The sequence below is a fragment of the Novosphingobium rhizosphaerae genome, assembly GCF_050920675.1.
In the GTDB taxonomy this organism is placed as follows: Bacteria; Pseudomonadota; Alphaproteobacteria; order Sphingomonadales; family Sphingomonadaceae; genus Novosphingobium; species Novosphingobium rhizosphaerae.
Genome location: NZ_CP137861.1, coordinates 289611 through 343028 on the forward strand (window position 1 = coordinate 289611; position 53418 = coordinate 343028).

The following is a 53418-nucleotide window of genomic DNA, read 5'->3' on the forward strand; positions in this document are numbered from 1 at the left end:
CGTCGCGGGTCTGGCTCACATTGCCCAGCCCACCGGCAGCCTGGGGGATCACGCCAATCAGGATCGGCGGGGTGCGGTGCGCAGCCAGCATGTCGTCGCGGCTGATGTTCTTCACCGCCGAAAATTCGTCTTTCGCGGTCACATCGGCGATCGGCATGATCTGGATGCCATCCTTTTTCCCCTTGGGGATATAGACCAGCATGTTCTTGAAGTTGCCCACGCCCTTGGAACTGCCCAGCTGCTCTTCGATGGCGTCGACGGTGGCCTGGTCGGCAAGCGGCTCGCTCACATAGAACACGAAGCCTGCATGCGCCCCATTGAGGTAATAGCGGCGCCGGAACAGCGTCGCGTTCTCACTCAGCAGCCCGCTTTGCAGCGCCGAAAGCCATTCCGGCAGGCCATAGATTTCCTGCGCCACGTCGGGCTGTTGCAAGTGGAAAATGGTGCCAGGCGCATAGGCATGTTCATCGCCGCGCGCGCAGTTGGTCCACCAAAACACGTTTGGATCGATGCCGGCGCGCGTGTGGATGGCTGGGCTATGCGCGAGGGCGGCGATGCGCCCGCCCAGGTTCGGCACGCTCTCGAGATAGGCATTGCCCATCTGCAGGAAATCCAGCGCCCAGCGCTCGAACACGTCGGCCGCCAACCACCGCGATGGCGTCTGTTGCGCCACCAGCAGATTGACCTTAAGGCCGATCGCGCTGCGGTGATAGGGCGACACGTTGAAGGTCTGCGACAGCCGCGCCATGGGCAGCGGCGGCTCGTACCAGCGGCCGTTGTGCCAAATCTCGAAATACTGGGCCAATTCGCGCCGATCGAGCACGCTTTCCGGCTCGCCGAAGCGGAACACCTTGGCCGGGGCGTGGCTGGCCTGTTCCTCGGGCTGATCGGCCAGGGCCAGGGCGGTCGAGCTGGGTTCGGTCATCATCGGTCCTGTCAGTTGAGGAAGCGCACGCGCCCGGCCGGCGCCTGAATCTCGGCCCCGGCATCAAGCGGTTCGTTGGAAAGGGCATGGAGGATCGCCCAGGCAATATCGGCGTGCCCGATCTCGCCGTTGCGCCGCGCGGTATAGGTTACGCCGCGCTGGCTCCCGGTCAGCGTTGGGCGGATGGCCATGAAGGCCTGCATCACGTCGGTCCAACCGGCATCGAATTCGATACGGCCGGCGCGGAAGACGTTCTGGCCCTTAATCACTAGGGCGGTCTTGGTGGCCACCGAATATTCGATCTTGCGCGCCAGCGGGAACCACTTGCTCACCAGTTCCCACACCGCTTGGCCATGCCCTGTGGTGTCGATCGATATGTCGGTGACGTTGTAACGCTTGCAGACCGCGCGGATAGCGTCGGCCTGGCCCGCGAAGTCCAACCCGTTGAGCCGGATCTTCTCGAGCACCCGAAATTTACCCCCCGGTTTTTCAGGGGGCGCGAGAACGGCTAGCGCGGCATCGTCCCGGCCCTGCTTATTCGGGTCATAGCCCAGCCACACCGGCTTATCGCCAAACGGCCGCCCACCAGGGATCTCGATCAGCGCGGGCGCGAAATCTCGCCACTTGTAGAAGCTGTCGACCCGCGCCGGGGCGAGGCGCACATAGGGGAACGAGCTTTCGGAATCGTCGATGTCCTCGCATTCGAACAGGTTGCGGAACCGCTCGTCCGAATACTCGCGGCGCAGCTCGTCCACGTCGACCAGCTTGCCCAGGCCCTTGGCCACCGCGTCATGGATGGTGACGAGCTGTTGCCAGCTGCCATCGGGCATGATCGCGCCGTTCCGCAGATTGCGATGCGAGATGTCGAACGGCTGTTGCTCGCCTTTCGCGCGCCCGGCATTCCACTCCTCGCCCGACCAGAAGCCATAGGACTGGTGCGTCTTGGTCGAAGGCGTCGAGAAATAGGTCTTTTTGTAGATCTTGTGCGTGGCCATGCCGCTAGCCACGCCGTTCAGCTCGGTGAACCCGTGCACCCACGCGAATTCATCGAAGTAGAAGTCCCCGCTCTCGCCCTGGGCCGTGGCGCTGTTCGTGGACAGCGGATAAAAGCCCACCGCATCCATCGCCGGCAGCGCCTGGGGCTCGCCGTCCTCGTCCGTCTCCGCCGGAAACGACAGGTCGAGCATGATGGGGTTGCCCTTCAGCTCCACCCCGGTCACGCGCCGCACCCATTTCACGATTTCGCGGCGGAACTTGTTGGCCTGGCGCTGGGAAGCCGAAAGGAAGATTTGGTTGCGCGGTGCCGCGTCCATTTCGCCGTCCAGCGTCGCCAGGATGGCTTCGGCCACTTTGGCGACCGATTCCCGGCTGAAATAGACGGTGGCGCCGATCTGGCGGCTCTTGCGGATCTTGCGCACGCGCTGATGGCGCTGCTCCCACCACTCGGCCTGGTAGTCGAAACACCAGTCGTGGAAATCATCCAGCAGCGCCTGCCACTGCTCGCGCGACAGGAAATTCTTGCGCTTGTCCGCGCGCTTGGCCTTCGCCTCCTCGTTGTTGCGCTTCTCGATCTTGGGGTTGAGATCGCCCTCGCGCCCGGTCTTGTCGAATTTGCGGATCCGCGCGGCGCGCTCGAGCTGGCGCATCATGAAGTCGGCACGCTTCATGTCGCCTTCGGTGAAGGGCTCCTTGTCGAGCAGCGTGGCAAGGCGTGCCTCGAGCCGATCCTCGACCACGGCGATCGGCGCGTCGTCGTCCCAGGCATCGCGGCTCTTCCACGCGGCAAGCGTTCCATATTTCACGCCCAGCTCGGCCGCGATCTGCGTCAGCTGCCACCCGCGATGGTAGAGCGAGCGCGCCTGCCGGCGCTGGGCGCGCGCCACCTGCCGGCTGATCGCCGGGGCGTCGTCGTCCGCGTCGGTTGGGGTGATCTGATGCATGGCCAAAGCCATGCACCCCGAAATGGGCCGCCTGTCGCCCTGCTGGCCGGGTAGAGCCCGCCTCTACCGCGCGCCCGCGTTGCCGATGCGGCGCCGGGCTGGCTCAAGGGCAACTGCACACGGGTCGCCGCAGCCGGCCCAGCCAACAGGACCGCCCAGGAGCACCCGATGAAGACCAAGCCCTTCCTGCTCGCCACCGCCGGCTCGACTGTCGATGGCCGCACCATCGATGACGCGATGCTGCAACAGATCGCCTCGAGCTACGACCCCAAGACCTATGGTGCGCGGCTCAACATCGAGCACATTCGCGGCGTCACGGGGGAAAGCCCCTTTCGCGCCTATGGCGACGTGGTGGAGCTGTCGATCGGCAAGACCGACGTCAATTTCAATGGCAAGAAGGAAACGCGCACGGCGCTGTTTGGCGTGTTCGACGTCAACGAGGACGCCAAGAAACTCAACGATGCCGGGCAGAAGGTCTATCCCTCGATCGAGATCGAGCCGAACTTCGCGGGCAAGGGCTTTGCCTACCTCATGGGCTGCGCCCTCACCGACAGCCCCGCCTCGATTGCCACCCAGCGCCTGGAATTCAACCGCTCGCTGCCAGGGGTGCTCACCGTGGCGGGTGAACAGGCAGAAGCGCTGGAGTTTCCCGAAGACGGCGAAGCCACCAGCACCGGCCTGATTGCCGCGTTCACGGCTGCGCTGGATCGCGTCGCGTCCAAGTTTACGCCCGCGCCCAAAACCGACCCTGCGCCTCAAGCCGATCCGGCCCAACCCGCCGCGCTGGACTTTGCCCAGCTTCGCCCGCTGTTCGAAGAAATGGGCACCGGCTTCGCCAAGGCCGTCGCCGATCTGCGCAACGAATTCCGCGCGGATACCGATGCCCTCGCGGTCGAGCTGCAGAAGCTGAAGGCCACCCAGGAAAAGACCCCGGCCCACGACTATCGCGCGCGCACCCGCGCCGATGGCGGCGCCACGAGCTACGCCGACGTCTTCTAAGCCGTCACCCGCCCGCCCCGCACCCCGTCACCACAGGACCTGAAACACATGGGTTATCAACTCTCCGATCGCGGCCGCCGGGCGCTCGACGGTCTCTTCACCGCCATCCAGCAGCGCAACGGCGCCACGCGCGGCGTGGGCAAGCAGTTTTCGCTCGAACCGGCATCCGAGCAGCGGCTCGAGGATCTCCAACGCGAAAACGTCGGCTTTCTGCAGCGCATCAACGTGCCCGGCGTTCGCGATCTCAAGGGCCAGGTCATCGGCCTGGGCACTGCAAACATGGTGGCTTCGCGCCGTTCGCGCCCCAACCTGCCGCGCCAGCCCAAATATGCCGGACAGCTGCAGGATCGGAAGTGGGAGCTGCACAGCACCCTGTTCGACACCTGGCTGCCCTGGGAACTGATCGACAATTGGTCGCGCTTCCCCGATTTCGCCACGCGCTATTCGCGCCAAGTCGCCATCTCGGTCGGGCTTAGCCGCATCATGGTGGGCTGGCACGGCACCACGGCGGCCGACGACACCGATGCCGACGAAAACCCCATGGGCGAAGACGTCAACATCGGTTGGCTGCAGAAGCTGCGCCTGGAACGTCCCGACCATGTCATGGGCCGCAACACGGTCACGGCCGGTGGCGTCACCACCGCGACGGGCACGGCCAAGCCGATCTACATCGGCAAGGACAGCAACACGGCCGATGGCGATTACAAAAACATCGATGCCCTAGCCTATGACCTGATCGCCGGTATGCCGAGTTGGGCGCGAACCTCGACCGATCACGTCGTAATCGTGTCGCAGGATCTGGTCGACGAGAAGTATTTCCCGATGATCAATCGCCCGCTGTCCGACACCATCGACGGCGGCAAGTCCACCAGCGACCAGGTCACCACGGACATCGTCATGTCGGCCAAGCAGATCGGCGGGCGCCCCGCCGTGATCGTCCCGTTCTTCCCCGAAGGCACGATGATGATCACGCCGCTCGGCCAGCCCAGCGTGCCCGACAGCAGCAACCTTTCGCTCTACTACCAAGAAGGCTCGCGCCGCCGCTACATCAAGGACGAGCCGGAAAACATGGCGTCGCTGGTCGACTACAACTCGGTCAACGAAGGCTACGTGATCGAAAGCACCGATCACGCGGTGATGGCCGAGAACATCACCTTCGGCGACCGCCCGTAATACCGAGGGCTGTGATGGGGAACCTGCCATGGCCGGCGGCACCCCGGAGCCAGCGCACCGCAGGGGAGGCCACGCGCCCCTGCGGACCACCCGCAACAGGACCAAGCCCATGAGCAGCCCTTTCCGCCGCCATAAGCAGCGGGTGCAGGCCATCCGCGCCGGCGCCGCCCCGTCCACCCAAAGCACGGCGCCGGCCGAGCCGGACACCAGCACGCCCGAGGGCAAGGAATATGCCGCCCTGCGCGTGCTGCTCCACGACAACCTGCGCGCCCTGAAGGACATCGCCAGCCACGAGGCGCGCATTCCCAAGAAGCGCGAATTCGCTGGCGCTTTCGAAGCCTGGATCAAGGGCGCGCTCGAGGCCGGCGACCAGGGCAAGGCGGCACAGGACGAAATCCTCGTCACCAACATGCTCTGGGCGATCGACTATCGCGATTTCGACTATGCCCTTGCCCTGGCCGAGCATGCGATCCGCTTTCACCTGGTGCTGCCCGGCTTCAACCGCACGATTGCGTGCGTCGTCGCCGAGGAAATCGCCGAGCGAGCCTTGGCCCAAGCCGAGACTGTCCCGCACGAAGCGCTTTTGCGCACGCTCGAACTGGTCCACGGCGCCGACATGCCCGATCCGGCATTGGCCAAGCTCTACAAGGCCCTCGGCCGCAGCTTCGCGCGCAAGGCCGACGATTTCGACCCGGCGGCCGACAATGCCCCTGCCGGCGGCAAGGCCGCCTATATCGAAGCAGCCCTCAACACGCTGTCCCGCGCCCTCGTCCTCGATCGCAACATCGGCGTGAAGAAGGACCTCGAGCGGCTCGCGCGACAGAAGAAAACCCTGGCCGAGCAGGCAGCCACCGCCACCACCTGATCCACGAATCGCCCACGGCGCTGGGGGGCGGATGGCGGGTTGTGCAGCCGCTGTGCGGTGACGCCCAGCCAACCATCCCCACCCCCCAAAACCTCAAGGAAACGTCCCATGTCCACCGGCGTCATAGCCGTCCCCGCCGCCCCTTGGGATCCCGATGACGCGCAGGTTGTGGCCGATGGCTGGTTCCCGGCAGTCAAGTTGGACACCGTGCGCTACTCGGTGCGCCTGGGCAAAGGCACGATCACAACCCAGCGGCTGACCATGGCGATAGAGGGCGGCATGCTGCACGCATTCCGCGAGCTGGCAGACTGGCGCACAGCCAAGGCCGCTGCGGGAATCGCGAAACTCGAAGACGTCACGGCAGACCAGCTGAACGGCGCCAATCTGGCTGTGAAGCTGTGGGAGCGCATAGTGACCAATTTCGCCGCAGCCGATCTCTATGCATCCGATCGCGATGTCAGCGCCACCGATCAGGGCCTTGATCGCGCCGCTGAAAAGGACACAGCCGCCGATGAAGCCCGTCGCATTGCCCTAGGCGCCGTGGCCGATCTGCGTTCCATCGGCGGTTCATCGGTAGGCCGCAATCGCGTGAGGCTCATATGAGAATTGGCGAGGTGACGCCAAACGAACGCGAAGTGATTGACCATCTGGTCAACGCTTGGAATGCCTTCGTCGCGCTGCCTGTGGAGCATCCCGACGATGTATCCGAATTTCGCCGCTCACTGCATCATCTACAAGCGCTGATCCTGATGCGGTCTGGCCGTCGAACTATGAATGATCCGAAGGCATGAGCACGTACCGCACTGCCACCACGCTCCAAGACGAAACCGTAGACGAAGTCTGCTGGCGCGTGCTGGGCTATACCCGCACCGTGGTCGAGCAGGTCCTCGACCTGAACCCCGGCTTGGCCGCGCTTGGCCCACGCCTCCCCACCGGCACCACGATTATCCTGCCAGAGGCCTCGTCCTCGGCCGCCACCCAAACCCTCGAAACTGTGAGCTTGTGGGACTGATGCGCAAGGATGACAGCCTCCGCCAGCTGCTCGCCACGTCGATCGAGGATCTGGCCAACTCCCCCGAGCGCCTGCGCATCTGGGTCGACCGCGGCACCGTGCAATGCCGGCAGACTGCGACGTTTGGCTTCACCATGTCCTACCGCGTCAACGTCCTGCTCATGGATATGACCACTGATATCGCTGCAGTGGTCTACGTGATCTGCGCCTGGCTACGGGTCAACCAGCCCGACCTGCTCGCCCCAGGCAAGGATGCCTTTACGCTGGATCACGATGTCATCGACACCGAAACCTATGATGCGATGATCCAGATCGACCTTACCCAGAACGTCACCTGCGCGCTCAACGCCCAGGGGAAGATGCAGGTAACCTATCTGGCCGAGCCCGATCCTCTCTTTTCCGACGATCGTCCCTTCCCGGGCCTCGATGCTATCCCCGTTCTCAAGGCGGTATCTGTCACCGGCGAGGGCCAGATTGCTCCCTTCGATCCGGCCGCGTGATGGCTGACGAAGATCTCGGCCGGCTCGACGAATGGTTCGGCCGCATCCTGCATGGACTGTCCCCGGCCGAGCGCAAGCGCGCCGCCATGAAGCTGGGCCAGGCCCTACGCCGCGCGAACCTCAAGCGCATCAGCTCCAACACCAACCCGGACGGCACGCCGTTCGAACCGCGCAAGGCCCGCTATGATCGCAAGGGCCGGCTGCGCATGAAGGCCGGCGCCAAGATGTTTCGCGGCTTGCGCATGGCCAAGCAGTGGAAGATCGATGCCGATCAGGATGGCGTGGAAATCGCGCCCGTGTCGCCCGTGGCAGCACGCATGGGCCGGGTCAGCCAGTTCGGCGAGACGATCACTGTGGGCCGCCTGCGCAGCGGCAAGCGCATCCGCGCCCGCTATCCCGAACGCCGCCTGCTCGGTCTTTCCGCCGAAGACGAAGATCTGGCCATGCTGATCGCGGCCGAAATGATCGAGCCGGACTAGGTAGAGCCAGCCTCTACCCGCCCAACGCCTCCCCGCGCGCGCGAAGCGGCGCCATGCCGGGGCAATGGCTGACAGCACCACCGCGATTGACCTTTCCCAGCTCCCCGCCCCCACGGTGGTGGAGCAGCTCTCCTATGAGGACATCCGCGCCCAGGCCGTTGCCAAGATGGTCGAGGATCTGCCGACCTTTGACGCGACGGTGACCAGCGACCCTGCCGTCAAGGTGCTCGAGGTTTACGCCTATCGCGAGCTGTTGCTGCGCCAGCAGTTCAACGAGCGGGCCAAGCAAGTCATGCTGGCCTATGCCACCGGCACCAATCTCGACCAGTTGGGCGCGCTGCTCAACGTCGCGCGCCTGATCGGCGAACTGGACGATGCTTACAAGGCGCGTATCCAGCTGGCACCCGAGGCGTTTAGCGTGGCCGGGCCGGCCAGCGCCTATCGCTACTACGCGCTCTCGGCCGCGAACACGATCGCGGACGCCAGCGTGACCAGCCCCCGGCCCGACGATATCCGCGCGCTGGTGCTGGGCTTGTTGGCCGATCACGGCGCCGACGCTAGCCTGGTCGCGGCGATGACCGCCGCGCTCGATGACGCGACCTGGCCGGGCACCGTGATTGTGGCTCTGCTCTCGGCCCAGGGCGATGGCTCGGCCAGCGATGACGAGATCGAGGCGGTAGAGCTGGCCATTGCCGATGACGAGGACGTGCGCCCGCTGACCGATTGGCCGCAGGTGCGCTCGGCGCAGATCATCGATTACGAGATCGATATCGACCTGGTGCTGTTCAGCGGCCCGGACGAGACGGTGGTGCTCGCCGCCGCGCAGGCCGGGGTGGAAGCCTACAAGGCCGCTTCGCGCAAGATGGGACGCTCGATCACGCGGGCCGGGCTCTATGCCGCCGCCGTTGTGGCAGGCGTGCAGAACGCCGTGGTCAACCTGCCAGCCACCGATGTGACGATCGGCAAGCTGCAATGCGCCAATTGCGTGGGCACCGCGGTGAGGATTGCCGGCCGTGTCGAGTGATAGCCTGCTCCCGCCCAACTCCACGCCGCTCGAGGTAGCCCTCGCGCGCCTGGGCCTGCGCTTCGACGATATCGATCTGCCGATCGAGCAGCTGTGGGACCCGGCCACTTGCCCTATTGCCGTGCTGCCGTGGCTGGCCTGGTCGCTCTCGGTCGACAAGTGGGATGCCGAGTGGAGCGAGGAAGAGAAGCGCGCCGTCACCGCCCGCGCCATCGCCGACCAGCGCCGCAAGGGCAGCGTCACGGCGGTAAAGGCCGCGTTGGCCGAGATCGACAGCCTGTTGACGCTGGTGGAATGGCACCAGGCGTCCCCGCGCGGTGTGCCGCACACCTTTGCCGTGCACCTGCCCGCGATCGGCGCCGATGGCGTGGCCGGCGGCGCGCGCGTCTCGGCCGCCACCACCGCGCAGATCATTGCCGACGTTATGCGAGTGTCACCGGCGCGCAGCCATTTCGACGTCGTGATCGACCTGGCGTTGGCGGGTGCTACCGCCGCCACTGGCGCCGCGCATGCCGCGCTCTATCGCCGCGTTGCCGCTGGGCCTGACACGAGCGGAACCGATTGGGCCGTGCTGATCACCGACGAAATCGGCGAACCGCTGACCGACGACACCGGCCAATTTCTCGATGGGAGTGCCTGATGACCGCGCTTGTCCTGCAAATCACCAACGCGGGCCGCGCGGCCATGGTCGATCCGGTCGGCGGCGGCACGCGCACGGTGCGCATCGCTGCGGCGGGACTGACCCAGGCCGCCTTCGTGGCCGCGCCCACGCTCGAAGCGCTGCCCGGCGAGTTCAAGCGTATCGCCACGGTCTCGGGCCAAGCCGTCGCGCCCGATACCGTGCACCTCACCCTGCGCGACAGCGGCACCGATGCTTATGCGGTGCGCGGCTTCGGGCTCTACCTCGAGGATGGCACGCTGTTCGCGGTCTATGGCCAGGCAGATGCCATCCTCGAGAAAGCGGCGGCAGCGACGTTCTACCTCGCCATCGATTGGACACTCGAGGCCGCAGACGTGGCCGCGATCACGTTCGGCGACACCACGTTCCTCAATCCGCCCGCGACGGAAGAGGTTGCCGGCGTAGCCGCACTCGCGACTGTCGCCGAAGCGCTGGGCGGCCTGGTCGCAAACAAGGTGATCACCCCGGCCACCATGGCGCAAGTGCTGGCCGGCTATGTCAATGCTGCGCAGCTGGGCGCGGCCGGCGGCGTCGCCACGCTCGGCGCCGATGGCAAGCTGGCGGTGGAGCAGCGCCCGGCGATCGACCTGATCGACGTGTGGCCGGTGGCCGATCAGGCCGCGATGCTCGCCAAGGCGGACGCGACGGTGGGCGATTTCGCGGTGCGGGCAGACAATGGCCTGGTCTATGTGCTGCAGGCCCTGCCACCCAGCACGCTGGGCAACTGGCTCGAGATCACCACGCCTTCGCCGGTCGGTTCGGTCAACGGCAAGGTCGGCGCGGTGGTGCTCAATGCCGGCGACGTCGGCGCAGTGCCCACTGGCCGAAAGGTGCAAACCGGCGGTGGCCTGCTGACAGGCGGGGGCACGCTGGCGGGCGATATCACCGTGGCGCTCACAGCCGCCGGCCCCGCCGAGGCAGCGGCCGGCGCGGCGGGGGACAAGGTGCTCACTCCCGCCAGCCTTGCCACGATCCTGGCCACACTGGCCAGCAAAGCCAATGGCGCGGCTACCGTCTCGGCCGGCGGCCTGCTCACCGGCGGCGGCGCGCTGGCGGGCAATCCCACGATCAATCTCGCAGCGGCCAGCGCGGCCGAGATCCTCGCCGGCACCGAAGCGGGCAAGGCGGTGACCCCGGCGGGGTTGGCCGGCCTGCCTAGGAGCCTCACCCCCAACGGCTTCTGGACGCTGCCCGGCGGGCTCAAGCTGATGTGGGTCCAGGTGCGCCAGCTGATCAACACCGAGCGCGTGATCACCGTGGCCTATCCCGACAGCTTTACCACCTTCGTGGCGCCGATTGCCCTGACCGGGTGGAACAGCGTGTTTTCCATCAGCCGCGACCTCTGGCTGCAGTTCGTGGGCGAGCCGGGTCTCTCCAACTGCACGATCCAGACCCAATCCGACGACGGCCAGGACATGCGCCTCGACGGCTTCAACGCCTTTCTGCTGGGGGTGTGACGATGTCCCATATCTACTACAGCGCCGCGCGCGGCGGCTTCTTCCACGCCGCCAACCATGCCACGCTGCCCGACGATGCGGTGCGCATCCCGCGCCTGCGTTACCGGCAGCTGATGGAAGCCCAGGCGCAGGGCCGCCAGATCGTGGCGAACGACCGGGGGCGCCCCGTGCTGGCCGCTATCGTGGCGCCGAGCCTCGAGCAGCTGCGCGCCCAGGCCACCGCCGCCGTCAATCGCGAAGCCGCGCGCCGCATCAAGGCCGTAGCCACGCTCGAGCGCCAGACCAACGACAACGCGCTGATCGCGCAGGCCGCCCTAGCCGCCGCCAATGGCGCATTAACGCCCGCCGCCACCGGCGCGCCTGCACCGGCGGCCCTAGCCGACGCGCTGGCCCGCCGCACCGCGATCGACGCCATCCGCGCCACGTCCAACCGCATTGCTGCCCTGATCGCGCAAATGCCGGCAGCGAACCTCACCGACTTTGACGCCACGGCCGAGCGGCTGTGGGTGGAGGGCTGATTCATGGCCAAGATTTCCGACCTGCCGCTGGTCGAAACGCCCGACGGCAGCGAAACTGCCGTGGTCCTGAAGGATGGGGTGGCCAAACGCGCACCCTTTGAAGCGCTCGTTTCTGCGGCAGCGGCCGAGATCCTCGCAGCCATGCAACTGGCCGGCCAACAAGCGGCAGACAAGGCAATCCTGGCGGGCCACTACGCCAACGACGGAGCTAATGCCGATGTGCCGGGGGGTACGCCGGGCGAACGCGGCGCGAAGTATTGGGCAGGGCAAGCGGCGGCCAGCGCAGCCCTGTCTACCGATGCAGCCAAAGCGGTGCTGGGCTGGCTTGACCCGGTCGAATACGAAGCCTGCGGCCTGGCATGGGCGATCGTCGATGGAGATTTCCGCGTTCTAGCCAGCGCGGCACTTACTGCGCCGCAAGCCTATTTCACGGCCACGGGCCTCTACTGGTCGGGCCAGACGATCGGCGCGCTCGATGCCGTCGAATATGAAGCTTGCGGCTATGCCAACCCGATCGTGGACAGCGATTATCGCTTGCTCTCCGGCACCTCGATCTTTGTACCGACCGCGACCGCCGTGCCCGTCGTCGCCACCGCGCTCACTTGGGGCGGGCAGAGCATCACGGCGCTCGATCCTGACGAGTATGAGGCCTGCGGTTATTTCAACGTGCTGGCCGATGGTGACTTTCGCATCCTAGCCGGAACCTTGCGCAACCCAACGCCGGTTGCCGCGGCTTCGACGGTCAGTGCCGATACGCTTTATGACCTGGCAGAGATCACCGATGGCGCCGGAAAGACCCAGACAGTTTCGATCTCACGCGCCACCGGCATTACCGCCCAGATTTCGCCCGCCGGCTCCAACAACCTGGCGCGCGGCGTGCGCTCCGATGGCTACGCCGTCTACAAGTCCGACCGCGCCAATGCCGCGCCCGGCTCGCTCTACGCGCGGCTGCTGACCGGAACTGCCCTTGGGGCTGAAATCCCGGTCATCCCCTATCGCAAGATCATCGGGATCGGCGACAGCCTTACCTACATGGGCGGCAGCGACGGGACCAATAGCGCCTATTGGCAGTTGACGGCCGCCCTGCTCGGCGCTGGATGGACGAGCCAGGGCTTTGGCATTTCCGGGCAGACGCAAGACCAGATCGCGGCCCGCTGGGGTGTCTTGCCGATCTACGTCACGCTAACCGGGAACACGCTGCCGGCATCCGGCCCGGTGATCGTCACGGCGATCAACCAGAACCCGATCAGCGGCCAGATCCACTATGCGATCCATGGCCGGCTTGGCCCCAACGGCCCTTATGCAAAACTGCAACGCGACGGGGACGAAGGGACCTCTTCGAATTACATCCTAACGCAGGATGCCGGCGGCGGCGCCGTGGCCATTCCGCCCGGCACGCAGTTCATCCCCGATAGTGCGTATTGGGGCTCTTCGACCGCGCTCATCCCTTATCCTTACGATGGCATCTTCGTTGCCTGGATGGGGCGGAACAACCCTGGCAACGCCTTTAGCATCGTCGATCGCGTCCAGCGTGTTCTGGCGACTCAGAAGACGCTTACCAGGCGCTTTATCGTTCCGCTGATCCTCCCCGGCGTGGGTGACGAAACCGGCACCTCCACACGCGCGGTGATCGAGGCGAGCAACGCGGCCATCAAGGCGGCATTTCCCAACAACTGGGTCGATTTTCTGCCCGCGCTTCAAGGCGGCAGCAACGGCTCGGCCCAGGACATCGCCGATGTGGCCAACGGGCTCATACCGTCTTCGCTGCGCCTCAAGGACAGCGATGGCGTCACCATCGACTTCCTGCACCCCAACGCGGCCGGCCGCGCCATCGAAGCCCAGGTGCTTCGTGACTTCATCGTAGCAAAAGGATGGACCCTCTGATGCCTACCCCTTTCTTTGGCCAGCAGATTGCCGGCTCCACCGGCCGCACCGATCTGCCCAAGCTCCGCCGCGACTATCTGATCGACGATGGTTGCAAGGGCCTGTTCGATTTTGGCCGCAAATGGGGCTACGCGGGCCAGGCCAGTCCCGCTGCTGCCGCAGCCCCTATCCGCCCCTATCGCCGCGAAGGCACGCCCACGACCGTGATCGGCACGCCGACCTGGACTGGCGGCATGATGAACCTGCGCGGGGCCGGGCAGAAGATCCTATTGCCGGCCGCCGACTGGCTTATGACGGCAGCGGCAACCAGCTTCTCGATCGGGGGCTTTTTCAAGATCTTCACCTCGGGGTTCACCCCGCTCCCAGGCTCGGGCACCGCCTCGGCCGACGTCTTCGTGGCGTGTCAGGCCAATGGTGCCAATGCGCAATACCGCTTGAACACGCTCTACGACACCAGCGGCAACGTCACCAAGGTCTACCTCGGGTTCAATGGGAGCCTGTTCGACGTGACCAGCGTCACCCCGATGGATAACGCGGTCCACCACTACGCCATATCGTTCCTGCAAGTCTCGCCCACGACCTGGCAGGGCTTCTTCTATGTCGACGGCGTTTTGGTCTACACGACGCCTGCGCAGAATTATTCGGGGGCCCTGGTAGTCCCGACTAGCAACATTGGTCTCGGCGCCGCTTACACCGCATCATGCAACTGTGCTGTTGGGCGCATTTGGCTGTGGGATCATTCCGTAGCCGGAGTGAAGGCCATTGCCGCGTTGCTCGCTGCCGACATTGCCCAGAATGGCGGGCGGTTCAACTAAGCGGTAAGCCCGGCCTCTACCCGCCCACCCGGTCCCCCCGCGCGCGCGATGGCCTTACCACTGGCCATCGCGCGCGTTTGCGCATTCGCCGCCAGGGACCGATCCGTGAACAAATACTTCGATGCTCTGCCCGACGGCGTGAAGCACGCGCTCGATTTCATCTCATTTGCTGCCTTGCTCGGGAGCCTGATCAGCGTGCTGCCTGTCATTGCCTCCGTGCTCACCATCGTCTGGACCGCCATCCGCATCTACGAGACGCCCACGGTCCAAGCCCTGATCCATCGAAAGGAACGGCTGTGAACGCCACCAACACGCCATCGGTCCCGGCCAGATCGGTCTCGTCCGGCGGGGTCAAGAAGGGCGCCCTCGCCAGTGTCGTCGGCCTGGTCACGGCGTCGCTCTTGCTCACCCAGATCCCGAAGGAGGAAAGCGGCCGCACCGTCCAAGTCACCATGGCGCCAGACGGCACAGCCACCCTGCGCCATGTTTCCGGCCGGCAATACCTACAGGCCTATCTTGACATCGTCGGCGTTGCCACGATCTGCGACGGCCTCACCTCGATCGATGGCCGCCGTGTCACCGCAAAGGACAAGCTCACCGAGGACCAGTGCACGGTTCTGCTCGAAAAGGAGCTAGCGACGCACGCCCAGGGCGTGATGCAATGCACGCCCGGCCTCGCTCTCACCGTGCCGCGCCGCGACTATGTGCGCTTTGCTGCCGTGTCGCTGGCGTACAACGTCGGGGTGGCGAACTGGTGCGGGTCCACCGCGCGCCGGCTGATCAATGCCGGCGACGTGCGAGGATCCTGCAACGCCCTGCTCGCGTGGAACAAGGGGCGCGTCGCCGGCAAGCTCGTGGTCATTCCCGGCCTGGCGGCACGGCGCGGACGCGAGCAGGCGCTTTGCCTCAAGGATGCGGCGTGATGAAGCGCCTCCTCGCCGAAATGCGCACGCTGCAGCGCTATTGGAGCGTGCGTCTGTGCGCCATCGTCGCTCTGATCGTCGGATGGATTGTCGATAACCCCTCGGTTGTCCCGCAGATCGTCGACGCCCTACCACAGAACTGGCGCCCGATCGCGTCGATCCTGGCCGGCTTCATCACCTTTGCCTTGCCCGTGTTTCTGCGCTGGCTTCCCCAGCCTGGGCTAGCCACCAACACCACCGATGGAGGCGCCAAATGACTGCCTGGCTTCTCGCCAAGTCCATCGACGCCTGGGCCGCAATTCGCCGTCGACCCGGACTGTCCCTGGCCGCCCTTTCGTTTCTGCTGACGGTCGCGTTGCTAGGCTGGCTCCTGGTCGACCGTGCGAACCTGCGCGCCGATCTCGTCACCGCCCGCGCCGATCTGGCCAAGGTCAAAGCCGCGCAACCCGCCGCGCGCGCTGCCCAAGCCGCCGTCAACCACCAACCCGCCGCCGTCTCGGCCACCATTGCGGAGATTTCCGATGCGCAAGCCTCTGCCTATTACCAGCGCGGCCGTGCTGCTGGCGCTGCCTATGCTGCTGCTCACCGCATGCCAGCATCCTGCGCTGCACGTCAGCCCGGACACGCCGATCTGCCCGGAGCCGATCGTGCTGCCCCGCTCGATGACCGATCCGGTGACCCTGCCGAAATGGTTGCCGTACCCCGAGCCGACTATGACGCGCTCACCGGCTATGGCCTCCGCATCGCCAAAGTGTATCAGGATGCCCACGCCCTGATCGATGCGGGCGCCGCAGTCGCCATGCCGGATGCCCCTGCGCCGTGACCGACGACGAAGACATCCCGGCCGATCCCTCTACCCTGATCCGCCTGGGCACCGTTGCGTCGGTCATGCTTTCCCCGCCGCGTTGCGTCGTCCGCTATGGCGACCCGGACACGGACGAGGATTGTGAAACCCCGCCCATCCGCTGGCTGGCAGGCCGCGCCGGCAAGACGCGCAACTGGTCTCCGCCAAGCGAAGGCGAGGAAGTGGTGCTGCTCTCCCCCGATGGTCAGATCGGCAACGCCGTGGCACTCCTGGGCTTGAACAACGACAATGCCCCACCGCCCGGCAGCACCGTGGCGGAAGTGGTCGAATACGAAGACGGCGCACGCGTCGGCTATGATCCCGCCGCCCATGCCCTCACAGCAATCCTGCCCGCCGGCGCCACTGCCACGATCGAGGCGACCGGCGGCATCACGATTCGCGGCGACGTGACTATTGAAGGCAAGCTCACCGCCAGCGACGATGTTATTGGCGGCGGCAAGAGCCTCAAAGATCATACCCACGGCGGCGTGCAGTCCGGCGCAGCACACACACAAAAGCCGGACTAGCGTGGGTAGGTGCGCATCGCGCCTAATTAAGGCTCCAACCGATACAAGAATTCGCCATTTGTTAAAGCTGATCGCCCACAAATCCCTCAATATATTCAATCATGTCTCGGACATCATCCTTTGTAAATTTTTCAGGATGTCCGTGGGCAGCGTTGTTGCGGATGTCCGCCAATGCTGTGATCCGCTTTTGGACCAGCAAGTTATAATGGCCAGCTTTGGCCAGATCGGCATTCATCTTATCAAGCTTTCCAGTCGCCAGCTCGAGACTGTCGCACAGTTCTCTCAACGTTGTTTCCAAAACAGTGCCCGCGATCACCGCAGCGGCTGTCAGATATCCTGCTTCCATAAGCTCACGTGCTTGATCAAGTTCGCTGCTAAACACCTCAGCTTGAACCAAATTACGAAAGCTATTGCAAAGTCCTGCTTCGTAATCCTCACGCGCCGCCTCAAAAATAGCCTTCAAACGCAACAATATTTCGTAATTAGTCGTATATATAGATTTTTCAGCGTTTTCGAATGCCCTATAGTGCTCGGATTTTTCGCCGCAAGCCAAAGAAATAAGATGTCTGGCTTTCAATTTCCAATTTATATTCATATTATTATCGACATATTCACCGGAAGCAAACTCTCCATCGCGGTAGTGTTTGGTGGCTTCGACTTTTTGGAGCTGACCGACGAGTTCATCGAATCTCAATGTAAGAATTGACGTTTTCATTCGTGAACCTCCTGTGGGCCTTCGGCCTAGTGCGTATGTAAAAAGTACCAAATGCGAAAAATCGCCGGTGCCAAACGCTGACATCATTGCTGAGCAGAAGCTCTCCTTAGTCTGGCGCAGTCTTCTGGTCTAGAAACGGTAAAGCCCACCCTTACCCGCCCCCCGTCTCGCCTGCGCGCGTGGCGGGGGGCATTGCGTGAGGCATGAACGGCATGGACGCCACCACGGGAAAGCCCCTTTCGGGCGTTGCGCACCTGTCGCAGCGCGTCGGGCAAATCCTGTCCACGCCGATCGGCACCCGCCTCATCTACCGCGATTTCGGCTCGCTCTGGCAAGAGCTGATCGACCAGCCCACCAACGCCGCAACCGCGCACTTGCTGCGCGCCGCCACCGCGCTGGCCATCCAGACGTGGGAGACGGAATTGACCGTCACCAAGGTCACGCTGTCCGGCACCCCGGCCGAGGGCAACCTCGCCGCCAACATCACCGGCAAAACCGCCCAGGCCCTCGGCAACAGCCTGGTCACCCTCACCATCCCGCTCCCCGCGCCCACCCGCTGAAGGAATCAGGCCATGGCCCACGGCATCACCCTTATCGAATCCACCACCGGCACCCGCACGATCAGCACGAAGTCGAGCGCCATCATCGGCCTGATCGGCACGTCCACCGCCGTCGCGCCCGAAAGCCAGGCCACGATCGACGCGGCTTTCCCGCTCAATACCCCGGTGCTGTTCACCTCGGCGGCGGCCGCCGCCGGCAAGGCGGGCAGCGCCGGCACGCTCAAGGCCGCGCTCGAAGCGATCGACGATGTGGTTACCCCCACCATCGTGATCGTGCGCGTGGCCGTCGGCGTGGATGAAGAGGCGCAGGATGCCGCCGTGATCGGCGCCACCGATGGCGCCAGCTACGCCGGCATGCAGGCCCTGCTGAAGGCGGAGGCCCTCACCGGCCATCGCCCGCGCATCATCGGCGCCCCCGGCCTTGATACCCAGGCAGTGACCACCAAGCTCGCCATCCTGGCCAAGAAGCTGCGCGGCATGGCCTATGCCCGCGCGATCGGCGACACCAATGCCGATGCGCGCACCTATCGCGAGGATTTCGGCGCCCGCGAGCTGATGCTCATCTGGCCCAACAGCTCGGCCACCGTGACGGGCGACGCCATTGCCCGCGCGCTCGGCATGCGCGCCTACCTCGATGAAACGGTGGGCTGGCACAAGACGATCAGCAACGTCACCGTTCCCGGAATCACCGCGATCACGCACGACGTGCATTACGATCTGCTCGACAACGACACCGATGCCGGCCTGCTCAACGATGCCGATATCACCACGATCATCCGCACTTCGGCCGGCTACCGCTTCTGGGGCAACCGCACCTGTGCTGGCGACGATCAGAGCCAATATGTCTTCGAAAGCGCGGTGCGCACGCTCTACGCGCTGCAGGATGTGATCGCCGCCGCGTTCAGCCCGTTCTTCGACCAGCCCATGACCGTGGGCCTGATCAAGGACCAGCTCGAGACGGTCAACGCCCAGTTCCGCAAGCTGGTGCGCGATGGCAAGGTGATCGGCGCCCAGGCGTTCTTCGACGCCGATGCCAACACCTCGGGCGAGCTGGCCGCCGGCCGGCCCAATTTCCGCATCCAGTTCACCCCCTGTGCCCCGATGGAAAACCCTCAGGTCAACCTGGTGATCACGGACATCTACTACACCGGCTTCGCGGCAAGCGTGACCGGCTGATCCCCCTCTCCACTCGCGTCACGCTGAAAGGATCCGGCCATGGGCCTCCCCCGCAAACTGAAGAACATCAACGCCTATGGCGCCGGCATGAGCTGGCTGGGCGTGCTTGGCGAATTCGAAGAACCCAAGCTGGCGCTCGCCACCGATGATTGGCGCGGCGGCGGCATGATCGGCCCGATCAAGATCGATAAGGGCCTCGAGCCCATGGAGGCCACGGTCACCATGGGCGGCCACACTGCCGAGCTGATCCGCACATTCGGCACCACGGACGTGGCCGGTGCCCCGCTGCGCCTGGTCGGCGCCTATCAGGCCGACGACGGCAGCGCCGCCCAGGCGGTGGAGATCTACCTGGGCGGGCGTTTCAGCGAAATCGACCTCGGCAAGTCCAAGGCCGGCGACGACACCGAGCACAAGTACAAGTGCGCGGCGGCCTATTACCGCCGCGTGGTCGACGGCGTCGAGGAAGTGGAGATCGACATGATCGCGGGCGTGTTACGCGTCGGCGGCATCGATCGCTATGCCGAAATCATGGCCATCCTCACCAGCTGATATCAAATGACACTCCAGGGTCGGGCCTAACCGCCTAGCCGCCGGTGGGCGCCGCCCATCCACGGTTGGCGCTGGGCCTGGGACGGGCGCTTGCGCATCCGTCCCAGGCCCACTTTGCTTGGTAATGGCCGCCCTTACCCGCCACCCTGCTGGCGCGCGCGCAGGCCTCGCCCCAAACCACACCCATCGCAGATCCATCGCCGGTCCTGTTGCGGGGCGCCGGTCGATGGTGGCCGGGGGCGCTTATCCGTTTCCCGCCCCCGGCCTTCCCGCCCCGCCCAGCACAGGAAGCCCCGCACATGGCCGACGCTCCGATCGAATCCACCGAAGCCAGCCCCAAAATCGTCACGGTCGATCTCTCCGAGCCGATCAAGCGCGGCGAACAGACCATCGCTTCGTTCACCCTGACCAAGCCGCGCGGCGGCGCGCTTCGTGGCCTGTCGCTGCAGGATCTGCTGCGCACCGATGTGGTGGCCATGCTCACCCTGATCCCGCGCATCTCCAACCCGCCGCTCACTGCCGCCGAAGTCAACGACCTGGCTGCGGATGACCTGGCCGAGATCTCGGGAGTGGTGCGCGGTTTTTTCATGTCGGCGACGGAGCGGAAGATGATGAACGCGATGATCGGGGAATTCGCGCCGAAGACATGATCGCCGATATCGCCGCGATCTTCCACTGGCCCCTGGCCGAGATCGAGGCGCTAGACCTTGCCGATCTCATGCTCTGGCGCGGCAAGGCCATCGATCGCTGGAACAGCATGTGGGGCAGTAAGGACAAGCCGTCATGAGCAACAAGCTCTCCCTGCTCATCAACTTCATCGGCGTCGACAAGATGTCTGGCGCGCTGCGCAACATCGTCGGCTTGAGCCGCCAGGGCAGCACCTCGATCAAGGCGCTGACTGGCGAGCAGCGCCGCCTCGAGCAGCAGCTCAAGGCCACGCGCCGCCAGATCGAGCAGGGCAACGGCAACCTTACCGAGGCAATCAACCGCGAGCGCGAACTCGAACGCGCGATCGAGGGCGTGAACAACCAGCTGCAGCGCCAGCGGCGCGTGGCTGCCATCAATGCCGAAGTCGCCGGCATGACCCGCCGCAGCCAGGAACTGCGCAGCCGGGGCCAGGACAACATGCTGGGCGGCGTGGCCATGGCCGCGCCGTTCGTCCTGGCCGGCAAGGCCGCCATGGATTTCAGCAGCGGCATGGTCGATATCCAGCAAAAGGCTCAGCTCACCAACGCCGAGACTGATCGCATGGCCGCCAGCATCATGCAGTTGGCGCGCGCCTCGCACCAGTTGCCCGAGGATATGCGCGCCGGCATCGATGTCTTGGCGGCCAAGGGCATGGATCCGCGCCAGGCCATCCAGATGATCGGGCCGATCGGCCGGCTCGGAACAGCGTTCAAGGTGGAGCTGGCCGACGGCAGCGCTGCCGCATTCGCCAACCTCAACAACCTCAAGGTGCCTCTGGCCGACACCGCCAAGGCGCTCGACATGATGGCCGCAGGCGCCAATGTCGGCAGCTTCGAAGTGGCGGACATGGCGCGCAACTTCCCCGCGCTCACCGCTCGGCTTCAGGCGCTGGGCGACACCGGCACCCCGGCCGTGGCCGATCTCACCGCCGCGCTCGAAATCGCCATGAACACCGCCGGCAATGCCGACGAGGCGGCCAACAACATCGGCAACCTGCTGTCCAAGATCAACTCGCCCACCGTGATCGCCGCATTCCAGAAGAAGTTCGGCGTGGACCTGCCGGCGGCGATGAAGAAATTTCAGGCCCAAGGTATGACGACGATGGAGGCTTTCGCCACCGTCACCCAAAGGGCCACGGGCGGCGACACCAAGAAGCTGGGCTGGGTGGTCGAGGATATGCAGGCGCAGATGGGCCTGCTCGCGCTGATCCAGAACATGGACAAATACCGGCAGATGCGGGGCCAGATCCAGAACCAGAGCGCCGGCACCGTCGATGGCGCGTTCGGCCAACGCGAGGCGCGCGACGCCAGCGTGCAATGGAAGGATTTCACCGGCCAGTTGCAGCGCCTGGCAATCGTCGTGGGCACCAAGCTCCTGCCGCAGTTCATGCCCTTCCTTGGCGCCATCACCAACGCGATGGACGCGGTGGGACAGTGGGCGCAGGCCAATCCGCAGCTTGCCAGCTCGCTCGCCTCGCTGCTCGCCGGCGCTGTGGCCGCGCGCATCGGCATCGGTGCGCTGCAATTCGCGTTCGGCAACGTGCTCGGCCCTGTCGCCCAGCTATGGGGCTGGTTCGCCCGCGCCCAGGCCTTGGGCACCATGGCAACGATGCTGCCGCGCCTGGCCGCTGGCTTCACCCTGCTCACCGGCCCGATCGGCCTAACCGTCATCGCCATCGCCGGGGTGGCCTATGCGGTCTATCGCTATTGGGGGCCAATCTCGGGCTACTTCCAGCGCAACTGGACCACGATCCGCAATCTGTTCCTCGGCGCCATGGTCATCTTCACGCCCTGGCTCGCCGCGATCGTCTATGCCGCGTCGCTGGTCTATCGGCACTGGGACGGCATCAAGGCTGCGACAATGACTATGGTGCGCACCGTCGCCGGCATCGTCGCCCCCTTCATCCAGCCCTGGATCACGATCGGCACCTTCCTGGCCGGGATCGCGGGCAAGTTTGTCGGCTATGGCGTCGATATCGTCGGCGGCCTGATCCGCGGTATCGCCTCGATGACGGGCAGCGTGATCAAGGCATTCCTCGATCTTGCCGGGGCAGTGGGCGCGCGATTCGCGGCGGCGCTGGGAATCAAGTCGCCCTCGCGGGTCTTCATGGCCATGGGCGGGCATATCACCGATGGCTTGCGCCTGGGCATCGATGGCGGGCGCGGTGGCGCTGCCCAGGCGGCGCGGCGCATGGCGATCGACGTCGCCTCGGCCGGCGCGCTGTCGCTCTCTCCCTCGATCGCCACGGCCACGCCGCGCCTGGCGCCCGCTGCGGCGATCAGGCCAGCGGCCCGCGCTGCAAACCCCATGCCCACCGCTGCCGCGCCGATCGTCATTCACGTCCACGCTGCCCCCGGCATGGACGTCAAAGACCTGGCGCGCCAGGTGCGGCGCGAGCTGGAAGCCGCCCAGGGCGTTTCCACCCGCTCGCGCTATGACACGGACGGCCGCTGATGGCATCGGGCCCCACCCCCGGCCAGCTCCTCACCCTGGGCATGTTCGTGTTCGGCATGGACACGCTCGCCTATTCAGAGCTGCAGCGCCGCATCACCTGGCGCCACGAGGCAAGCGAGCGCTTCGGCGCCCGCCCGGCCGTGCAGTTCATCGGCCCGGGTGACGACGACGTGACGATCGGCGGCTCATGCATCCCCGAGATCGCGGGGAAGTACAGCGCGCTCGATACGCTGGTCAGCATGGGCGATACCGGCGATGCCTGGGCGCTCATGAACGGCCTGGGCGAGGTCTGGGGCTATTACGTGATCGTCGGCCTCGATCTCACCCACCAGACCATCATGGCTGGCGGCATCCCGCGCAGCATCGATTTCACCGTCACGCTCAAGCGCAAGGCCTGACCGATGGCCGCGAACAAGGCCGGCATCCGCCTCACTCTCGACGATGGCACCGATCTGGCCGACAAGATCGACCCGCGTTACCTCGAGCTGACCCTCACCGAAAAGCGCGGCGGAGAGGCAGACGAGCTGTCCCTCACTCTGCACAACCACGATGGCCAGTTGAAGGCGCCACCCACCGGCCGCTACATCCGCCTCGCCCTGGGCTGGGAAAGCGGGGACGACGTGACTATCGGCTTGGTCGACAAGGGCGCGTTCCGCGTGGACGAGGTGGAAGAGAGCGGCCCGCCCGACAAGATCATGATCCGCGCCCGGTCGGCCGACTTTACCGGCACCGCGCGCCAGCGCCGGGTGAAGGTGTGGAAGGACACCACGGTGGGCGCCATCCTCTCCGCCATCGCCGCGCGCAATGGGCTGTCCGCCCAGGTCCACCCCGATCTGATCGGCCTGGCCATTGCCCTGCTCGAGCAGCACAACAAGAGCGACCACGCCTTCGTCAAGGATCTCGGCCAGCGCTATGACGCGGTGGCGACGTGGAAGAACAAGCAGCTCATCTTCATGCCGGTGGGCAGCGCCACGACCGCCACCGGCAAGACGATCCCCACCATCGCCCTAACCCGCCAGAGCGGTTGGACCTGGTCCTGCCGCCAGGCTGATCGTGGCCAGTATGATGGGGCCGAGGCGCAGTGGCACGATCCCGGCACCGGCCAGCGCCGCACCCACAAAACCGCCGGCAGCAACCGCAAACGCCTGAAGCGCGTCTATGCCAGTGAGGCAGAGGCCCAGCAGGCCACCTCGGCCGAGGCCAAGAAGCGAGCGCGCGGCAAGCGCGTTTTCACCTATGAGCTGGCCACAGCCGACATGCAGATCCAGCCCAATGCCAAGGCCAGCCTGTCAGGCTGGACCAGCGCGATCGATGGCACGTCGTGGCTAGTGGAGAGCCTTGAAACCACGATGGGCGCCAGCGGCCTGAAACAGCGGCTCGAATTGCAGAGCGCCTAGCTCGGGATATCCGAGCTACTTTCCTGTCTTGAATTGCCCCCAGGAAAAGCCATCGATTGACGCGAGCTTCCCCCTCCAAAGGACACCGCCCTCTGTGGGTATCGGCTGACCACCAGAGAAATATTGCGCGTCCTTCAGGTGCAAATACCCCCTACTGATATGCCCCTTTCGAAGCAACTCATCTCGAGTTGGATAGACTTCCAATGATCCATCAATAACCATATCAACAATTTTTTCATTTTTTTCGCCAAACATAGATCGCATCACACCGCGCATACCCTCAAGATATTCGCGCGCACTGATGCTGACACCACTGACAACCATGCCATTTATATTGATGGTGATAGGAATATTGGTGTCAAGTTCGGCAAAATCCAAAATGCCTTCAACAAGAAACCAATCTACGTTTTCTGGTATCTCTCGGTGATTTAGAGTTTCGAAGTCTTCAATTGAACCTTCAAGGTTTTCATTATTTTCCACATCTTCCATTGCAACCACCTAAAATTTACATCTGGTTTAAAACATGCGCCGGCTAATCAACACGCGCCAGCCTGCTTGGCACCATAGGTGGCTTCGCTCAGCGTGTATTTCTCGCCTGCGCTAGCAGATAGCTGTTGGATCAGGCCTTTGCAGGAAAATCCCTGCATTGAGATGTATTGCTTCGCCGACCGAGCGGCCTGCTCGTTCCAATCGACATTGAGGCTATTCACGGCAGCGGTGGCGTCTGCCACGTCGTATCCCTCGCCACTGTCGGCAGAAAGCTGCTGGATCAAGCCCTTCTTAGAAAAGCCCTGCATGGACAAATATTGTTTCGCCGACCTCAAAGCATTTTCCTGCGGTCCCGTCAGCGCCGGTTCCTGCTCGACTGGAGCGGGTTCAGCGGCGTCGTGTTTTGTTTCAACGTTCCCGGCCGGTGTATTCGCAGCGGGTGCGCCGGGTTTGCTTTTGTCACCAACGATCGCGCCGATCACGCCTAGCGCGATGAAGATGCCCAAAATCGCAAGGCACCCGATCCCCAGCCTTTTGCCCAAGCTGGGTTTCTTGTCTTCGGTCATATTGTCCCCTGTTTGCCCGTTACTTCATGTCGTTAGATTTTGCGCACGATCGCCACCACGCGGCCGATCACGTTCATTTCGCCGTCGTAGGCGACCTCTTCCGGATAATCGGGATTGAGCGACAGGATGCGCATCGAGCCTTCCTTGCCCGGCCGCAGGGCCTTGATCATGCCAAGGCCGTGCATTTCGATGGCCCAGACGTGGTCCCACATGCGCGGCGTGCGCTGGCCCGTGTCTATCAGCAAAATGTCGCTGTCGAGAATCGCGGGCATCATCGACGTGCCGCTGCCCGTGGCCCAAAAAAGCTGCTCGATCGGCGATTGCGTGAACTGCCGCACCCATACCTTCGAAAATGGGCGCATGACCCGTTCTGCCGGTGCGTCATGGATGTAAGTGCCGCCCAGGCCATAAGCTAAGTTGAACTCAGCGATCTCGACCATATCGGCATTTGCTGCCTGCACGGGGACCAGTGCGACTGGATCCGACGGCGACCTTTCAGGATCATCCGTTTGCCCCTTCAGAAAGGCTGGCGACGTGCCCAACACTGCCGCGATTTGATCGAGCGCCCTGGTTGTCTTGGTTTCACCGCTGATCAGCCGCCCGATCGATGGCTGCTTGACGCCAACCGCAGATGCCAATTGCGACTGGTTCATACCGGCCCGCAGCATGGCTGCAATCAGGTTTTCCGGTACGATTTCCCACATGACAACACGATTATACGGAACCGAATAACAGTTCATCCAACTTTCCCGTTGACGATTATTCGTTCACGTATATACGTAAGCGTATGACGACACCGACGCGCTTTGAAGCCCTGATGCAGGTGGCCGATTGCTTCCCAACGCAAGAGGCTATGGCCGAAGCATTCGACGTATCTCAGCCGACAGTTTGGCGGTGGCTGAACCAATCGAAGCAGCTCCCCGCCGAACACGTCCTCAAAGCGGAGGAAGTTACTGGCGTTCCTCGTCATCATCTGCGCCCCGATCTCTATCCTGTTGATTTGGCGCCAGGGCCTCGCTGGCATGGCGTCGATCAGCGCGTAGATCGCTACCAGGCTGCGGTCCTCTTCAATCAGCAACGCGCTTCGAAGCGGGGTGCCGCAGCATGACGAAACGGCGCGAACCCCTCACCTATGAATCCACCCTCACCGAGGTTGCGGCTGTGATTGGTTGGGACACCTGCGGCGCGATCTGCGGTGTCTCCGGCCGGGCCGTGCGCCTCTGGTCAGACCACGATTGCGAAACCGAAATCCGCATGATCGATGCCGAGCGCCTAGATCGCGCGTTCCTGGAGCGCGGCGGCAACCATGCCCCGTTCCACCGCCTCTTGGCGTTGCGCCTCGATATCGCCGCGCACGAGGCAGACGGCCATGATCTGGCGGAAATCGCCATGGGCGCGGCGAAGGAAACCGGCGAGGCCGTGGCCGCCCTGATCAAGGCCAGCGGCCAACCCAATAGCGCCGCGGCGCGCCGTGAGGCCAAGAAGGAAGTGCAGGAAGCGATCGACAAGCTGACCGACGGCCTGGCTGCCATCGAAGGCCCCGGCGAGTTCGTGTCGATCGTTGAACAGCTTGGGCTGCGAAAAGCCACCACGGGAGGGACCCCCACATGAGCGGCGAAGGCCATCTTCACTCGCGGCCGCTGATCCACGCGCCGCTGGAATTCCGCATGTCGTCGCGCGGCACCCAGGCCAACCGCGCGCTGATCCTCTGCCCCAAGTGCGATGCCCCGGCCTATATCCGCCGGTCGCAGCGCATCACGGAAACGGTCAAGCACCTCACCTGCCACTGCACCAACACCGGCTGCGGCCACACCTGGCTGGCGGAGCTGGCCTTCGTGCACAGCTTCAACCCCGGTCTGATCGATCGCGCGGATCTCAATCTCAAGGTCTGCCCGCGCGATCAGGTGCCCCACGTCTTCCCCACCGAAAAGGAAGACGATGAGCGGCAGATGAGCATGTTCTCGGGCTGATCCCGCCGGGCGACCGCCCGCCAGCCACCCACACCACAGCGAATTTTTCAACGGCGATTCCGCCGGAGGGGGACCTATGCCCAGCGCGCACCGCGCCACCAGCCAACCCGCCCTGCCCACATCGGGCAGGACTTCGTTTGACCATGCGCTGCAGATCACCGCCCCGCACCTGATCGCGGCCGAGCGGGCCTTTCTCGCATCTGTCGCCGGCTTTGCCGAGCTGCAGTTCTGGGCGCCTGCCGCCTATGTCGACATCGAGGGCGCGCCCTTCGGCCAAGGCGAAGGGCTGGTGACCTTCACCGATGCAGCCTGGAAGCGGAGCCTGCAGAAGCTGGCCCGAGAGGCAATGCGGCAAAGCAGCGCACGCTTCGCGCTCACCGCCGCCGGTCGCGACCTGGTCCTGCGCACCTGCCTGCTGATCGAGGGCCGCGCCGCGTGAACCTCGAAGCCGAAATCTTGAAGGGCCTGCAGGCCCAATACCAGTTCCGCAAGACCAAGGGCGCCTGGTTGCAGGAGGGCACCTGCCCGGCCTGCGGCAAGCGCGAAGCGTTCTGTGCCGCCAAGGATCCTAAGATCATCCGTTGTGGCCGCCAGGACCGCTGCGGGTGGGAAATCACCGTGCGCGATGCCCTGCCCGATCTGTTCGAGGATTGGTCCAAGCGCTTCCCCGAAACCGAAGAAAACCCCACCGCCACCGCTGATGCCTATCTGCAGCACGAGCGGTGCCTCGATCTGCGCCTCCTGCGCGGCAGCTACACCCAGGAACTGTACCGCGATCACAAGACGGGCCACACCTCGGCCACCGTCCGCTTCGCCGTGGGCAACACCTATTGGGAGCGGCTTATCGACCGGCCGGGCCGGTTCGAGAAAAAGGCCCATTTCCGCGCAGGCGGCGCGTACAAGGGCCACTGCTGGATTCCGCCGCGCCTCTCGATGGAAGAGATCGCGAAGGCGGAAGAGATCCTGATCACCGAAGGCATCTTTGACGCCACCGCCCTGTGCCAGGTGCACAAGGTTGCGGTATCGGCCATGTCCACCAACAATTGGCCGGAACACTTCCTCGCCGATCTGCGCGTCGAACTGGAGCGCATCAAGCGCACCACGCGGCCCCGCCTCGTCTTCGCTTTCGACGTCGGCCGCGCCGGCGTCGAATACACCATCAAGTATGTGAAGCGCGCCACGGCCGAGGGCTGGGACGCCAGCGCCATGCAGGTGCGCCCCGATGGCGAGGGCACCAAGAAGGACTGGAACGACCTTCTCAAGGAACACCTCGACTGGGCGGGCGACAAGGAAAAGGCCCCGCTTTCCGACTGGGCGTTCGAACAATATGCCTACAACGGCGCGATCACGATCGCCGAGACCGCCCGCGACAAGGCCCGCCTGATCGCGGACCACAAGCAGGCGGTTTCCACGTTCGAATTCCGCCATAAGAACCGCCTGTGGTCCTGCAAGGTCTCGTTCGACGAAGAGACCCAGAAGCGCCGCATCGTGGTGGAGGAAATCGCCAACTGCGCGTTCCGCCTGCTCTACCGCGAACGCGACGAAATCGCGGACGAAACCAGCTACTTCCTGCACATCGACTTCCCGTTCGAGGACCGGCCCGTGAAGGCCCGGTTCTCGTCCGCCGCTTGCGCCAACAGCGGCGAATTCAAGAAGCGCATGATGGCGTTTGCCGGAATGTGGAGCGGCAGCGGCGAGCAGCTCGACCGGATGATGCGGGCGCAGACCCGCAATTTGAAGGTGGTCGAGCCGATATACTTCACCGGCTATTCCGCCGCGCACCGCGCCTGGCTGCTGGGCGATCTCGCCGTGCGCGAAGGCCGCGTGGTGGAGATCAACCGCGAGGCCTATTTCGATTTCGGCAAGGCGGCGGTCAAGCCGCGCAGCAACGAACGCCTGCTCGACATCGAATATGACCCGGAGCGCCTCGATCTCGCCTGGGTGCCAGACCTGTGGACCGCCTGGGGGCCAAAGGCCATGGTCGGCCTGGCCTTCTTCGTCATGTCGCTTTTCGCGGTGCAGATCCGCCAGCGCGAAAAGTCCATCGGCTTCCTCGAGATCACCGGCCAGCCCGGCTCGGGCAAATCCACCCTGATCGAGTTCCTGTGGAAGCTGCTCGGCCGCAGCGGATACGAAGGTTTTGATCCCAACAAGGCCACCCCGGCCTTCATCGCGCGCAGCCTGATCAAGGTGGCCAACCTGCCGGTCGGCCTGATCGAAAGCGGCCGCAACGACGAAAAGCGCACTGGTGGGCGGCAGTTCGACCACAACGAATTGCTGGTGCTGTTCAACGGCCGGTCGCCGCGCGGCACCGGACAGAAGAGCAACGGCGTCGAAACCAGCGAACCGCCGTTCCTCGGCACGATCTATCTGGTCCAGAACGAGCGGATCGACGCGATCCCCGCCGTGCTCGAGCGCCTCATGTCCATGTCCATCGACAAGGGCGGGCGCAACGAAGCCACCCGCGCCGCCGCGATCCGGCTCGAACAATGGCCGATGGAGCAGATTTCCGGCACCATCGTCCACGTCGTCCGCCACGAGGCCAAGTGGCTCGAGCGCTATTTCGAGCGGTCGGAATTCCATGAACGCGACATGCGCAACCGAGTGGAGGGCCTCCACAACGACCGCGTCATCAAGAACCACCGCCAGCTTGCCGCAGCGGTGGAAACCCTGCCCGCGCTGTTCCCCGCCATCCGCCCCGAATGGGTGGCCGAAACGCTCAACCTGATCGAGGCCCTCGCGCTCGATCGCCAGCTGAGTGCCGGCGGCGATCACCCCGCCGTGGCCGATTTCTGGGAAAAGGTCGAATACCTGCTCGCCCGCGAAAAGCCCGAGGACCACGGCGAGGGCAAGTCGCTCAACCAGGCGCGTGACAAGGAACGCCTCTTCGCGATCCAGCTCCCCGAGTTCGAATCGCGCTGCCGCAACGCCGGCCTCTCTGCCCCCAACGTCGATCTGCTCAAGAAGGTGCTGCGCGGCAGCAAGAGCCGCAAGTTTGTCGACCGCAAGAAGGTCAACAACCCCGCCGGTCACATCGTCGGATGCTGGGTATTCGAGCAGCCCGCCAAGGCGGAGCGCATTATATGACCTGGGCCGAACAGGAATTCCGGGTCTGGCACGGCATCCAGAGCCCCGAGCCGCCCGCCGCCGCGTTCGACTATGCGGAAATCCGGCAGATGGCCCAGCGCATGCTGGAAACCCGCCGCACCCGCTTCCCCCAGCTCGTCGCCAAGGGCCGCATGGCCCCCGCCGATGCCGAAGCGCAGATCGCGGTGTTTGCGGCGCTGGCCGCAGAATGGCACTGGATGGCCACTGGGGAAGGCGCGCCGGCCGAGGCGGAACAGATCCCCGCCATGCGCGAGGCGCTCGACCAGAGCATCGCCACCATTGCCGAGATCGCCCGCGAAGATCGCGGCTTTTCGGCCGAGCTGGCCGCCCAGGCCGAATGGGTCATCGCCATGGCCTGGCACCTCGAACCCGGCCGCCGCACCCGCGCCTGCCGCGCGCAAACCTTCGTGCTGTGGCGCGAACTGGCCGCCGAAAAGGAGGCCCGCCGTGCCGCGTGACCTTCACCCCATGGCCTGCCCCTGCCGCGCCTGCCGCCCGGCTGCATCGCCCAGGCCCGCCCGCTTTCCCATCCCCGCCGGCCCGCGCCGGTGGCTCACCGCTGCCAGGGCGCACTGCCTGGCGATCCTCACCCGCTGACCGGAGATTGCCCATGTCGATTGCCCACCGCCTCGCGCCTGCCCTCTTCGAATGCCGCTGCGGCAACAACCACACCGCCGCCGATGGCCAGTTGCCGGTGGGCTGGACCACCCGCGCCGGCCAGGTCTGGTGCGAAGACTGCACCCGCGCCGGCATCCCGGTCCGCGAGGCCACCCAGCCCCGCCCGCGCCGCAAGCCCCTCTCGCCCAGGTACGCGGCCCAGTGATCGCCCTCGGCCCCCGCGACATAGGCCGCGCCGTCGCTCTCGCCCTGGCGCTGAGCGCCGCCCTGCACATCCTCGATCGCGTCATCGCCGGCTTCGCCCGCTGCCCGATCGAGCACTGCCTCCCCCGGTGAAACCAGCCTCTACCTCGCAAGGCAAGGAAGCAAAACGATGGCAAAAATGGCCAGGAATCGAACCCGGCGGCGTCGGTGCCCGATGGTAGTTTGCAGCTACCCGGGACAGCGATTGAATACCCCACGACCCAGTGGCTGGGCGGATCATACCGCAAAACTTGCGTGCTTTCCACGCGCGCTGCGTGAGTTGGCGACGCAAGCCCCCACCCGCGACAAAAGTAAGCCCCTCGCCGCGCTTCGTCATTCCCGGGCACCTTCTACCGACAACGAAAATGGGCGGCGCCACGCGGCACCGCCCATTTCGTCCTCAGCTTTGCATTCAATCGCGATAGCGCTCAAGTGTCGCTATCGATGTTGCGCTAGCCAGTCGATCAAACGCCTCGATTCGGCGCCCAAAATGCAAGCCGGCGGGTATATTACCGGCCTCCAGTGCGCGTTTATAAAGGCGCCAAGCGCGCTGTTCGAGATCGGTAAGACGCGAAATGCGGTAGCGGCGAATTTTCATGGTCTGGCTCCAGCTCGATCACAGGGCGTTTCTTTCCCTGTAATTATTGCATCCGATGCGGCGCGCCGGATCAAACCGCTTCGCATCATCGCCGCTGGCATTGTCGCAACCGCCCTAGCCGCCTGCGCCCCGCCCGCGCGCCAGCCCCATGGCCCAGCTGATATCGAAATGATCCGCCGCGGATCTCTCGATTGGTCGATCCGCTGCGCCTGGGCGGAGGGACGGTTTCGCCGCCCCTTGATCGAGGCGCAGCGCAATTGCCACTTGTCGCTGGGGGTCAGGCCCGGCGCAGAGGGGCCGAAGTGATGGCCGCGCCGACAACGCAGCAATTGCGGTCACGAACGGTGGTGAGACAGCGCCGGGGCATCCGGGTTCGTGCACAGGGTGCCGATCTGCCGGGCAAAGCTTTGCAGCGCCATCGCCTTCCCATCCGCGCCCAGCCCACGCACGTTTTCGATCAACTCGCGCTCTTCCGGCGTGAGCAGGCGGCGATTGCCGAGCACATAGCGCAGATCGATGCCCATGCCGGTCAGCTTGGCCCAGGCGTCGCCATGGCGCAGGGCCGCCATAACGCCATCCCCACGCTGGATGGCGATCAGGCGCGACTTGGACACAGCGTGCGACAGGATCGGCACCAGCTCGCGCCAGTCGTCGGTGTGGAACACCCGCTTGAACTCGGCAAACAGGCGCTGGCCCTCGGTCGCCAGTTCGGGCGCTTCCTCCCGGCGCTCGGGCGCTGGAAGGGTAAGTTCGATTTCTGGCGGGGGCGGATAGCAGCCGTGCTTGCGGATCGACGGGAGAACTTCGTGAGTGATCCAACGACGGAAGCGGTAAGCAAACGTCCCTTTGGTAATGGCCCCGTCGGAACGGAGAACGACGCTCAAAACGCCCGGCTCGCTGACCAGTGTCATTTCCTGCGGCCCGCCAAGGGTGTCATTTATAATGACACCCTTTTCGTCGTCATCCAACCGAGATGCCACTTGGCGAGCGTTTTTGATGCCGAGGGCGCGACATACCTCAGCGAGAACGAACCAAGGATCGCCATCACGCATCACCATGCGGACGTCGGCATCCTCGAAATGCAGTGGGATCAGTTGGCTCATTGCACAATGCTCCCGAAATTTTGGAAAGGGGTGTCGCTAAAGACGACACCCTTGCGAACGGGACGCGTTGCACAGGGGTTCTGCGGTGATTCGCCGCAAAACCTGGTTGGTGAATTCCCGGATGGCGTCGGAAATTCCGACGCCATCGAGCGCCCGGCTTTCGCCCCAACTTGGGGCGGAACCCTTCGGCTTAGGCAGGCGTCCGAGAGCACCCTCATCCCTTTTCCAGCGCCTTGCGCACCAGACGGCGGATGGCTTCCGGGCGCGCCGGTATGTCCGACTGTTCGCGCCGCCAATTGTCGAGGTTTGCCAAGTCGTCGGGCTGGAAACGAGTTCCGACAAGCGTTCCAGTTTGGTCAGGTCGTTTTTTTCGCGTTGTCACGTTAACACCAATTGACATCATCAGTGTTGTCGCGTTAACATGAAAACAGGCCGAGGGGAAGCGCCAACTTCCACCCCGGCCCTGACCCGAACCAAGGAAGTGTCCCATGGCTCAAGCTAAGATCATCCCTATCACTGCGGCTCGGCGCCCGGCAACGGCATCCAACGTGATCGACTTTCAGGCCGCGCGCCGCACCGCCCTGCTCCGCCGCCTGTGGACCGATCACAACCCGGACGGGAGCGCGCGCTGATGACCGCCGCCCCGCAAACGCCCGATCTCGCAGCACAATTCCGCGCCACCGGCTTCATCCTCAGCGAGGATGCCGAATACGCCCTGCGCGAACTGTTCGCCGCCATGGAAGCCAGTGCCATCGCCTATGACATGGACGTCAACGGCACGGCCCTGGTCGATATCACCGGCGAACAGGTGGCCGTGCAGCTGCGCACCTTCGCCCGCCTCGGCAAAATGCTGGTGACCGGCATCCCCTACGCCTCCGACGCCCCCACGCGCCCCACAGGGCGCAAGCGGCACTAGAAACGAACGCACATGACCACCAAAGCTCGCATTGCCCAGGCTGACATCGAGCGGGCCGTGAAAGCCACCCTGCGCGCCGGGGTGCAGATCGGCTCGGTGCAAGTCTCCGCCGCCGGCGACATCGTGATATATGCCAAGGGCGAATCGAAACCTTCGCCCTCGGCCGCCTCCAATCCTCTCGATCGCCTGTTGCAGAATGGCTCGTAAAGAAAAGCTCCCCGCGAACGTCAGCTCCTTTGTCGACCGCCATGGCAAGCGCCGCTACCGCTGGCGCCTTGCCGGGCGGTCTGCCTATTTCAAGGCGCACCCCAACACTCCCGAGGGGCTGGCCGAGTTGGAAGGCTTCATCGCCCAGCGCACGGCCGAGCCAGCGCCCCGCTATGCCCACGGCACCGTTGGATGGGTCGCCGGTCGCTATTACAGCTCGGCCGCGTTCTTGGGCGGCAAGAGCCCGGCCACCGCGCGCACCGCTACCCTGATCCTCGAAAAGTTCGTGGCCGAAGTCGCACACGACCTGATCACGAATTTCCGCTTCGATCACATCGAGGCGCTTCTGTTGCGCGCGGCCGAGAAGCGGCAGAACGAAAAGGGCCGTATCATCGGCGGCCCCAGCGCGGCCAACAACCTGCGCGGCGAACTGAAGACGTTCTTCGACTATGCGATCAAGCTGCTCGGCCTGCAGCGCCCCAACCCGGTGGACCAGGCCGCATCGATTTCTGTCCCGAAGGGCGGCTTCCACACCTGGACCGAGGAAGAGATCCAGCAATACCGCGCCTACCACCCGCTCGGCACCAAGCCACGCCTGGCGCTCGAGATCTTCCTCTGGACAGCCCTGCGCCGTGGTGACGCATCGTCCTTCGGCCGCAAACACCTGAAAGACGGCAAGATCGAGGTGACCCCGTCCAAGACCAAGGACAGCACCGGCCAGGTCCTGTGGCTTCCCGCTGCGCCGCAGCTGGTCGAAGCGATCGAGGCCATGCCCGTCACAGGCACCGAAACTTTCCTCGTCACCGATTACGGCCTGCCCTTCACGCGCGCCGGCCTGGGCCAGCGCATGCGCAAATGGTGCAACGATGCCGGCCTACCTCACTGCAGCGCCCACGGCCTGCGCAAAGCCGCTGCTCGACGTGCCGCCGAAAACGGCGCGTCGAATCAGGAACTCAAGGCTGTGGGAGGCTGGACCACCGATCGCCAGGTGGCAGTTTACACCGCTGCTGTGGAACAAAAGCGCATGGCCCGCCAGGCCATGGCTCCTGTAATCGACTTCGATTTGGCTAACCGCTCGAAGGCGTGATTGGCTAACCTCGCAACAGGTGCCTGTACTTCCTGGCTTTTGCCAAGGAAGTGGCAGGAGCGGAGGGACTCGAACCCCCGGCCCTCGGTTTTGGAGACCGATGCTCTACCAACTGAGCTACGCTCCTGTGCTGGTGAGGGCCCTTAGTGGGTTGACGCGGGCAGTGCAACCGGCGGATGAAGATTTTCGACCGTCATGCTGCAATCGACCTCTTCCCTGATCCCGCCCGACTTGCTGCTGCGGGCTTATCGTGCCGGAATCTTTCCCATGGCCGATAGCCGGGACGATCCCGAAATCTATTGGGTGGAGCCACGGCTGCGGGCGATCCTGCCGCTCGACGGGTTCCACTGCTCGCGGTCCTTGGCGCGGACATTGCGGCGGGAGCGGTTTACCGTGACGTGCAATACCGCCTTCGATGCGGTGATCGATTCGTGCGCGGCGCCGCGCGATGGCGCGCAGGACAGCTGGATCTCACAGCGCATCCGCGAAAGCTATCGCGCGCTGCACGCACTGGGCCATGCCCACTCGATCGAGACCTGGATCACCGGGGCGGACGGGCAGCGCGAGCTGGTGGGCGGGCTCTATGGGGTGGGCTTTGCCCGCGTCTTTTGCGGCGAGAGCATGTTCAGCCGGCAAAGCGATGCGTCGAAAGTGGCGTTGGCGTGGCTGGTCGCGGCGCTGCGCCAGGCGGGCGCCGCGCTGCTCGATTGCCAGTTTTCCACAAGTCATCTCGCCTCACTGGGCGCGGTGGAAATTCCACAAGCCGAATATCTGCGCCTGCTGGACGAAGCAGGGCGTTATGCAGCGCCTGGTTATTCCGTGGTCGAATCGCCCGGAGTGCCCGCGTCTTCCTCCACCGGCGCATCGTCAGCGGCAGGAGCATCATCGGGTTCGGGCGCCGCAGCAGCGGGCTTGCCAGCCGGCTTTGCCGCGCTCTTGGCCGCAGCGGCCGAAGCGGGGCTGTCTTCCTCGCCCGGGAACTTCATCGCGCAGTCCTTGACCCAGACATCGTAGACCGGGTGCTCGACCACGTTGAGCGAAGGCGAATTCTTGAACAGCCAGCCCGAAAACACCTTGTGCCAGGTGAGCTTCTGTTCGGTCGTCGCACGCTCTTCGACATAAAGCTGCACGAAAGCCCCGGTTTCGGCCGGGTCTTCCCATGGCGCGGTGCGCTCGCAGGTACCCAGACGCACGATGGCATTGCCGATGCGCCGCGCCTCGCCCGAACGCAGCACGATGTCCTGCGTGATATTGTTGCGCTTGTTGAGGAAACCGAGCGTGGCCACGCGATCCTTGACCGGTGTGCCCAGCTCGCTTTCGGCTACGCCGCCGCTGGCTGCGGGCACTGGCGCGGCCGCCGTCGCCTCACCGGGCGGGGCCGTTTCGGCCGGCTCGCGATTGCAACCGGCCAGGGCGCCGCCCAGCAACAGGACGCCGCCAGCCAGCACGACCGCGACCGACGGCGCGCGGGCGCGCATCAGCCTTCGGGCGACCAGGCTTCGTAATCGCCGGTGGCGGCGGCGCGATGGCCGCCCCGCTCCAGCGCGCCTTGCGGGCGATAGGCCTGGGCCGTGCCCGTGGCATTGGGCGTGAATTCCACCTCCCAGATGCGCGGCGGCGGCAGGTTGCTTTCCGGCACGCCATCAAGCGTGCCGTGCAGCCAGCCGTGCCATTCGGCCGGCACGCGGCTGGCATCGTTGGCGCCGTTGTAGATCACCCAGCGACGCTCGCGCCCCTGGAACGGGTGCCCCTTGGGGAACGGCTTCTTCGCCCGGTAATACTTGTTGCCCTGGGCATCGTGCCCCACCAGTTCGCCATGGCGGGCGCTGTCGAGCAGAGTGCCGAAGGTGGCGCCGTTCCACCAGGTGAAGATCTTGCCGAGAATGCTCATGAAGCTCTTGTTCCAGTTGCAGCCCGCCGCTGACGGGCCTTTTCGCCCCTAGCCCCTGAAAGGGGGAGTCGGCAAGGGTCTGTTGAAAGGGCTTGGGGTCCGTTTGGGAAATGCGCGATCGTGCAGTTTCAGCGCGGCCCCGGCCCGCTTACCACGCCACCTTGTCACCGGGCTTGAGCCCGATCTGCGCGGCGCGGCCGCCGTTGAGTTCGAGCACGGCCCCCGCCGGGCCGGACGACGGCAGTGCGGTCAGATCGTAAGGCACGGCGTTGGCCGCCACATTGAGCACGCGGTGGTTGGCGCCGATGAAAATGATGTCGAGCGGGATCACCGTGTTCTTCATCCAGAACGCGGCCATGCGCGGCGGGTCCATCGGAAAGATCATGCCTTCGTCAGCGCCCATCGCGGTGCGGAACATCAGGCCCTTTTCCTGCTCTTCGCCCGAAGCGGCCACTTCCACGCGGAATTCATGGCGGCCGGACTTGGTGGCGATGGCCAGCGGAATGACCTTGAGGCCCGAAATCGGGTGCACCGTCACGGCGCCCGTGGGCGCGGCCAACGCATCGGACTTGTGGTGCCCGGCATCCGCGGTTGCCGGCGAGCATGCCATGGCGCCAGCGGCGAGAGCCAGCACCGCGCCCATCATGCCCATCTTAATCGTCTGCTTCATAAACCCAATCTTCCGCTTCGCGTTCGCCCGCTGCATCCACCAGCGCGCGGGCCATGGCAAGGGGGTGCCCTGCCCTGAGAAAAATGCCGACCTGCTTTTCGCGCAAGGCCGGCTCGATCCGCCCCTCGGCATCGCGCGGGCCGAACGGGCCAAGCCGCCGCTTGCGCGCCAGGGCCAGCGCGGCGGCCCGCGCATCCTGCCGCGAACCAAGCGCATCGTCGCGAAGATCGGCGGCGATGCCGGCATGGCCCAGATCCTGGGCAATGCGGCGCGCGCCCAGCCCGCGGCGGCGCAGACTGGCCCCGCGCATGCGGGCATAGCCTTCGTCGCTGACATAGCCGGCATCCGCCATCCGGGCCACGATCGTGGCCACATCGGGCGGGACGGGCGAATCTTCTGCCCAGCCCCGTTCGCGCAGCTTGCGATTGAGATAAGCCGCCAGCTTGCCCGTGCTGGTGGCAAACCGCGCGACGTATCCCAAGGCCATTTCATCGAGCAGGGCAGCATCGAGCGGCCGGGCGGGACGGGACTTGCGACGATCTGGTACAGGAGGGCGGTTCACGCCATATTCGTGCCACACTCCGGATTAAATGAGAACCTCGGCTTACGGTTTCTTGACCAATGGGGCTTGCGTCCAGACGTTCCCCAAGCAAGGAGCCACGGCCAGTCAGCCGCCATTCACCGCATCGCGCGGAAGTGGCGGACCTGGCACAGACTGTTTTCATTTCCGGGGTTCCGCATGACCGTTTCGGCCGCCGTCGCAGAAAAGATGGCTCTTGTTCCAACGCCCAATGACGATGCGCAGCCGCGCCGTTACGCGGACTTTGCCACGTTTTGCGATGCGCTGGACTATGCCGCGCAAGGGGAGCGGGGGTTCAACTTCCACGACCCGCGCGGCACGCTGAAGCAGGTCTATCCGTTTTCGCAGCTGCGCACCGATGCGCTGGTCGCCGCTCGCCGCCTGGTGGCGCGCGGGGTGAAGCGGGGCGACCGGCTGGCCCTGATCGCCGAAACCGGCCCGGAATTCGCCGCGCTGTTCTGCGGTGCGGTCTATGCCGGCGCCTGGCCGGTGCCGCTGCCGCTGCCCACCAGCTTTGGCGGCAAGGAAAACTATATCGACCAGCTGGCCGTGCAACTGGCCAGCTCGGATCCGTGCCTGCTGGTCTATCCCGGCGAGCTGGCCGAGATGTGCGGGCAAGCCGCCGCGCGCCAGGGGTGCCCGGGGCTGAGCTGGGCACAGTTCGATGAAGGCGCACTTTCGGATGACGCGCTGCCTGCGGCCGATCCCGACGCGATCTGCTATCTGCAATATTCCAGCGGCTCCACCCGCTTTCCCCATGGCGTGGCTGTTACGCACCGCGCGCTGCTGGCCAACCTGGCCGGGCATTCGCACGGCATGGAAATCGGCGATGGCGATCGCTGCGTCAGCTGGCTGCCGTGGTATCACGACATGGGCCTGGTCGGCTGCTTCCTCTCGCCGATCGCCAACCAGGTTTCGGTCGATTACCTCAAGACCGAGGATTTCGCCCGCCGCCCGCTCGCCTGGCTCGACCTGATCAGCCGCAACCAGGGCACCACGCTCTCCTACTCGCCCACCTTCGGCTATGACATCTGCGCCCGCCGCATTTCCAGCCAGACCAACGTGGCCGAACGGTTCGACCTGTCGCGCTGGCGCGTGGCCGGCAACGGCGCCGACATGATCCGCCCCGACGTGATGCAGGGCTTCGTCAACGCCTTTGCCGATGCCGGGTTCAAGGCCAGCGCCTTCCTGCCCAGCTATGGCCTGGCCGAAGCGACGCTGGCCGTGACGATCATGCCGCCGGGCGAAGGCATCCGCGTGGAACTGGTGGAAGAAGAACGCCTTTCGGGCACCCCGCGCGACTTGTCGCGCCCGGCCCGCTATCGCGCCATCGTCAACTGCGGCTTGCCCGTGCTGGGCATGGACGTGGCGATTCGCGGCGAGAATGGCGAAGCGCTGGAACATCACCACATCGGCAAGGTGTGGTGCCGCGGCTCGTCGGTCATGCACTCGTACTTCCGCGATCCGGAATCGACCGATGCCTGCATGGTCGATGGCTGGCTCGACACCGGCGACATGGGCTACGTCAACGCGCAGGGCTACCTGTTCATCGTCGGCCGCGCCAAGGACATGATCATCATCAACGGCAAGAACCACTGGCCGCAGGATATCGAATGGGCAGTGGAGCAGTTGCCCGGCTTCCACCAGGGTGACATCGCCGCCTTCTCGGTGGAAACCGAAAACGGCGAAGAGACCCCCGCCGTGCTGGTGCACTGCCGCGTGTCCGACCCCGAAGAGCGGGTGAAACTGCGGGACCAGATCCGCGACAAGGTCCGCTCGATCACCGGGATGAACTGCGTGGTCGAACTGGTGCCGCCGCGCACCCTGCCGCGCACCAGCTCGGGCAAGCTGTCCCGCGCCAAGGCCAAGAAGCTGTACCTTTCGGGCGAGATCGAGCCGTATAGCCTGGCGGCTTGAGGCTGCGCACACGCGGGGAGGCATAGGCCCCTCCCCGACGTTTCTCGCAGGCATATGACGTTCAGGCGGCTGGGACACATTCCACGCCGCCTGGCTCAAGATACCGGTTCAGTCTGCTCGGCAATGCGCCAGCCGCCATCGCTGAAACGGTAGATGTGCTGGGAAATGCAGCGCTCCTGTTGGGCGCAGTCATCGCGCACGATCTTGGCAAAACGTTCGAGGCTTTCCCCATCGGGCATCAGCCTGACCAGCACGAAGCCATCGGACACGACCGTAACCATCAGATCGGGGCCAACCGCCTTGGCCAGGCGGGCAAACGCAGAGCGCTGCACCAGAAGGCTGCCGAGGTAATCATAGCCTTCAAAGCCGACACCGCTGGCCTTCACCTGATCGGGCCCTGGCAGGGAAGGCAGGTGCGCGGCGGTCTGCTGTTCGGCCAAGGCCCAGGCCTGTTCCTCACCCAAGCCCAGTTGCGCCAGTTGCGAGCCGGTCACGATGCCGGTGGTTTCCGGCGCATCCATGGCAAGAATGGCAAAGAGATCATCGCCGATCCGGCGCAGGTAGGCGGTCGGCGTGCCATCCTTCTGCGGTGGCATTGCCCTGATCTGGTCGGCATAGCCCTGCCCCCGGACAATCACGCGCAGGCCTTCGCGTGAAAGCACCGGCGACGGCGCCAGAACCTTCGCCAGAAAGGCGCTCTTTACCTGCGAGCAGGTTGCCCTGTCGTTGGCCTGGCAGAACTGCCATATCCGGTCGAGGTTGATCATGACGTCATCCTCACCCTGCCGGATGATCTGAAGCTGGAGCGGATCGCTGGGGGTGGCAACCAGCTTTGCCTTGGGCAGGCGCCGAGCCATATCGGCCATGACCTCGGCGCGAAACTGTTCCGGGCTTTGTGCATGCAGCGGCTGGCCTGCCAAAGCCATGACCACTAAACCGAAATAACCCAACCCCCGCATACTGCGCTTCTCCCCGTGCCGAGGTTGGCATGGCGCGGCGAGCGCGCCAAGTTTTTTTCACCCCATTTCAGAACGGAATTTCGGCCCCGTCCCAAGCCCATAGCTTGCCGCTGTCGGCGGGTTTCAGCTTGTTCAGCACGGCCAGCATGGCGTTGGCGGAATAGTCCGGCGTGAACAGCTTGTCGGGGCTCACCCCGCGCTGGAACGGCGCGGACAGGGCCGTATCCACCGTACCGGGATGGAGCGCCGCAGCAACCGCCTGCGGATGGCTGCGCGCCAGTTCGATCGCCAGGCCGCGCAGGAGCATATTGAGCGCCGCCTTGGCCGCGCGATAGCCGTGCCAGCCGCCCAGGCGGTTGTCGGAAATCGAGCCGACCCGTGCCGACAGCACGGCGAACACGCCGCGCCGATCGCGCGGCAGCAGCGTGGGGATCTGGGCCATGACCAGGGCCGGGCCGATCGTGTTCACGGCAAACTGCTGGGCCAGCGCCGCGCCGCGCAAGCCGCGCACGCTTTTTTCGGGGCCACTGCCATCGGGCAGAGTCAATTGCCCGGTGGCGACGAGCACCATGTCGAGCGGGCCGGATCGGGCCAGGGCTTCACAGGCCTGCGCCACGCCGGGTTCATCGCCATAATCGAACGTGAAGGGTCTAACCTTGGCCGTGGCAGCGATGGGGCGGCGCGCGCCCGCGTGAACCACCGCAATATCGTCTCGCGCCGCCAGTGCGGCCACCAGGGCCGCACCGATCCCACCCGATGCGCCGAATACCGCAACCTGCCTGCCACCGTCCGTCATGCCAGGAATGTGGGAGCGCAGGCCGGCACTGTCGACCAGCCCGAAAGGGCGGATCAGGCCACGTCGGCAACGCCCGCCGTGTCCCCGCATTCGTCGAGCGGGAGGTCTTCACGCAAGCGTGGGTGATCGAGCAGGAAGCCCTGCACCTGGGTGCAGCCGACCGAGCGCAGGAACGCCAGTTGCGCTTGGGTTTCAACCCCTTCGGCCAGGATCGGCACTTGCAGCGATTCGCCGATGGTGATGATCGCTTTCAACAGCATGCGGCCCTTGGGCTCCACATCGTAGGTCGTCACGAACGAGCGATCGATCTTGATCTTGTCGATCGGGAACAGGTTGATCGCCTCGAGCGAGGAATAGCCCACGCCGAAATCATCCACGGCGATCTGCACGCCCAGCGCTTTCAAGCGGCGCATCGCATGCAACGCGCGATCGCGATGGGTGATCAGCGCGGTTTCGGTGAGTTCGAGTTCCAGCCGCGCGGGCGAAAGGCCGGTATCGACCAGAATCTGGTGTACCAGCCGATCGAACTGCGGATCGCACAGCTGCACTGCCGAGACATTGACCGCCACGCGCACCGGCTGCGGCTCACGCGCGGCGAGCTGGCAGGCCTCGCGCAGGACGAACGCCCCGATCGGGCCGATCAGGCCAGTTTCCTCGGCCAGGGGAATGAACACCGCCGGGCTGATCAGGCCGCGGGTGGGGTGGATCCACCGCGCCAGCGCTTCATAGCCCACCACCGTACCGGTCATCGTGTCGTGCTGGGCCTGGTAATGCACCACGATCTGGCCCCGCGCCACGGCAAGGGCGAGATCGTCGAGCAGCGCGACCCGCGTGCGCGAGGGCTCGTCGCTCTGCGGGTCATAGCGGGTATAGGCAACGTGCGGATCGGCCTTGGCCCGGCGCATGGCAAGATCGGCATTGCCCATCAATTCGTCGACGCACGAGCCATCTTCGGGCGACAGCGCATAGCCGATGCTGCCACCCGTGCCCAAGACCAGATCACCGTCGTGCAGCGGCGTGGCCAGCGCGCGGGCGAGGCGCGAGAGGAAATCGTCGATGTCTTCGCTCTGCGACACCAGGCGGCAGGCGGCAAATTCATCGCCATGCAGCCGCGCGACATGCTCACCAGGCTGCAGTGCCTGGCGCAGCGCGCGCGCGACGGTGCACAACAGGGCATCGCCCGCCTCGCGCCCATGGCGATCGTTGATCGCCTTGAAGCGCACCAGGTCGATCATCACGCACAGTGCCGCCGGCGGTTCGTCTGCCGTACCAGACAGCCCGACCGGCGCCATCGCCGGCCCAGCGCGGGCAGTGCCGGCCTCGACCAGCAAATGCTTGAGTCGCTCGGCAAAGGCGCCACGATTGGGCAGGCCCGTCAGGCTATCGTGCGTGGCGAGGAAGGCATTGTATTCGGACAGCGCGCGCTTTTGCACCAAGGCCTGGCGGAACTGCTCGAGCGCGGTGCCGATCCGTCCGAATTCGTGGCTCGTGGCCAGACTCTCCACCGGTCGGTCGATGTTGCCATGGGCCATGCGCAGGGCAATCCGCTCCACCCGCCGCAGCGGGCGCAGCAAGGCCCGCCGCAGCCAGAGCGAGAGCGCCAGCAATGCGGCCAGCGCCACGCATACCAGCCACGTCACTTCATCAAGGAACATGCGCCGCCAGTGCGCACGCTCTGCCGCCATGTTCGCCTGCGCGCTATAGACACCGATGACCTGCCCCGGGCGCAACGCGCCTGGTCCGGCGCCATGGCAGGCAACACAGCGCGCGTCGGCCGCGACGCCCTGGCCCAGGATCACCGGGCGCACGATGCGCACCGTGTCGCCGCGCGTGTCGATCAGTTCGCGCCTGCGCGCAAGGCCTGCCTTGTCGAGCGCATCGCGCGGCGGTTCGATCGTGGCCGCGCCGCGGCGCGCCTGCCAGTACATCGTCTCGGCGCTCATCGCCATCCACACCTGGACATGGCCTTCATCGCGCGAAAAGGCGCTCATGGTGGCATCGAATGCGCGGGTTGCGCCATCGTCGTCCGACAACGTCGCGCGGTTGAGCATGGATTGCACATGGAGCGTGGAAAGCAGATCGATTGCGCTTTGCGCCCGGCGCGTGGCGGCGTCGCGGATGCTGTTGTCGGCCCGGACGATGGAAAAGACCACGCTGGACAGCAGCATCGCCACCAGGATCATCGCCACGCCAGCCAGCACCCCGCCAGCCAGCGAGCCGGGCCGACGGGTACGGGCTTCGGCCCCAATCAATCCGGCAGAAACTGCTCCAGGCATGACATCGCTTTCCCCGTGCCTTGCGCGCAAGGCCCCACTCCAAGGCGGCTTTATCCATCGGGGTTTCACGTTGCCTTGCCGGCCATTTCCGCAGGCGCGCGGATGCCGGGGCTATGCCCCTGTTAACCTTGCCACAGTTGCCGCCGGGCGAAATGCATGGGCCGTTCATCCGATCGGCCTTGCGCCGGGCGCATGCCGGGGCCATCTTCCCGCGGGGCGGCAAGCCCATGCCCGCCCATGCAAGACAGGATCGCTTGATGGCCTCGACCCCTTCCGCCGCAACCGCAAATCAGGCTGACATCGGCCAGGCTGCCACCATCACCCTGACCCCGCCCGATCCCGTGCCCGTGGTCGCGCCACACCAGGCCGCCGGGCTGGTGCCGGTGGCCGAGGAAACGCGCAGCAAGCTGGAAGCCAAGGCGCAATCGTTCGTGGACGAATTGCTGGCGCAGGATGCCGCCAGCCCCGAATTCGGCAAGCGGGTGGACCAGTTGACCGCCATGGGACGCAAGGAAATCGCCCAGGCGGCGGGGATGTCCAACCGTTTCCTGGACCGGCCGATCCGGGCGATGGACAAGGATTCGGGCGTGGGCGCCGATCTGGCCCAGCTGCGCCGGACGATCGAGGACCTCGATCCCGCGCGCAAGGGCGCGCTGTCTTCGCCGCGCAAGTTCCTGGGCATCATCCCCTTTGGCAGCAGCATGAAGAAGTACTTCGACGGCTATGTTTCGGCCCAGGGGCACATCAAGGCGATCCTGGAACGGCTGGCCGCCGGCAAGGACGAACTGCTGATGGACAATGCCGCGATCGACGTGGAGCGGCAGAAGCTGTGGGAAGCGATGGGCCAGCTTGAGCAGATGATCGCGATTGCCCGCCTGCTCGACACCAAGCTGGAAGATGCCGCTGCCGACCTCGATCACACCGACCCGGCCAAGGCCAAGGCGATCCGCGAAAGCGCGCTGTTCTATACCCGCCAGCGCGCGCAGGACCTGCTCACGCAGATGGCCGTGACCGTCCAGGGCTACCTCGCGCTGGACCTGGTCAAGAAGAACAACGTGGAACTGGTCAAGGGCGTGGACCGTGCCAGCACCACCACCGTGGCCGCGCTGCGCACCGCAGTGACCGTGGCCCAGGCGATGACCAACCAGCGCCTGGTGCTCGAACAGATCACCGCGCTCAACACCACCACCGCCAACATCATCGATTCCACGGGCAAGCTGCTGCGCGAGCAGACCGGGCGCATCCACGAAATGGCGGCTTCAAGCACGATTCCCTTGGAAACCCTGCAGCGCGCGTTCCAGAACATCTACGACACGATGGACACGATCGACACGTTCAAGCTCAAGGCGCTCGACGCGATGAAGCAGACGGTCGATACGCTTTCGGGCGAAGTGGAAAAATCCAAGGGATACATCGCGCGCACCGAAGGCGCGGCGCGGAACCAGGCGCAGGCCAGCGCGCCTTCGCTGCTGAGCTTGGAGGGGTGATGATTTCTGGCGTTGCCGGTGGCTCCCACCACGCCCCGACTCCCTCTTGTGAAGAACAGGGGGAGCAGAATGCCCTGAAAAGCCGCCTACTGCTTCGGGTAGGGAGATCAGGGTGGTGGATACCGAGCGCAAACTTTTCACAGGCCCAACCATGACCGCATCCCAATCAGACCTTATCCTGCGCGAAGCGCGTGCCAGCCTGGCGCACCAGCGCGCCGGGGGCCGGCGGCGCTCGATCGGCGTGCGCTCGGCCGAGCTCAAGCGGCAGCACGTGGCGAAAAAAGCCGCGCGCATGGCCATGGCCGTCGGCGCGGTGCTGGTGGCGGCGATGGCCTTGGGCCTGGTGATCGACGGCATCGGCTTGCTCGGCCTCTTGCTCACCATCCTGGCGGTAATCGGGGTGCTGGGTTTCTTTGCGACTTATCCGCAGCTCAAGGTGCCCGACCTTGCCAGCATCAACCGCGGCGACGTGCGCACCATGGTGGGCCGCACGCAATTGTGGCTGGAAGCGCAGGCACCGGCCCTGCCCGCCCCGGCGGTGCGGCTGGTGGACCAGATCGGCGGCCAACTCGATGGGCTGGGCCTGCAGCTTGAAGGGATCGACCAGGCCGAGCCAGCCGTGGCGCAAGTGCGCAGCCTGGTGGGCGAGCATCTGCCCGGCATGGTGGAATCCTGGCGGCGCATTCCTCCCCACTTGCGCCAGGAAGAGCGCGGCGGGCGCAATGCCGACCAGCAGCTGGCCGATGGCCTGGCCAAGATAAGCGGCGAGATCGACGAGATCACCCGCCAACTGGCCGCCGGTGACATCGATGCCCTGGCCATTCGCGGCCGCTATCTTGACTATCGTTATGGCAATGCGCTGGAAGGCGCGGACGCGGCGCCGGCCCAATTGCCCCCCCTGGATCCGGCTCGGCCGGTGGAGACGAAATAATGCGCATTGCCCTGCCCCATACCCTTGGCAAGGACGAAGTCCGCACGCGCCTGCACACGCGCCTGGGCGATGCCTCGGGCAAGGCGAGCGAACTGATCGGCGGCATGGCCCAGGTGGAAACCGCCTGGACCGACGAGGATCACCTGACCATGACGGTTTCGGCGATGGGCTTTACCATCCCAAGCCATGTGACCCTGGAAGAAAGCCAGGTGCTGTTCGACGTGGATATCCCGGCCGGACTGGGCTTTGCGCGCGGCATGATCGAGGGCATGATCCGCGAAAAGGGCGAAAAGCTGCTGGCCTGAGTGTTGGGGAGCGGGCCGGCGCCGCAACGCCGAAACGAAGTTTCGGCACAGAGAATCACAAATCCTTGCGTTCCAGCTCCAGCAATTCGGGCGGCAGGCGCAGCGTGCTGGCAACCAGGCGAGTTTCCAGTAGCAGGTAGATCAGGGCGATCATCAAGAGCGCGATGGCGATGAAAAAGGCCGTGGCCGTCACGTCACCCAGATGGGCGATGCCGGTCATCTGGGAAAAGAACAGCGATCCCACCGTCACCCCGATACCCAGCCCCGAAAGCACGAGCAGCAGGAGCGCGCGGCCGATCAGCTGGATGCGGCGATCGACATAGCGCATTTCCACCACCACGGCATCGTGGGCAAGGCCGGTGGTTTCCGCGTGCAATTTCTGCAGATGGCGCGAGCGATCGACAATCCGGCCCAGGCGGGTGGTGAGGATATTCATGATGTTGCCGATCGCCACCAGCACGAAGACCGGGGCAAGCGACAACTGGATGGTCTGGGCGATCATGCGGCCCTTATTGCCGCGATGACCGCCCGATGCGCAAGCGCGCTCATTCCATCAGTTTGAGGATATCGTCCACACCGATCGTGGCAAAGCCCACCGCGCTATCGGAAATGCCATAAGGCACCAGCAGGTTGTCTTCCACCATCAGCGCACCGCACGTGTAGACGACGTTGGGCACATAGCCATAGCGATCGGCGTCGATGGCGGTCAGCAGCGGCACCTTGCTGCGCGCGATGACCTTGGATGGATCATCGCGATCGAGCAGGGCACAGCCCAACGCATACTTGCGCATTGCCCCCACCCCGTGGGTAAGCAGCAGCCAGCCCTGGTCGGTGAGGATCGGGCTGCCGCAATTGCCGATCTGCACGAATTCCCAAGGGAACTTGGGCTCCATCAACAGGACGCCGTCATCGTCCCAGCAATCCAGCCGGTCAGAGCGCAGCAGGAACAGGTTCTTGCCATCCTGGCGGCCGACCATGGCATAGCGCCCGTCGATCGTCTGCGGAAACAACGCCATGCCCTTGTTGCGCCCGGCGCGGCCCTGGATGGGCTCCAGCCGGAAGCGACGGAAATCGCGGGTGCGCAGCAGTTCCGAACGGATCGCGCTGCCCGAATAGGCCGTGTACGTGCCGATCCACTCGTATTCGCCATCGCCATGGTCAAAGCGCACCAGGCGCAAGTCTTCCAGCCCGCCGCGTTGTTGCTCGGTAATCGGGAAGATCACGCTGTTCGACAGGCTGCTTTCGGCGTGGCGATGCAGCCAGACGCCCTGGTCGCTTTCGTTGCTGCCAGCGGCAAGCGGCGCGCTGGCATCGGGCAGCATGGCGGTGGCAAAGGCACTCTGCGGCCAAAGCTGGAACGAACCGTCTTCGTAGACCACGCCTTCGCGGAACACGATCGAGCTGATGTGCCCTTCGCCCACGGCGCGCAGGCTCATCACGAAACGCTGCGCACCATCCACCATGCCCGACTGGTCGGGATGGGGCACGATCGACGGGTTCATCAACGCGGCGGCCGCGTAGGTGTATTCGTGGCAGAAGTACGCACCGATCAGGCGCCGCCGGACGGGCGGAATGGCGCCGTCGTCCAGATCCAGCGCCTGGCGCACTTCGGCATAGCGCTCTTCGAACAACTGCTCGGTCTGCCAGTGGCGCTCCTCGAAATCGTGGAGCACCCGGGCATATTCGTCGGCCGCATCGGCTTCGTCGAGCGAGAGAACGTCCTTTACCAGGCGCGCGGCGCGCGATCCCCCGCCAGCTCCGCCCTGCCAGCCCAGATGAAAGGGCCGCAGGACAACGCGCGAAGGATCGGCATGGAGCCGCTGCTCAAGAATTCGCAAGCCGTTGCTGGCCGAGGGCGGGTTGGCCCCCGATCTGGCCGGCGAGAGGCTGGGCTTTGTATGCTCGGTCGCCAAGGACACTCCTTACCTTGCTGGTTTGACCAAGGGCCTGGGTTTCGCTGCCAACGCGCGGCGCCGCTGCGCGTTCCAGCCCGGCCAGCGCATAATGCGCCAGCTGGAATGCCAGGATCGATTCGGCCCCGCAATTGGCATTGACGCCGCGCGGCGTGATCCCGTCGCGACAACGCCCGCTGACCAGATCGCCCAGAGCCAGGCTCCGGTCGTTGGCACCCAGGAACCAGCGATAGGCCGCCTGGGCATGCCCACGCCACAAAGCGCGGGCCGAACCATCGGTATCTGCCTCACCATCGGCGTCAAGCGCGTGCCATGCCGCGGCGCAGGCTTCCACTGCGGCCCAGGCTTCCAGCGGCTGCTGGTCGAACGGCTTGGCTTCGTATGTGACGGCATGGGGAGGGGTAAAGGTTTCCGATCCGATGGCACGGAACTGTCCTTTGGCGGTGGTCTGTTGCGCCACGATGAACCGCAAGGCCTCGATGCCGCTTTCCAGCCAATCTGCCCGCTTTGTCAGATGGCCCGCCCGAATGAGGGCCTCGGGCAAGCGCGGATTGTCATAGCCCAGCATGGCCTCGAACCAGGCCCAGTCCGGGCGCCGGCCCTTGGCCAGCAACGCGTGAAGCAGGGCACCACCACGTTCCACCAAGGCGCGGCTGGGCCCGTGATCGGGCTCCACGGCGAGCACGTGGACCGCGCCCAGGATGGCAAAGGCCATGCTGCGCGGATAGTCCACCTGGCCTAGCGGCCCGACGGCAATATCGTACCACTGGCGCGCCCACTGCCGGAGACCGGCATCGGGGGCATGGGCCACGGCGTGGCCCAAGGCCCACAGCGTGCGGCCGTTGCTGTCTTCCGAGCCCACGTCTTCGCACCATGAGCGATCGAAGGCCATGAAATTGCGGAAGCGCCCGGCCTCGGGATTCCACGCATGCTGGATGAACGAGGCGAATACCGTGGCCCAGCGCTGCCGCTCTGCCAGGGGAATGCCATCGGCCACGCCCATGAGCATCAACGCGCGCACGTTGTCATCCAGGCAATAGCCATGGCGGCGGTCGGGCACGGTGCCGATCGCGTGCTGGAGCATGCCGGTGCTGTCGCACATCGCCCAGACGCCGCTTGCGCCCGGCGTAGCGGTGAGCGGAACCTGCAGCGGTGCGATCGCCGCCACGGTCTTGACCAGTTGCGCGCAGCCCTCGGCAAAGCGCGGCCAGATGGTTTCGCGCCCGCGCGCATAGGCACGGCGTTGCATCGCATCGAGCGCCTGCGGATCGCCAAGCAAGGCGTTGACTGCGCGGGCGAGCGCGGTGGCCGAACGCGGCGGCACCAGGGCGCCCACGCCATCGGCCAGCAACTCGCTGGCATGGAGATAGGGGGTAGACACCACCGCCTTGCCCAGCGCCACCGCATAGCTCAGCGTGCCCGAGGTGGACTGCTGAAGATTGGGATAGGGCGTGAGGTAGATGTCGCAGGCTTCAAGCTGGTCGAGCAGTTCGCCGGTTTCGAGGAAGCGGTTGTCCCACAGCACATGATCGGCCACGCCCAGATCACGGGCAAGGTCCATCAGGCTTTCGCGATAGGCTTCGCCTTCGGCGGCAACCAGGTTGGGGTGCGTGGCGCCCACGATGCGATAAACCGTGTTGGGATGCTGGGCGACGATCGCTGGCAGTGCCTCGATCGCGGTTTCCAGGCCCTTGCCCTGGCCAAGCAGGCCAAAGGTCATGATCACGTTCTTGTCGGCCAGGCCAGCGCGCGCCTTGAATTCGACACTACGCCCGAAAGGCCGATCGGGTGCGCCATGGGCAATCACCGTGACCCGGGCGGGATCGACGCCATAGACGCGTGACAGAACATCGCGGCCGTGCTCGCTCATCACCATCACGCCGCTGGCGCGGGCCAAGATATGTTCGAGCACCGCACGCTGCTGGGCCGAAGGGTCGGCCAGGACGGTGTGTAGCGTGACGATCAGCGGCGCTGCCACACGGTCGACGAGTTCGAGAACCAGCGCGCCCGAAGCGCCGCCGAAAATGCCGTATTCATGCTGAAGCCACACGGCATCCACCGCATCCTCATTGATGCGCCGCGCTGCGGTACGATAGTCCTCGGCACGGTCGGAGCGGATCACGCTGCGCGCCTGGGGATAAGCATGCGGCTCGGTCGGGCTATCGATTACGTGGAGATCGACCGACAGTTCGGGATGGTGCAAGCCCAGTTGCTCGAACAAGTCGGTGGTAAAAGTGGCAATGCCGCATTTGCGCGGCGCAAAACCGCCGATCAGCGCCAGTCGGCGGGCCGGCTGGCGAGCGCCATCGGCGGCGAAGAAATCAAGCACGGCCCCTGCCACAGGGGTGGCGCGCCGCAGGGAATTGGAAAGGTCGCTTGTCATCTGGCTGGCTCGCCCCGAAATCTGTCTGTTCGATGAACCAAACGATGCAGACCGGATAAAGTTGCATTGCGCTGCAACGCCATCCGATCGCGAGCCACTGATTTTGTCGCTGAAAAAGGGCAGTTCAAGGGTGTGGCGATGCAAAAATTATCGCATGTTGGCAAAAGCCGCGCCCCGTCGCTAGGGCGCCCACCAGCGCTGGCGCCAACCATAGTCGGCGGCCACCGGCTGCCCCTGCGCATCGCGCGCCGGACGGAAGCGGAAGCGTTGCATCGCCAGGCGGCAGGTGATGGCATCGGCCTCATCATTGCCGCTGGGCTGTTGCACGCGGCAGGCGGTGGGCGTGCCTTGGGTATCGACACGCAGCACAATCACCACTTGGCGGCCGGCGCGATCGGCGCGCCCGGCTGCGGGATAATCGCGCGTGGCGGTAATGTCGCCGGCGATCTTGGCCACGCCTTGGGCCAGGCCAGCGCCGTCGCCCGTGCCGCCCGCACCACTGCCGGTGCCGCTTCCCGCCGTGCCACCGCCCGTGCCGGTGCCGGCTGCGCCTGCGCCCGATCGCGCGGCATCGACGTTGGCAGCCACCGGGGCCGCGGCCAGCGCGGGGATGACGATGCGCGGGGGCGGCGCAGTGATCGCCTTGGGCCGGGCCTTGCGCCCGATCGCGCCGGTTGCCCCCGCTTCCGCGTGGCTGGGCGCGGGTGGCGGCGTAGGCTGGGGTGTTGGGCTGGGCACGGGCGCGGGCGGGGTAAAGACCACCAGGGCCGAAACGGGCAAATGCAGCGCGGGCATGCCCCCCGCAAGGCCCTTTACCAAGGCCAGAATCAGGCCCACGTGCAACAAGGCAACCGCGCCGCCAATGGCCAGATGGCGTTTCCAGCGCGCGTCCCTGGCGCTTTGGCGAATCACGTAGGAAGCCATGGCGGAGGCATAATCGTTCGCAGGCCAATCGGGTTCCCGGCGGCACGACACGGGCAAAAAACGGGACAGGGCGTTGCAACCAGGGGATAGACCCCCGCGATGCCACCCATTTCGTATCATCGGCAGTTTCGCCAATCCCCCATATGCGGTAGGCTTTGGCAAAGATGGGGTGCTGCCAGACCGTGCGTTCGGCCTGCGACAGGCGCCACCAAGGATTGAGCGCATGAGAATTCTGGTTGTCGAGGACGAGCCCTTGCTCGCAATGCTGCTGGAGGAAAACCTGGCAGACCTCGGCCATGACAAAGTGACAGCGGTGGCCACGGTGGACCAGGCGCTTTCGGCACTGGACGAAGGCCCGGTGGACGCCGCGCTGCTCGACTTCTCGCTGGGCAGCGACACCACGTCAGTGCCCGTTGCGTTGCGCCTGCGCGAAGAAGGCACGCCGTTCTTCTATCTTTCGGGCCACGCTTCGTTCGATCCCGATTCCGGCGCGCCCGAAGCGCCGATGCTGCCCAAGCCCGTCAGCCTGAGCGCGCTGCGCGAGGCCCTCTCGTCGCTGATCGAGGCGAACTAAGCGGGCGCCGGGGCTGTTCCCCGCCTCTCAACTTTCCAGAAAACTGTCTTCCCGCGCCAGGCTGACCAGCCGCAGCCCGTGCGCCTGCGCGCGCTCTGCCGCCAGGGTAGAGGCAGCCGAAACGGTGACAAGCAGGGGCACGCCCGCGATCACCGCCTTTTGCACCAGTTCGAAGCTGCACCGCGCGGTCAGCACCACGAAGCCGTCTGCCGGGTCCCGCCCGACGCGGGCCAAGGCCCCCACCAGCTTGTCGAACGCGTTGTGCCGGCCCACGTCTTCGCGCAACAGCACGATCGCACCATCGCGCGTGCAAAAGGCGGCGGCGTGGGCCGCCCGCGTCGCCTGGCCCAGCACTTGGCGATCCCCCAGCGCGGCGGTGGCGCGAAAGATTGCGGCATCGTCCACTGCCAGCTGCACCGGTACCTGCGGGAGCGGGCGCAAGACCTGCTCCAGGCTTTCGATCCCGCACAACCCGCACGATCCCTCGGAAAGGCGCAACCGCGCACGTTCCAGCAATGGCGCGGCATCGCCCGTGGCGAGCGTGATGCGCAACATCCAGCCGCGCCCCTCGATTTCGGCAGCCTGTGCCGCAACGAACCCGCTGGCATCGGCAATCAATTGTTCAGCAAGGCAAAAGCCCAGCGCATAGTCTTCCAGATCGGTGGGCGTGGCCATCATCACGGCATAGCCCAGGCCATTGATCTCGATGGCCACCGGCGCTTCTTGCGCCAAGGCGCGTTCGTGCACGGTCGCCGCGCGGCCATCGGCGAAGTGTTCGGCAAAGCGATGCGCGGTGGCACCTGGC

The 53418-nt window shown here is 65.2% G+C and carries 64 protein-coding genes, 1 tRNA gene and 1 pseudogene (2 of these 66 running past the window's edge); 44 read left to right on the forward strand and 22 right to left on the reverse strand.

Going from position 1 to position 53418, the window contains the following annotated elements; all coding sequences use genetic code 11:
- On the reverse strand, nt 1-928 hold the 5' portion of the coding sequence (locus R9J51_RS01365) for a phage portal protein (protein WP_432787766.1). Its footprint begins 155 nt before the window's first position; 928 of the gene's 1083 nt are visible here — the first part of the coding sequence; its start codon is at nt 926-928; the stop codon falls past the left edge of the window.
- A gap of 8 nt (nt 929-936) precedes the next feature.
- Nucleotides 937-2865 carry a terminase large subunit domain-containing protein gene (locus R9J51_RS01370; RefSeq protein ID WP_179505645.1) on the reverse strand — a complete coding sequence of 643 codons (1929 nt, stop codon included), beginning with the start codon at nt 2863-2865 and terminating at the stop codon, nt 937-939.
- Nucleotides 2866-3033: 168 nt separating this feature from the next.
- On the opposite strand from R9J51_RS01370, the gene R9J51_RS01375 reads away from it, so the two are divergent.
- The 19 genes from R9J51_RS01375 (at nt 3034) to R9J51_RS01465 (ending at nt 16564) form a co-directional block, all read left to right on the forward strand.
- Nucleotides 3034-3864, forward strand: a complete 831-nt coding sequence (locus R9J51_RS01375; RefSeq protein ID WP_179505646.1) for a GPO family capsid scaffolding protein — start codon at nt 3034-3036, stop codon at nt 3862-3864.
- Nucleotides 3865-3912: 48 nt separating this feature from the next.
- Nucleotides 3913-5037 carry a P2 family phage major capsid protein gene (locus R9J51_RS01380; protein WP_179505647.1) on the forward strand — a complete coding sequence of 375 codons (1125 nt, stop codon included), beginning with the start codon at nt 3913-3915 and terminating at the stop codon, nt 5035-5037.
- Nucleotides 5038-5146: 109 nt separating this feature from the next.
- Entirely contained in the window at nt 5147-5902 is a 756-nt protein-coding gene (gpM, locus tag R9J51_RS01385) for a phage terminase small subunit (RefSeq protein WP_179505648.1), read from the forward strand.
- 108 nt (nt 5903-6010) lie between these two features.
- Nucleotides 6011-6505, forward strand: coding sequence for a head completion/stabilization protein (locus R9J51_RS01390; RefSeq protein ID WP_179505649.1), 495 nt, complete (start codon nt 6011-6013; stop codon nt 6503-6505).
- Between the two features lie 32 nt (nt 6506-6537).
- Nucleotides 6538-6693: a hypothetical protein gene (locus R9J51_RS01395; protein WP_432787767.1), complete on the forward strand. Its 156-nt coding sequence runs from the start codon at nt 6538-6540 to the stop codon at nt 6691-6693.
- On the forward strand, nt 6690-6914 hold the full coding sequence (locus R9J51_RS01400) for a tail protein X (protein ID WP_179505651.1): 225 nt from the start codon (nt 6690-6692) through the stop codon (nt 6912-6914). Before R9J51_RS01395 ends, R9J51_RS01400 begins: the two co-directional genes overlap by 4 nt.
- On the forward strand, nt 6914-7414 hold the full coding sequence (locus R9J51_RS01405) for a phage tail protein (RefSeq protein WP_179505652.1): 501 nt from the start codon (nt 6914-6916) through the stop codon (nt 7412-7414). The genes R9J51_RS01400 and R9J51_RS01405 overlap by 1 nt, the downstream gene beginning before the upstream one ends.
- Complete coding sequence (locus R9J51_RS01410; RefSeq protein WP_179505653.1) at nt 7414-7893, forward strand: phage virion morphogenesis protein; 480 nt, start codon at nt 7414-7416, stop codon at nt 7891-7893. The genes R9J51_RS01405 and R9J51_RS01410 overlap by 1 nt, the downstream gene beginning before the upstream one ends.
- A gap of 64 nt (nt 7894-7957) precedes the next feature.
- The gene (locus R9J51_RS01415; protein WP_179505654.1) at nt 7958-8917 is read left to right on the forward strand and encodes a baseplate J/gp47 family protein; all 960 of its coding nucleotides are present in this window, start codon (nt 7958-7960) and stop codon (nt 8915-8917) included.
- A complete protein-coding gene (locus R9J51_RS01420; RefSeq protein ID WP_179505655.1) occupies nt 8907-9557 on the forward strand; it encodes a phage tail protein I in 651 nt (216 codons plus the stop codon). Before R9J51_RS01415 ends, R9J51_RS01420 begins: the two co-directional genes overlap by 11 nt.
- A complete protein-coding gene (locus tag R9J51_RS01425; RefSeq protein WP_179505656.1) occupies nt 9557-11053 on the forward strand; it encodes a hypothetical protein in 1497 nt (498 codons plus the stop codon). Before R9J51_RS01420 ends, R9J51_RS01425 begins: the two co-directional genes overlap by 1 nt.
- 2 nt (nt 11054-11055) lie before the next feature.
- Nucleotides 11056-11571, forward strand: coding sequence for a hypothetical protein (locus R9J51_RS01430; RefSeq protein ID WP_179505657.1), 516 nt, complete (start codon nt 11056-11058; stop codon nt 11569-11571).
- A 3-nt stretch (nt 11572-11574) separates the two neighbouring features.
- A complete protein-coding gene (locus R9J51_RS01435) occupies nt 11575-13455 on the forward strand; it encodes a hypothetical protein (protein ID WP_179505658.1) in 1881 nt (626 codons plus the stop codon).
- Nucleotides 13455-14270, forward strand: a complete 816-nt coding sequence (locus tag R9J51_RS01440; protein ID WP_179505659.1) for a hypothetical protein — start codon at nt 13455-13457, stop codon at nt 14268-14270. The genes R9J51_RS01435 and R9J51_RS01440 overlap by 1 nt, the downstream gene beginning before the upstream one ends.
- A 105-nt stretch (nt 14271-14375) precedes the next feature.
- On the forward strand, nt 14376-14570 hold the full coding sequence (locus R9J51_RS01445) for a hypothetical protein (protein WP_179504174.1): 195 nt from the start codon (nt 14376-14378) through the stop codon (nt 14568-14570).
- A complete protein-coding gene (locus tag R9J51_RS01450) occupies nt 14567-15193 on the forward strand; it encodes a lysozyme (RefSeq protein WP_179505660.1) in 627 nt (208 codons plus the stop codon). Before R9J51_RS01445 ends, R9J51_RS01450 begins: the two co-directional genes overlap by 4 nt.
- Complete coding sequence (locus R9J51_RS01455; RefSeq protein WP_179505661.1) at nt 15193-15450, forward strand: hypothetical protein; 258 nt, start codon at nt 15193-15195, stop codon at nt 15448-15450. Before R9J51_RS01450 ends, R9J51_RS01455 begins: the two co-directional genes overlap by 1 nt.
- Nucleotides 15447-16016: a hypothetical protein gene (locus R9J51_RS01460; protein ID WP_179505662.1), complete on the forward strand. Its 570-nt coding sequence runs from the start codon at nt 15447-15449 to the stop codon at nt 16014-16016. Before R9J51_RS01455 ends, R9J51_RS01460 begins: the two co-directional genes overlap by 4 nt.
- Nucleotides 16013-16564: a phage baseplate assembly protein V gene (locus R9J51_RS01465; protein ID WP_432787768.1), complete on the forward strand. Its 552-nt coding sequence runs from the start codon at nt 16013-16015 to the stop codon at nt 16562-16564. The genes R9J51_RS01460 and R9J51_RS01465 overlap by 4 nt, the downstream gene beginning before the upstream one ends.
- A gap of 61 nt (nt 16565-16625) precedes the next feature.
- Here the strand turns inward: R9J51_RS01465 and R9J51_RS01470 are convergent, their stop codons facing one another.
- On the reverse strand, nt 16626-17279 hold the full coding sequence (locus R9J51_RS01470) for a DUF4145 domain-containing protein (RefSeq protein WP_179505663.1): 654 nt from the start codon (nt 17277-17279) through the stop codon (nt 16626-16628).
- Between the two features lie 212 nt (nt 17280-17491).
- On the opposite strand from R9J51_RS01470, the gene R9J51_RS01475 reads away from it, so the two are divergent.
- The 8 genes from R9J51_RS01475 to R9J51_RS01510 all read left to right on the forward strand — a co-directional run bounded on the left by R9J51_RS01475 (nt 17492) and on the right by R9J51_RS01510 (nt 24102).
- Entirely contained in the window at nt 17492-17839 is a 348-nt protein-coding gene (locus tag R9J51_RS01475; RefSeq protein ID WP_432787769.1) for a GPW/gp25 family protein, read from the forward strand.
- Between the two features lie 12 nt (nt 17840-17851).
- Nucleotides 17852-19015, forward strand: coding sequence for a phage tail sheath subtilisin-like domain-containing protein (locus tag R9J51_RS01480; RefSeq protein WP_179505665.1), 1164 nt, complete (start codon nt 17852-17854; stop codon nt 19013-19015).
- Nucleotides 19016-19054: 39 nt separating this feature from the next.
- Entirely contained in the window at nt 19055-19564 is a 510-nt protein-coding gene (locus tag R9J51_RS01485) for a phage major tail tube protein (RefSeq protein ID WP_179505666.1), read from the forward strand.
- A 299-nt stretch (nt 19565-19863) separates the two neighbouring features.
- Complete coding sequence (locus R9J51_RS01490; RefSeq protein ID WP_179505667.1) at nt 19864-20214, forward strand: phage tail assembly protein; 351 nt, start codon at nt 19864-19866, stop codon at nt 20212-20214.
- Entirely contained in the window at nt 20211-20351 is a 141-nt protein-coding gene (locus R9J51_RS01495) for a GpE family phage tail protein (protein WP_218843523.1), read from the forward strand. Before R9J51_RS01490 ends, R9J51_RS01495 begins: the two co-directional genes overlap by 4 nt.
- Entirely contained in the window at nt 20348-22705 is a 2358-nt protein-coding gene (locus tag R9J51_RS01500) for a phage tail tape measure protein (protein WP_179505668.1), read from the forward strand. Before R9J51_RS01495 ends, R9J51_RS01500 begins: the two co-directional genes overlap by 4 nt.
- Entirely contained in the window at nt 22705-23103 is a 399-nt protein-coding gene (locus tag R9J51_RS01505; RefSeq protein ID WP_179505669.1) for a phage tail protein, read from the forward strand. The genes R9J51_RS01500 and R9J51_RS01505 overlap by 1 nt, the downstream gene beginning before the upstream one ends.
- Before the next feature lie 3 nt (nt 23104-23106).
- Nucleotides 23107-24102, forward strand: coding sequence for a contractile injection system protein, VgrG/Pvc8 family (locus R9J51_RS01510; RefSeq protein WP_179505670.1), 996 nt, complete (start codon nt 23107-23109; stop codon nt 24100-24102).
- Nucleotides 24103-24117: 15 nt separating this feature from the next.
- On the opposite strand, the gene gvpU is transcribed toward R9J51_RS01510, so the two are convergent.
- From gvpU to R9J51_RS01525, 3 genes are read right to left on the reverse strand one after another with little or no spacing between them, the layout of a single operon-like run.
- On the reverse strand, nt 24118-24591 hold the full coding sequence (gene gvpU, locus R9J51_RS01515) for a gas vesicle accessory protein GvpU (RefSeq protein ID WP_179505671.1): 474 nt from the start codon (nt 24589-24591) through the stop codon (nt 24118-24120).
- A 47-nt stretch (nt 24592-24638) separates the two neighbouring features.
- Nucleotides 24639-25157, reverse strand: coding sequence for an Ltp family lipoprotein (locus R9J51_RS01520; protein WP_179505672.1), 519 nt, complete (start codon nt 25155-25157; stop codon nt 24639-24641).
- A gap of 32 nt (nt 25158-25189) precedes the next feature.
- Nucleotides 25190-25897 carry a S24 family peptidase gene (locus tag R9J51_RS01525; RefSeq protein WP_179562302.1) on the reverse strand — a complete coding sequence of 236 codons (708 nt, stop codon included), beginning with the start codon at nt 25895-25897 and terminating at the stop codon, nt 25190-25192.
- Nucleotides 25898-25944: 47 nt separating this feature from the next.
- Here R9J51_RS01525 and R9J51_RS01530 point away from each other — a divergent pair, with 47 nt between their 5' ends.
- The 7 genes from R9J51_RS01530 (at nt 25945) to R9J51_RS01560 (ending at nt 31058) form a co-directional block, all read left to right on the forward strand.
- Nucleotides 25945-26265, forward strand: a complete 321-nt coding sequence (locus R9J51_RS01530) for a YdaS family helix-turn-helix protein (protein ID WP_179505674.1) — start codon at nt 25945-25947, stop codon at nt 26263-26265.
- A complete protein-coding gene (locus tag R9J51_RS01535; protein WP_179505675.1) occupies nt 26262-26768 on the forward strand; it encodes a hypothetical protein in 507 nt (168 codons plus the stop codon). Before R9J51_RS01530 ends, R9J51_RS01535 begins: the two co-directional genes overlap by 4 nt.
- Nucleotides 26765-27127, forward strand: a complete 363-nt coding sequence (locus tag R9J51_RS01540; protein WP_171800911.1) for an ogr/Delta-like zinc finger family protein — start codon at nt 26765-26767, stop codon at nt 27125-27127. Before R9J51_RS01535 ends, R9J51_RS01540 begins: the two co-directional genes overlap by 4 nt.
- Nucleotides 27128-27203: 76 nt before the next feature.
- Nucleotides 27204-27566 carry a hypothetical protein gene (locus R9J51_RS01545; protein ID WP_179505676.1) on the forward strand — a complete coding sequence of 121 codons (363 nt, stop codon included), beginning with the start codon at nt 27204-27206 and terminating at the stop codon, nt 27564-27566.
- Nucleotides 27563-30214 (forward strand): toprim domain-containing protein, encoded by a 2652-nt coding sequence (locus R9J51_RS01550; protein ID WP_179505677.1) that lies wholly within the window; start codon nt 27563-27565, stop codon nt 30212-30214. The genes R9J51_RS01545 and R9J51_RS01550 overlap by 4 nt, the downstream gene beginning before the upstream one ends.
- Nucleotides 30211-30693: a hypothetical protein gene (locus tag R9J51_RS01555; RefSeq protein ID WP_179505678.1), complete on the forward strand. Its 483-nt coding sequence runs from the start codon at nt 30211-30213 to the stop codon at nt 30691-30693. The genes R9J51_RS01550 and R9J51_RS01555 overlap by 4 nt, the downstream gene beginning before the upstream one ends.
- A gap of 152 nt (nt 30694-30845) precedes the next feature.
- The gene (locus R9J51_RS01560) at nt 30846-31058 is read left to right on the forward strand and encodes a hypothetical protein (protein WP_179505679.1); all 213 of its coding nucleotides are present in this window, start codon (nt 30846-30848) and stop codon (nt 31056-31058) included.
- A gap of 450 nt (nt 31059-31508) precedes the next feature.
- On the opposite strand, the gene R9J51_RS01565 is transcribed toward R9J51_RS01560, so the two are convergent.
- From R9J51_RS01565 to R9J51_RS01575, 3 genes are all read right to left on the reverse strand, one after another.
- On the reverse strand, nt 31509-31694 hold the full coding sequence (locus R9J51_RS01565; protein ID WP_179505680.1) for a hypothetical protein: 186 nt from the start codon (nt 31692-31694) through the stop codon (nt 31509-31511).
- Nucleotides 31695-32029: 335 nt separating this feature from the next.
- A complete protein-coding gene (locus R9J51_RS01570; RefSeq protein WP_179505681.1) occupies nt 32030-32797 on the reverse strand; it encodes a BRO family protein in 768 nt (255 codons plus the stop codon).
- Nucleotides 32798-33011: 214 nt separating this feature from the next.
- Nucleotides 33012-33200, reverse strand: a complete 189-nt coding sequence (locus R9J51_RS01575; RefSeq protein WP_218843805.1) for a hypothetical protein — start codon at nt 33198-33200, stop codon at nt 33012-33014.
- 85 nt (nt 33201-33285) lie between these two features.
- Between R9J51_RS01575 and R9J51_RS01580 the strand changes: the two genes are divergently transcribed.
- From R9J51_RS01580 to R9J51_RS01595, 4 genes are read left to right on the forward strand one after another with little or no spacing between them, the layout of a single operon-like run.
- Nucleotides 33286-33429: a hypothetical protein gene (locus R9J51_RS01580; RefSeq protein WP_179505682.1), complete on the forward strand. Its 144-nt coding sequence runs from the start codon at nt 33286-33288 to the stop codon at nt 33427-33429.
- Nucleotides 33429-33713 (forward strand): hypothetical protein, encoded by a 285-nt coding sequence (locus R9J51_RS01585; protein ID WP_179505683.1) that lies wholly within the window; start codon nt 33429-33431, stop codon nt 33711-33713. The genes R9J51_RS01580 and R9J51_RS01585 overlap by 1 nt, the downstream gene beginning before the upstream one ends.
- 12 nt (nt 33714-33725) lie before the next feature.
- The gene (locus tag R9J51_RS01590) at nt 33726-33920 is read left to right on the forward strand and encodes a hypothetical protein (RefSeq protein WP_179505684.1); all 195 of its coding nucleotides are present in this window, start codon (nt 33726-33728) and stop codon (nt 33918-33920) included.
- Nucleotides 33910-35007 (forward strand): tyrosine-type recombinase/integrase, encoded by a 1098-nt coding sequence (locus R9J51_RS01595; protein WP_179505685.1) that lies wholly within the window; start codon nt 33910-33912, stop codon nt 35005-35007. The genes R9J51_RS01590 and R9J51_RS01595 overlap by 11 nt, the downstream gene beginning before the upstream one ends.
- Nucleotides 35008-35058: 51 nt before the next feature.
- On the opposite strand, the gene R9J51_RS01600 is transcribed toward R9J51_RS01595, so the two are convergent.
- Nucleotides 35059-35134: transfer RNA gene (locus R9J51_RS01600), tRNA-Trp, on the reverse strand.
- Between the two features lie 68 nt (nt 35135-35202).
- On the opposite strand from R9J51_RS01600, the gene aat reads away from it, so the two are divergent.
- Nucleotides 35203-36021: a leucyl/phenylalanyl-tRNA--protein transferase gene (gene aat, locus R9J51_RS01605; protein ID WP_179505686.1), complete on the forward strand. Its 819-nt coding sequence runs from the start codon at nt 35203-35205 to the stop codon at nt 36019-36021.
- A 35-nt stretch (nt 36022-36056) separates the two neighbouring features.
- Here the strand turns inward: aat and R9J51_RS01610 are convergent.
- From R9J51_RS01610 to R9J51_RS01625, 4 genes and pseudogenes are all read right to left on the reverse strand, one after another.
- Nucleotides 36057-36485, reverse strand: a pseudogene (locus R9J51_RS01610) (DUF2155 domain-containing protein); the annotation flags it as partial.
- Nucleotides 36485-36898: an NADH:ubiquinone oxidoreductase subunit NDUFA12 gene (locus R9J51_RS01615; RefSeq protein ID WP_168556270.1), complete on the reverse strand. Its 414-nt coding sequence runs from the start codon at nt 36896-36898 to the stop codon at nt 36485-36487. The gene R9J51_RS01615 and the pseudogene R9J51_RS01610, both read right to left, overlap by 1 nt.
- A gap of 148 nt (nt 36899-37046) precedes the next feature.
- Entirely contained in the window at nt 37047-37568 is a 522-nt protein-coding gene (locus R9J51_RS01620; protein ID WP_169476736.1) for a DUF192 domain-containing protein, read from the reverse strand.
- Complete coding sequence (locus R9J51_RS01625) at nt 37552-38130, reverse strand: RecX family transcriptional regulator (RefSeq protein ID WP_432787770.1); 579 nt, start codon at nt 38128-38130, stop codon at nt 37552-37554. Before R9J51_RS01625 ends, R9J51_RS01620 begins: the two co-directional genes overlap by 17 nt.
- Before the next feature lie 177 nt (nt 38131-38307).
- Between R9J51_RS01625 and R9J51_RS01630 the strand changes: the two genes are divergently transcribed.
- Entirely contained in the window at nt 38308-40065 is a 1758-nt protein-coding gene (locus R9J51_RS01630; RefSeq protein ID WP_179505687.1) for a fatty acyl-AMP ligase, read from the forward strand.
- A 95-nt stretch (nt 40066-40160) separates the two neighbouring features.
- On the opposite strand, the gene R9J51_RS01635 is transcribed toward R9J51_RS01630, so the two are convergent.
- From R9J51_RS01635 to R9J51_RS01645, 3 genes are all read right to left on the reverse strand, one after another.
- Nucleotides 40161-41024 (reverse strand): hypothetical protein, encoded by an 864-nt coding sequence (locus R9J51_RS01635; RefSeq protein ID WP_432787771.1) that lies wholly within the window; start codon nt 41022-41024, stop codon nt 40161-40163.
- A 67-nt stretch (nt 41025-41091) separates the two neighbouring features.
- The gene (locus tag R9J51_RS01640; protein WP_179505688.1) at nt 41092-41820 is read right to left on the reverse strand and encodes an SDR family NAD(P)-dependent oxidoreductase; all 729 of its coding nucleotides are present in this window, start codon (nt 41818-41820) and stop codon (nt 41092-41094) included.
- A 53-nt stretch (nt 41821-41873) separates the two neighbouring features.
- The gene (locus tag R9J51_RS01645; protein ID WP_179505689.1) at nt 41874-44096 is read right to left on the reverse strand and encodes a bifunctional diguanylate cyclase/phosphodiesterase; all 2223 of its coding nucleotides are present in this window, start codon (nt 44094-44096) and stop codon (nt 41874-41876) included.
- A gap of 257 nt (nt 44097-44353) precedes the next feature.
- On the opposite strand from R9J51_RS01645, the gene R9J51_RS01650 reads away from it, so the two are divergent.
- The 3 genes from R9J51_RS01650 (at nt 44354) to R9J51_RS01660 (ending at nt 46819) form a co-directional block, all read left to right on the forward strand.
- Complete coding sequence (locus tag R9J51_RS01650) at nt 44354-45583, forward strand: toxic anion resistance protein (RefSeq protein ID WP_168556265.1); 1230 nt, start codon at nt 44354-44356, stop codon at nt 45581-45583.
- A 151-nt stretch (nt 45584-45734) separates the two neighbouring features.
- Complete coding sequence (locus R9J51_RS01655) at nt 45735-46514, forward strand: hypothetical protein (protein ID WP_179505690.1); 780 nt, start codon at nt 45735-45737, stop codon at nt 46512-46514.
- Complete coding sequence (locus tag R9J51_RS01660) at nt 46514-46819, forward strand: polyhydroxyalkanoic acid system family protein (RefSeq protein ID WP_168556263.1); 306 nt, start codon at nt 46514-46516, stop codon at nt 46817-46819. Before R9J51_RS01655 ends, R9J51_RS01660 begins: the two co-directional genes overlap by 1 nt.
- Nucleotides 46820-46874: 55 nt before the next feature.
- Here the strand turns inward: R9J51_RS01660 and R9J51_RS01665 are convergent, their stop codons facing one another.
- The 4 genes from R9J51_RS01665 to R9J51_RS01680 all read right to left on the reverse strand — a co-directional run bounded on the left by R9J51_RS01665 (nt 46875) and on the right by R9J51_RS01680 (nt 52027).
- Nucleotides 46875-47321: a DUF2721 domain-containing protein gene (locus R9J51_RS01665; protein WP_168556262.1), complete on the reverse strand. Its 447-nt coding sequence runs from the start codon at nt 47319-47321 to the stop codon at nt 46875-46877.
- A 43-nt stretch (nt 47322-47364) separates the two neighbouring features.
- The gene (locus tag R9J51_RS01670; RefSeq protein WP_179505691.1) at nt 47365-48657 is read right to left on the reverse strand and encodes a glycoside hydrolase family 130 protein; all 1293 of its coding nucleotides are present in this window, start codon (nt 48655-48657) and stop codon (nt 47365-47367) included.
- The gene (locus R9J51_RS01675; protein WP_179505692.1) at nt 48644-51115 is read right to left on the reverse strand and encodes a glycosyltransferase family 4 protein; all 2472 of its coding nucleotides are present in this window, start codon (nt 51113-51115) and stop codon (nt 48644-48646) included. The genes R9J51_RS01670 and R9J51_RS01675 overlap by 14 nt, the downstream gene beginning before the upstream one ends.
- A 180-nt stretch (nt 51116-51295) precedes the next feature.
- Nucleotides 51296-52027 carry a TonB family protein gene (locus R9J51_RS01680; protein WP_432787772.1) on the reverse strand — a complete coding sequence of 244 codons (732 nt, stop codon included), beginning with the start codon at nt 52025-52027 and terminating at the stop codon, nt 51296-51298.
- Between the two features lie 235 nt (nt 52028-52262).
- On the opposite strand from R9J51_RS01680, the gene R9J51_RS01685 reads away from it, so the two are divergent.
- The gene (locus R9J51_RS01685) at nt 52263-52613 is read left to right on the forward strand and encodes a response regulator (protein ID WP_168556258.1); all 351 of its coding nucleotides are present in this window, start codon (nt 52263-52265) and stop codon (nt 52611-52613) included.
- Nucleotides 52614-52640: 27 nt separating this feature from the next.
- On the opposite strand, the gene fdhD is transcribed toward R9J51_RS01685, so the two are convergent.
- Nucleotides 52641-53418 carry the 3' portion of a formate dehydrogenase accessory sulfurtransferase FdhD gene (fdhD, locus tag R9J51_RS01690; RefSeq protein ID WP_432787774.1) on the reverse strand. The gene runs 26 nt beyond the window's last position, so the window shows 778 of its 804 coding nt (coding positions 27-804); its start codon lies beyond the right edge, outside the window; its stop codon occupies nt 52641-52643.

What these genes read in the sequence shown, in the direction of transcription:
- R9J51_RS01645 (WP_179505689.1), bottom strand. Translation starts at nt 44,096, where the DNA reads ATGCCTGGAGCAGTTTCTGCCGGATTGATTGGGGCCGAAGCCCGTACC.
- gvpU (WP_179505671.1), bottom strand. Translation starts at nt 24,591, where the DNA reads ATGGAAGATGTGGAAAATAATGAAAACCTTGAAGGTTCAATTGAAGAC.
- R9J51_RS01440 (WP_179505659.1), top strand. Translation starts at nt 13,455, where the DNA reads ATGCCTACCCCTTTCTTTGGCCAGCAGATTGCCGGCTCCACCGGCCGC.
- R9J51_RS01665 (WP_168556262.1), bottom strand. Translation starts at nt 47,321, where the DNA reads ATGATCGCCCAGACCATCCAGTTGTCGCTTGCCCCGGTCTTCGTGCTG.
- R9J51_RS01525 (WP_179562302.1), bottom strand. Translation starts at nt 25,897, where the DNA reads ATGAACTGTTATTCGGTTCCGTATAATCGTGTTGTCATGTGGGAAATC.
- R9J51_RS01485 (WP_179505666.1), top strand. Translation starts at nt 19,055, where the DNA reads ATGGGCCTCCCCCGCAAACTGAAGAACATCAACGCCTATGGCGCCGGC.
- R9J51_RS01410 (WP_179505653.1), top strand. Translation starts at nt 7,414, where the DNA reads ATGGCTGACGAAGATCTCGGCCGGCTCGACGAATGGTTCGGCCGCATC.
- R9J51_RS01545 (WP_179505676.1), top strand. Translation starts at nt 27,204, where the DNA reads ATGCCCAGCGCGCACCGCGCCACCAGCCAACCCGCCCTGCCCACATCG.
- R9J51_RS01375 (WP_179505646.1), top strand. Translation starts at nt 3,034, where the DNA reads ATGAAGACCAAGCCCTTCCTGCTCGCCACCGCCGGCTCGACTGTCGAT.
- R9J51_RS01560 (WP_179505679.1), top strand. Translation starts at nt 30,846, where the DNA reads ATGTCGATTGCCCACCGCCTCGCGCCTGCCCTCTTCGAATGCCGCTGC.
- R9J51_RS01470 (WP_179505663.1), bottom strand. Translation starts at nt 17,279, where the DNA reads ATGAAAACGTCAATTCTTACATTGAGATTCGATGAACTCGTCGGTCAG.
- R9J51_RS01405 (WP_179505652.1), top strand. Translation starts at nt 6,914, where the DNA reads ATGCGCAAGGATGACAGCCTCCGCCAGCTGCTCGCCACGTCGATCGAG.
- R9J51_RS01500 (WP_179505668.1), top strand. Translation starts at nt 20,348, where the DNA reads ATGAGCAACAAGCTCTCCCTGCTCATCAACTTCATCGGCGTCGACAAG.
- R9J51_RS01430 (WP_179505657.1), top strand. Translation starts at nt 11,056, where the DNA reads ATGTCCCATATCTACTACAGCGCCGCGCGCGGCGGCTTCTTCCACGCC.
- R9J51_RS01570 (WP_179505681.1), bottom strand. Translation starts at nt 32,797, where the DNA reads ATGAGCCAACTGATCCCACTGCATTTCGAGGATGCCGACGTCCGCATG.
- R9J51_RS01520 (WP_179505672.1), bottom strand. Translation starts at nt 25,157, where the DNA reads ATGACCGAAGACAAGAAACCCAGCTTGGGCAAAAGGCTGGGGATCGGG.
- R9J51_RS01535 (WP_179505675.1), top strand. Translation starts at nt 26,262, where the DNA reads ATGACGAAACGGCGCGAACCCCTCACCTATGAATCCACCCTCACCGAG.
- R9J51_RS01490 (WP_179505667.1), top strand. Translation starts at nt 19,864, where the DNA reads ATGGCCGACGCTCCGATCGAATCCACCGAAGCCAGCCCCAAAATCGTC.
- R9J51_RS01640 (WP_179505688.1), bottom strand. Translation starts at nt 41,820, where the DNA reads ATGACGGACGGTGGCAGGCAGGTTGCGGTATTCGGCGCATCGGGTGGG.
- R9J51_RS01390 (WP_179505649.1), top strand. Translation starts at nt 6,011, where the DNA reads ATGTCCACCGGCGTCATAGCCGTCCCCGCCGCCCCTTGGGATCCCGAT.
- R9J51_RS01630 (WP_179505687.1), top strand. Translation starts at nt 38,308, where the DNA reads ATGACCGTTTCGGCCGCCGTCGCAGAAAAGATGGCTCTTGTTCCAACG.
- aat (WP_179505686.1), top strand. Translation starts at nt 35,203, where the DNA reads ATGCTGCAATCGACCTCTTCCCTGATCCCGCCCGACTTGCTGCTGCGG.
- R9J51_RS01480 (WP_179505665.1), top strand. Translation starts at nt 17,852, where the DNA reads ATGGCCCACGGCATCACCCTTATCGAATCCACCACCGGCACCCGCACG.
- R9J51_RS01460 (WP_179505662.1), top strand. Translation starts at nt 15,447, where the DNA reads ATGACTGCCTGGCTTCTCGCCAAGTCCATCGACGCCTGGGCCGCAATT.
- R9J51_RS01635 (WP_432787771.1), bottom strand. Translation starts at nt 41,024, where the DNA reads ATGCGGGGGTTGGGTTATTTCGGTTTAGTGGTCATGGCTTTGGCAGGC.
- R9J51_RS01540 (WP_171800911.1), top strand. Translation starts at nt 26,765, where the DNA reads ATGAGCGGCGAAGGCCATCTTCACTCGCGGCCGCTGATCCACGCGCCG.
- R9J51_RS01655 (WP_179505690.1), top strand. Translation starts at nt 45,735, where the DNA reads ATGACCGCATCCCAATCAGACCTTATCCTGCGCGAAGCGCGTGCCAGC.
- R9J51_RS01555 (WP_179505678.1), top strand. Translation starts at nt 30,211, where the DNA reads ATGACCTGGGCCGAACAGGAATTCCGGGTCTGGCACGGCATCCAGAGC.
- R9J51_RS01595 (WP_179505685.1), top strand. Translation starts at nt 33,910, where the DNA reads ATGGCTCGTAAAGAAAAGCTCCCCGCGAACGTCAGCTCCTTTGTCGAC.
- R9J51_RS01415 (WP_179505654.1), top strand. Translation starts at nt 7,958, where the DNA reads ATGGCTGACAGCACCACCGCGATTGACCTTTCCCAGCTCCCCGCCCCC.
- R9J51_RS01650 (WP_168556265.1), top strand. Translation starts at nt 44,354, where the DNA reads ATGGCCTCGACCCCTTCCGCCGCAACCGCAAATCAGGCTGACATCGGC.
- R9J51_RS01615 (WP_168556270.1), bottom strand. Translation starts at nt 36,898, where the DNA reads ATGAGCATTCTCGGCAAGATCTTCACCTGGTGGAACGGCGCCACCTTC.
- R9J51_RS01475 (WP_432787769.1), top strand. Translation starts at nt 17,492, where the DNA reads ATGGACGCCACCACGGGAAAGCCCCTTTCGGGCGTTGCGCACCTGTCG.
- R9J51_RS01435 (WP_179505658.1), top strand. Translation starts at nt 11,575, where the DNA reads ATGGCCAAGATTTCCGACCTGCCGCTGGTCGAAACGCCCGACGGCAGC.
- R9J51_RS01380 (WP_179505647.1), top strand. Translation starts at nt 3,913, where the DNA reads ATGGGTTATCAACTCTCCGATCGCGGCCGCCGGGCGCTCGACGGTCTC.
- R9J51_RS01585 (WP_179505683.1), top strand. Translation starts at nt 33,429, where the DNA reads ATGACCGCCGCCCCGCAAACGCCCGATCTCGCAGCACAATTCCGCGCC.
- R9J51_RS01530 (WP_179505674.1), top strand. Translation starts at nt 25,945, where the DNA reads ATGACGACACCGACGCGCTTTGAAGCCCTGATGCAGGTGGCCGATTGC.
- R9J51_RS01565 (WP_179505680.1), bottom strand. Translation starts at nt 31,694, where the DNA reads ATGAAAATTCGCCGCTACCGCATTTCGCGTCTTACCGATCTCGAACAG.
- R9J51_RS01660 (WP_168556263.1), top strand. Translation starts at nt 46,514, where the DNA reads ATGCGCATTGCCCTGCCCCATACCCTTGGCAAGGACGAAGTCCGCACG.
- R9J51_RS01590 (WP_179505684.1), top strand. Translation starts at nt 33,726, where the DNA reads ATGACCACCAAAGCTCGCATTGCCCAGGCTGACATCGAGCGGGCCGTG.
- R9J51_RS01620 (WP_169476736.1), bottom strand. Translation starts at nt 37,568, where the DNA reads ATGAAGCAGACGATTAAGATGGGCATGATGGGCGCGGTGCTGGCTCTC.
- R9J51_RS01510 (WP_179505670.1), top strand. Translation starts at nt 23,107, where the DNA reads ATGGCCGCGAACAAGGCCGGCATCCGCCTCACTCTCGACGATGGCACC.
- R9J51_RS01495 (WP_218843523.1), top strand. Translation starts at nt 20,211, where the DNA reads ATGATCGCCGATATCGCCGCGATCTTCCACTGGCCCCTGGCCGAGATC.
- R9J51_RS01400 (WP_179505651.1), top strand. Translation starts at nt 6,690, where the DNA reads ATGAGCACGTACCGCACTGCCACCACGCTCCAAGACGAAACCGTAGAC.
- R9J51_RS01505 (WP_179505669.1), top strand. Translation starts at nt 22,705, where the DNA reads ATGGCATCGGGCCCCACCCCCGGCCAGCTCCTCACCCTGGGCATGTTC.
- R9J51_RS01675 (WP_179505692.1), bottom strand. Translation starts at nt 51,115, where the DNA reads ATGACAAGCGACCTTTCCAATTCCCTGCGGCGCGCCACCCCTGTGGCA.
- R9J51_RS01370 (WP_179505645.1), bottom strand. Translation starts at nt 2,865, where the DNA reads ATGCATCAGATCACCCCAACCGACGCGGACGACGACGCCCCGGCGATC.
- R9J51_RS01455 (WP_179505661.1), top strand. Translation starts at nt 15,193, where the DNA reads ATGAAGCGCCTCCTCGCCGAAATGCGCACGCTGCAGCGCTATTGGAGC.
- R9J51_RS01580 (WP_179505682.1), top strand. Translation starts at nt 33,286, where the DNA reads ATGGCTCAAGCTAAGATCATCCCTATCACTGCGGCTCGGCGCCCGGCA.
- R9J51_RS01685 (WP_168556258.1), top strand. Translation starts at nt 52,263, where the DNA reads ATGAGAATTCTGGTTGTCGAGGACGAGCCCTTGCTCGCAATGCTGCTG.
- R9J51_RS01425 (WP_179505656.1), top strand. Translation starts at nt 9,557, where the DNA reads ATGACCGCGCTTGTCCTGCAAATCACCAACGCGGGCCGCGCGGCCATG.
- R9J51_RS01575 (WP_218843805.1), bottom strand. Translation starts at nt 33,200, where the DNA reads ATGATGTCAATTGGTGTTAACGTGACAACGCGAAAAAAACGACCTGAC.
- gpM (WP_179505648.1), top strand. Translation starts at nt 5,147, where the DNA reads ATGAGCAGCCCTTTCCGCCGCCATAAGCAGCGGGTGCAGGCCATCCGC.